This window comes from Arenimonas fontis, assembly GCF_008386465.1.
GTDB lineage: Bacteria > Pseudomonadota > Gammaproteobacteria > Xanthomonadales > Xanthomonadaceae > Arenimonas > Arenimonas fontis.
On the sequence record NZ_VUOD01000006.1, the window covers coordinates 110,824 to 151,518 of the forward strand.

Consider the following 40,695-nt stretch of genomic DNA (forward strand, 5'->3'; position numbering starts at 1 on the left):
CAACACCAGCAGGTGGAACAGCAGGTCGGCGGCTTCGCCGCACAAGGCATTGTCGTCCTGGGCCACCGCCGCCAGGGCCGTTTCCACGCCCTCCTCGCCCACCTTCTGGGCGATGCGACGCGGGCTGCCGGCGAACAGCCGGCTGGTGTAGCTGCCGGCCGGACGCTCGCGCTCGCGTTGCGCCACCAGGGCATCGAGCTCGGCCAGGAAATCACCTGGTGCGCCAGGGAAGCAACTGCTTCGGCCAAGATGGCAAGTCGGTCCGCGCGGGCGCGCCCGCACCAGCAGGGTGTCGCCGTCGCAGTCCGGCTCGAGCCCGACCAGCTCCAGCACGTTCCCGCTGCTTTCGCCCTTCATCCACAGGCGCTGGCGGCTGCGGCTGAAGAAGGTGACCCGACCGGCGTCGAGCGTGGCCCGCAAGGCGGCGCGATCCATCCAGCCAAGCATGAGCACGCGCAGGCTGTCGGCATCCTGCACCACGACCGGCAACAGCCCGCCGGCCTTGTCCCAGGCCAGGGCATCGAAGGCGTCAGGCGACATCGCGCACCTCGATGCCCTGGGCGCGTAGCGCGCGCTTGAGCGCCGGAATGCACAAGGCGCCGCTGTGGAAGACGCTGGCGGCCAGGGCCGCGTCCACGTCGGCCTGACGGAAGGCGGCGGCGAAATGCCCGGCCTTGCCGGCACCGCCGGAAGCCACCAGCGGCACTCCGCACACCGCCCGCGCCGCCGCCAGCTGCTCGATGTCGTAGCCGCCGCGCACGCCGTCGGCGCCCATGCAGTTGAGCACGATCTCGCCAGCGCCCAGCCGCTGCGCTTCCCGCAACCAGTCCAGGGTGCGGCGCGGCAGCGCCCGGGTCCGGCCCGGATCGCCGGTGTAGGCGCGCACCCGCCATTCGCCGTCGGGCTCGCGCAGGCTGTCCACGCCGACCACCACGCACTGCCGGCCGAAGGCCTCGGCCAGCTCGGCGATCAGCTCCGGCCGCTCCAGCGCCGGCGTGTTCACCGACACCTTGTCGGCGCCGGCATGCAGCACCGCCCTGGCCTGTTCGACGCTGCGGATGCCACCAGCCACGCAGAACGGGATGTCCAGCAGGCGCGCCACGCGCTCCACCCAGGCCAGGTCCACGGCCCGGCCCTCCGGGCTTGCGCTGATGTCGTAGAACACGAGCTCGTCGGCGCCCTCGTCGCGGTAGCGCAGGGCCAGATCCTCGATCGCGCCCATCACCACGTGGTCGCGGAAACGCACGCCCTTGACCACCCGGCCCTCGCGCACGTCCAGGCAGGGGATGATGCGACGGCTCAGCACGACGCGGCCTCCGTCGCCAGGGCATCGGCCAGCTCCAGACAGCCGTCCAGCAAGGCCTTGCCTAGCACCGCGCCGGCGCAGCCGGCCGCGCGCACCGCTTCCAGGTCGGCGCCGTCCCGGATCCCGCCGGAGGCCTGCAGGCGCAGGCCCGGCAAAGCCGCCGCCAGTTCGCGGTAGAGCGCCAGGCTGGGCCCGGAGAGCATGCCGTCACGGGCGATGTCGGTGACCAGGACGTGGCGCAACCCCTCCCGGGCGAGCCGGGTCGCCAGGCTGGCGAGATCGGCGCCGGAGTCTTCGGTCCAACCCCGTATCGGCAGGCGCCAGCTGCCCTGCCCGTCCCGGCGGGCGTCCAGGGCGACGGTGACGCGTTCGGGACCGAAACGCGCCAGCCAGCCGGCGACCCGCTCCGGCTGCCGCACCGCCAGCGAGCCCAGCACCACCCGGTCGGCGCCCGCCCCGAGCAGGATGCCGATGTCGGCCTCGCGACGCAGGCCGCCGCCGGTCTGCACACTCAGACCGGTTCTGGCCTTGATGCGCGCCAACAGGGGGCCGAGGGTGTAACCGCCGACGCGCGCCGCGTCCAGGTCCACCAGGTGCAGCCAGCGGGCGCCGGCCTCGGCATAGCGGCAAGCCAGCGCCAGCGGGTCGTCACCGTAGCGCGTTTCCCGGGCGTAATCGCCCTGGCGCAGTCGCACCACGCGGCCGGCCCGGACGTCAATGGCGGGATAGACGGTGAAATTCATGCGCCAAGCTCCAGGAAGTTGGCCAGCAGGCGCCGGCCTGCGGCGGCCGAGCGCTCGGGATGAAACTGCGCGCCCATGACCGGGCCACGCTCGACCACGGCGGCGAAGGGACCGCCGTGGTCGCAGGCGGCGACGCAATCCGGGCCGATCGGCGCCGCGTAGCCGTGCACGAAATAGGCCCATTCGCCCTCGCCGATGCCGGCCAGCAGGACCGAATCGCGCAGCCGGCGCAGCCGGTTCCAGCCCATGTGCGGCACCCGCAGGCCAGGCGCCGGCCGCAGCGCCGACACCCGCCCAGGCAGCCTGCCCAGACAGGCGGTATCGCCCTCTTCCGAAGCCTCGAACAACAGCTGCATGCCCAGGCAAATGCCCAGCAGGGGCCGGTCGAAGGCGCGCAGCACCTCGACCAGCCCGAGCGAATGCAGCCGCGCCATCGCCGGTCCGGCCGCACCCACGCCGGGCAGGACCAGCCGCGGCGCGGCCCGGATCTCGACCGGGTCGGCGCTCACCCGCGCCTCCACGCCGAGGCGTTGCAGCGCATAGCACACCGAGCCCAGGTTGGCGCCGCCGGCGTCCACCACCACCAGGCTCACAGCGCCCCCTTGGTACTGGGCAAGCCGGTGCCTTCGCGCCGCAAGGCCTGGCGCAGGGCGCGCGCCACCGCCTTGAAACAGGCTTCGACCATGTGGTGGGTGTTCTCGCCGCGCACGCGCAGGTGCAGGTTCATGCCCGCGCCTTCGCAAAGCGAGCGGAAGAAATGCGGCACCAGCTCGGTGGCCAGGCCGCCCACTTCGGCGCGCGGGAACCGGCCCTCGAAGACGAAGCAGGGCCTGCCGGACAGATCCAGCGCCGCCCCGGCCAGGCTCTCGTCCATGGGCAGGGTGATTGCGCCGGCGAAACCGTCCTCACCGTAGCGGTCGAGGCCACGCTTGTCGCCCAGGGCTTGGCGCAGGGCCTGGCCCAGAGCCAAGGCGCTGTCCTCGACGGTATGGTGTTCGTCCACGTGCAGATCGCCGTCGCAGCGCAGGCGCAGGGTGAAGCCGCCGTGTTTGCCCACCTGTTCGAGCATGTGATCGAAGAAACCCAGACCGGTGGCGATCTCGGGCTCCGCGGCGCGATCCAGGTCCAGCGCCACCCACACCCGGGTCTCGCGAGTGACGCGCTCGACCTGCGCCTGCCGCGGACCGGCCAGCAGGGCGGCGGCCACGCTCGCCCAGGTTTCGCCGCCTTGCCCCAGACGGAAACCACGACAACCGAGGTTGGCCGCCAGTTGCAGGTCGGTTTCGCGGTCGCCGACCACGGCCGAGCCGGCCAGGTCAAGGCTGCGGTCGCGCAGATAGTGCAGCAGCATGCCGACCCCAGGCTTGCGGGTGCTCCTGCCCTCGCTTTCCAGGCTTTCGTCGATCAGGATCTCGCGGAACGCGATGCCCTGCGATTCCAGCAACTGCAGCAGTAGGGCCTGCGGGCCCTCGAAGGCCTCGCGCGGGAAACGGTCGCTGCCCAACCCGTCCTGGTTGCTGACCATCACGAACTGCCAGCCGGCATCGCGCAGGGCCAGCAGGGCCGGGATCATGCCCTCGACGAAGCGCAGCTTGGCGAAGCTATCCACCTGGCAGTCGGCCGGCTCCTCGATCAGGGTGCCGTCGCGATCCACGAACAGGATGCGTTGCCCGCTCATGCCGGCCTCCCCACCCGCAAGGCGGCGAGCACGAGATCGTTTTCCTCCGGGCGGCCGATGCTGATGCGCAGGGCGTCGCCCAAGCCTGGCGTGGCGCGCATGTCGCGCACCACCACGGCGGCAGCGCGCAGGCGGCGCAGCGCCTCGCCGGCATCGGCAAAACGCACGAGCAGGAAATTGCCCTGCGAGGGATACACCCTTCGCACCTCCGGCAGGGCCGCCAGTTCCCGGTACAGGCGCTCGCGTTCGGCGCGCACGCTGGCGACCCGTTCGCGGGTGCGCGACAAGGCCGCCTCCGACAGCGCCGACAGCGCCAACTGCACGCTGGGCGATGGCAACGGATAAGGCGCTTGGCAGTTGCGCAGCAAGGCCACCAGCGCCGGGTCGGCCAACAGGCAGCCGATGCGTGCCGCCGCCAGGCCATGCGCTTTGGACAGGGTCCGCAGGATGGCCAGATTGGACTGCCCGACAAGCGCGTCGGCCAGGGAAGGCGAGTCCGCGTACTCGACGTAAGCCTCGTCCAGCACCACCAGACTGTAGCCGGCCAGCCGGCGCGCCAGGGCCAGCACCTCGTCGCGCGCCAGCGATTGCCCGGTCGGGTTGCCGGGCGAACACAGGAATACCAGCCGGGCCTTCCGGCTGACGGCGGCCTCGGCCACCGCGTCGCTTTCGAGAGCGAAGCCGGCGCCGCGGTCCCGCAAAGGCACCTCGACCAAGGCTGCGCCCTGCAGGCGCGCACTGACCGCGTACATGCCGAAGACCGGTGGCGTCACCAGCACTGCATCCCGTCCGGGCCGGCACAGCAACCTCACCAGCAGGTCGATGGCCTCGTCGCTGCCGCGACCGATCAGCACCCGTTCCGGCGCCACCCCGTACAGCGCCGCCAGCCTTTCGCGCAGCGCGTCCGGCTGCGGATCCGGGTAGCGGTGCAGGTCGAGGCCGGGGTCGGCGGCGTTCGGCCAGGGGCTCTCGTTGGCATTCAGCCACACACGGCCCTCGCCACCCTCGCGCCGCGCCGAGGCATAACCGGCGAATTCGCGCAGATCCTCGCGCACCAGCGACAGCACGCCGCTCATGCCGCATCCTCCAGCCGGCGCAACACCGACCGCGCGTGCGCTTCCAGGCCCTCAGCCCGGGCAAGGGTGACGGCGCAAGGCCCGATCGCCGCCAGGCCGACAGGAGTGACCTCCTGATAGCTGATCGCGGTCTGGAAGCTGGCCACGCTCACCCCGCTCCAGGCGCGGGCGGCGCCGCCGGTGGGCAACACATGGTTGGTGCCGGAACAGTAGTCGCCCAGTCCCTCGGGCGCGTAATCGCCGAGGAAGACCGAGCCGGCGCAGCGCACCCTTTCCAGCCAGGCCCGCGGCTCCCGCAGGGCCAGGATCAGATGCTCGGGCGCGTAGTCGTTGCTCAGGGCGAAGGCATCCTCCAGACGCGCGACCCTGATCAAGCGGGCATGCGCCAGGGCCCGGCGGGCAACATCGGCCCGCGGCAAGGTCCGCAACTGCCGCTCCAGTTCGGCTGCCACCGTCTCGAGCAAGTCCGCCCGATCGGTCACCAGCAGCACCTGCGAATCCGGCCCGTGCTCCGCCTGCGACAACAGGTCGGCGGCGAGATAGGCCGGATCGGCGCCGGCGTCGGCGATCACCAGTACTTCCGAGGGTCCGGCCGGCATGTCCATGGCCGGCCCGCCCGGCAGGGCCGCCGCATGCCGCTTGGCGGCGGTCACGTAGCGGTTGCCGGGGCCGAACAGCTTGTCGCAACGGGGCACGCTTTCGGTGCCCAGGGCCATGGCGGCGATCGCCTGCGCCCCGCCCAGGACGAACACCCGGCGGATACCGCACATCGCCGCGGCCACCAGCACGGCCGGGTCGGCGCGGCCGTCAGCGCGCGGCGGCGTGCAAAGCACCACCTCCTCGCAACCCGCCAGCTCGGCCGGCACGCCCAGCATCAACGCGGTCGAGGGAAGGGGCGCGCTGCCGGCCGGCACATACAGGCCAACCCGGCGGATCGGCCGCATCATCCGGCCACAGGACACGCCGGGCGCGGTTTCCAGCTCGAAGCCGCGCGGCGCGCCGGCGGCATGCCAGGCGCGCAGGCGCTCGCGGGCCTCGCCCAGCGCTTGGCGCAGCGTCGGAGCGACCTGAAGCCCGGCCATCTCGAAATCCACCGGGCCCAGCGCCAGCCGATCCGGCAGCACGCCATCCAGCCTGGCGGTCAGCGCCAGCAGGGCCGCGTCTCCTTCGGCAGCCACCTGTCCGAAGATGCCGCGCACCACCGCCTCCACCCCGTCCTGCTGCCCGGCCAGGGGCCGGGCCAGGCAGGCCGCGCGCTCCGCCTCGTCCATCCGCTCCCAGTCGTAGCGCTTCATGCCGGCACCCGTTCGCGCGACGTGGCCGCCAGACGCCGCAGCAACATCGCCGCCAGGCCGTCGCGGGCATCGCCGAACGGCCGCGCCGGTGCCGCCAGCACCGCCTGACTGGACAGCACCCGCTCGACTTCACGCAGACGGTTGGCGGCCAGCGTCGCGCCGGTGGACACCAGATCGCAGATGGCGTCCGCCGTGCCCAGGCGCGGGGCGATCTCCACCGAACCGGAAAGTTTCACCGCTCGGGCAACGATGCCGCGCTCCCGAAGCCATCGCTCGAGCAGGCGCGGATAACTGGTGGCGATGCGCAGACCCTGCAGGCGCGAAGGCCCGGGCCAGTCCCAGTCCGCCGGTACCGCCAGCGACAGCCGGCAGCGGCCGAAGCCGAGCTCGCGCAGGCTGCGGAACGGCCCCGGTCCGATACCGTCCATGCGTTCCAGGGCCTGCTCCTCCAGCACGTTGCGGCCGACCACGCCGAGGTCGGCCACGCCTTCGGCGATCAGGCCCGGGATGTCGTCGTCTCGAACCAGCAGCAGGTCCACCGGCAGATCCCGGCCGGGCTGGAAAAGCTGGTCGCCATCGTCGCCGAACCGCAGGCCGGCGCCTGCGAGCAGCTGGCGGCTGGGACCGGACAGGCGTCCGGATTTCTGGATGGCAATGCGCAGGCGGTCGCGCGTCCTCATGACGCCCTCCGTGACGGGAATGTGGGGAATGGTCAGTGGTGCGAGCGGGGATGGGCGCGATGGCCCAGGCGCTCGGCAACCAGGCGATAGCCGCCCGCGCCCATCTCCAGGCAACGGGCGACGCGGCCGATGGTGGTGACGCTGACCCCGGTGCGCTCATGGATTTCGCGATAGGGCAGGTCGGCCGCCAACAAGGGCACCACCCGCCAGCGATCGGCCAGGGCCTCGAGCTCGGCGGGCGTGCACAGGTCGTCGAGGAACGCACGCGCCTCCTCCGGCGTGCGCAGGCTGAGCAGCGCCTCGATCAGGGCATCGAGGGCCGAGAGGCCGGCATCGGGGACGGGGTCACGACGTTTCACGGCGGCTAATGTACTAGCGCATTAATACATTTGCAAGCCTGCCGGCTTTTCCCCGCGGACCGGGCCTAATACAGTGCGCAGGAGGGGCTGAAAACAGTGCGAAACGGGGGAAACGGCGTGTTCTGGAAGGGCGGACTCCTGAGCCTGCTGCTGCTAGCCCTGGCCCTGGCGGCGCTCCCCGCCCGCGCCGACGGCACCCTGGTGCTGGATGGCAGCCGCCAGAGGGTTCCTCTTGCGCCGCACCTGGGCTACCGGGTGGACCCGGACGGACGGGCCGATGCCGCCGTCATGTTCGAGCAGGCCCGCTACGGCGGTTTCGCGCCCCTGCCCCACGGTGACGCCACCTTCGGCTTCACCGAAGGCGCCCATTGGTTCCACGCCGAACTGTTCAACCAGAACGCCCGCGAACAGCGCTGGCTGCTGGTGCTGCACTACCCGCTGCTGGACAACGTGGACTTCTACCTGCGCTACCCGGACGGCCACGTCGAGCACATGGCCTCGGGTGATGCCCTGCCGTTCTCGGCCCGGGCCATCCGCTACCGGCACCCGAACTTCTGGGTGGACCTGCCGCAGCGCAGCCGGGTGGAACTGCTGGTGCGGGTCAGCACGCGCAGCTCCATGCAGGTACCGCTGAGCCTGTATACGCCTACGGCCTTCGCCGAAATGGAGCGCGACTCGCAGTTCGGCATCGGCCTGTTCTACGGCATCCTGCTGGCGCTGTTCTTCTACAACCTGGTGCTATGGCTGTCACTGCGCGACCGCACCCACCTCTGGTACACCCTGCACGTGGCCGGCTTCGGACTGGTGATCTTCTGCCTCAACGGTCTGGCCTTCGAATACCTGTGGCCGAATTCGCCATGGCTGGCCAACCAGGCCATTCCGTTGTCCATGGCGCTGTCGCAGATCACCATGCACCAGTTCTGCCGCGAGTTTCTCGAGCTCAGGCAACGGCAGCCGCTCGGCGACCGGCTGACGCTGGCCTTCATCGGCTTCTTCGTCCTGGCCGGCATCGCGTCGTTTTTCCTGCCCTACCGCGAGGTGGTGCGGCCCCTGACCCTGGCGGTGTTCCCCGGCGCGGCGCTGATCGTGCTGCTCGCCGTCAACGCCATCCGGCGCGGCTACGCCCCAGCCCGGATCTTCCTGATGGCCTGGGCCTTCCTGTTGCTGGGCATCGCGCTTTACGCCAGCGTGTCCTTCGGCCTGCTGCCCAAGACCTTCGTCACCGAGTACGCGATCCAGATCGGATCGGCGCTGGAGATGATCCTGCTGTCGTTCGCCCTCGCCTACCGCTATGCGCGCCTGCGTGGCGAGAACGAGCGGCTGGTGCGCGAACACAACGAACAGCTCGAGCGACATGTGGCCCGCCGCACCTCCGAGCTGAGCACGGCCCTGGAGCAGTTGGCGGAAGCCAACCAGCGCCTGCGCGAGTCCAACCGCCATGACGCCTTGACCGGCCTGCTCAACCGCCGGCGTTTCCGCGAAGTGTTCGAGCACCAGTTGCAGCAGGCCGAGGAGGCGCGCCGGCCTCTGGGCGTATTGCTGATGGACATGGACCATTTCAAGGACATCAACGACCGCCACGGCCACCTGGCCGGCGACGAATGCCTGCGCTGGCTAGGACGTTGCCTGCAGGACAGTCTGGCCGGGCACGGCGCGATCATGGCCCGGTTCGGCGGCGAGGAGTTCGTGGTGGTGCTGCCCGACGTCGAAGGCCAGCGCCTACTGCAACTGGCCGAACAGCTGCGCGCGCGCATCAATGACCAGCCGGTGCATCATGACGGCGAGGAGATCCGCCTGAGCGCGAGCATCGGCGCGTTCGTGCTGCGCCCAGGCAGCGGCCTCGGCGTGGATGGCGCCCTGCAACGCGCCGACGATGCCCTGTACGCCGCCAAGGACCGCGGCCGCAACTGCGTGCATCTGGCCGAAGACCTGCACCCCCTGCCCTGAGCGGATCGGCGCCGGTCAGATCCGGGTGGAGCGGGCGGCCTGCAGCACCCTGCCTTCGCGCACCATCCGCACCACGGCGACGACGTCGGCGTCCATGGCGCGGTCACGCGGCATGAACGCGATCTCCTCGCGAATGGCCTGCCAGGCCGCCCGCACCGCTTCACCCGGCTGGAACTCCGGCGATCGCGCCAGCTCCTGCCGCAGCGCCTCGACCTCGGCCAGGAAGGCCTCGCGCCCGGGCATTCCGGGAGCCGGTCCGCCCGAAATCTTGGCGGCCAGCGTCTCGGCATCGCCGGCGCGGGCCAGGCGACGGGCGGCATTGATCATGTCGCGCCGGTAATCGAGCGCCTGGGCGGCGGTGTACAGCTCCAATGCCAACACCCGCGCCAGATCCTCCACCATCTCCAGCACATGCCGCCCCTCGTTGGCGCCCATGGATACATGGTCCTCGGCATTGGCGCTGGTCGGCACCGAATACACGCTGGCCGGATGGGCGCGGCTGGCCAGATCGTTCACCAAAGCGGCGGCAGTGTACTGCACGATCATGAAGCCGCTCTCGGTACCGTCCTCGTTGCCAATCAGGAAAGGCGGCAGGCCGTCGTTGGTGGCCGGGTCCAGAAGCTTGTTGAGCCGGCGCTCGGAGATCGAGGCCAGCACCGGGATCGCCGCCTTCAGGTAGCTGAGCGCCAGCGCCAGCGGCATGCCGTGGAAGTGGCCGGCCGAAACCACCTGCTGCTCGAGCTCGCCGACGCCTTCCAGATCCGGGAACAGCAAGGGGTTGTCGGTGACCGCGTTGAGTTCGATATCCACCACCCGCTTGGCCTGCTCGACCGCATCGCGCACGGCGCCATGCACCTGCGGCGCACAGCGCAGCGAATAGCTGTCCTGCGGCTGGTGCTTCTTGCCGCCGCGGAAGGGCCTGAACCGCTGGTAGAAGCGTTCGCGACCGTGGCGCTGGTTCAGCGGCACCCAATCCCAGCCGATGTCGAAACCCAGGGCCTGCTGCTCGGGGTCGCTCCAGCTGTCCGGCTGCCAGGGCCGGAACGTCGGCACCAGGTGGTAGGCGATGCCGGCCAGGCTGGAGCCGCGCAGCAGCGCCAGGATGTGCGCGGCCGAACGGGTCTGGCCGGGATGCGGCCGCAGCGCATGCACCTGTGGTTGGAAGGCGCCCAGGCGGCCGGCAAAGGCGTCCAGGCTCATGGCCAGGGCAAGGTCGGCGGTGTCCAGCAGTTCGTCCAGGACCTCGATGGCCAGCACCGCAGTCGCGAGCATCTGCGCCGTGCCGTTGTTCAGGGCCAGGCCTTCCTTGTGCGACAGCCGCACCGGCTCGAGGCCGGCGCGGGCCAGGGCCTCGGCGCCGGGCAGGCGCTCCCCCTGGTAGAAAGCCTCGCCGCCGCCCAGCAGGACGATGGCCAGATGCGACAGCGGCGCCAGGTCGCCGCTGGCGCCGACCGAGCCCTTGCTCGGCACCACCGGCACCACACCGGCGTTGAGCATGGCCACCAGCGCCTCCAGCACCTCGACCCGGATGCCCGAGTGGCCCCTCATCAGCGTGTTGATGCGAATGCCGAGCATGGCCCGCACCACCGTGGCCGGAAAGGGTTCGCCCACGCAGACGGCATGGGTGACGATCAGGTTGTGCTGCAGCTCTTCCAGCAGGCCATTGGCCGAAGACCGGGCGCCTGGCAGGCCCTCGCGGGCGCGTCGCGCGCCCAGCAGCTTGTCGGCATTGCTGCCAAAGCCGGTGGAAACGCCATAGATCGGCTCCTGGCGCTTGACCTGGTCGGCGAGGAAGTCCGCCGCACGCCGCACCGCCGGCAACTGGGCCGGGTCCAGGGCCACCGGCGCACCGTGGGCGATCTCCACCACCTGGGCGCGGGTCAGGCTGCGGCCGTCGAGCAGGATGGGACGCATGCTCAGCCCTCCCCCGCCAGGCGCGCGCGCAGATGGGCGGCCAGGCCGGCGCGCGGGACTTCCGCCTGCTGCTGGCTGCGGAGGTCCTTGACCGCGACCACAGCGCGCGCGGCCTCGTCCTCGCCGCTGAGCACCATGAAGCGGATGCCGGCCTTGTCGGCGTACTGGAACTGCCTGGCCAGCTTCTTCGCCTCCATCTGCACCTCGGTGTTGATGCCGGCGCCGCGCAGCTCGCCGGCGATGGCCAGGGAGTCGGCCAGGCGCGACTCGTCCATCAGCCCGACCAGAACCTGCACGCTGCTTTCGGCGGCGCCGATCAGGCCGGCCTCGCGCAGCTGCCAGAACAATCGGGTGGCGCCGATGGAAATGCCCACGCCCGGCAGTTTCGACTTGCTGTAGTGGCTGGCCAGGTTGTCGTAGCGGCCGCCGGAGCAGACCGAGCCGATCTGCGGGTGCTCGTCCAGCACGGTCTCGTAGACGGTGCCGGTGTAGTAGTCCAGGCCGCGGGCGATGCTGAAGTTCACCGCGTAGTCACCGTCCGGCAGGCCCTGGGCGCGCAGCAAGGCCACCACCTCGGCCAGCTCGGCGGCGCCGGTGACCAGCGACTCGTTGCCGGCCGCCTCGCCCTCGGCACGCAGCGCCGACAGGCGGGCGATGGCCTCGTCGTGGCCGCTGGAACGGAAGCCGACGAAATCCATGACCCGGTCCACGACCTCGCCGGACAGGCCGAAGTCGGGGCCGGCCAGGGTGGCGCGCACCGCCTCGGCGCCGCGCTTGTCCAGCTTGTCGATCTCGCGCAGCACCAGGGCCTGGCGCTCGCCTTCGGCAATGCCCTGGGCCTCGAAGAAGCCGCGCAGCAGCTTTCGGTTGTTCAGCTGGATGGTGAAACCGCCGACGCCCAGCTCGGTGAACACCGCGTGGATCACCGCCGGCATCTCGGCGTCGTGACGCAGGTGCAGGCTGTCCTTGCCGATCACGTCGATGTCGCACTGGTAGAACTCGCGGAAACGGCCGCGCTGGGCCCGCTCGCCACGATAGACGCGCTGGATCTGGTAACGCCGGAACGGGAAGGCCAGCGCGTGTTCGTGCTCGGCCACGTAGCGGGCCAGGGGCACGGTCAGGTCGAAACGCAGGGCCAGCTCCGGCATGCCCTCGCCGGCCTTCTCCAGGGCGCCGGTGGACTGGACGAAATACACCTGTCGCTCGGTTTCGCCGCCGGACTTGGTCAACAGCACCTCGGACAGCTCGAACACCGGCGTTTCCACCGGCAGGAAGCCGAAGCGCTCGTAGTTGCGGCGGATCACGTCCAGCATGCGCTGGAAGGCGATCTGGTCACGGGGCAGCAGCTCCATGACCCCGGGCGGGGTGCGGGGCTTGATCAAGGCGCGTAACTCCGTTGCGGAACCGGCGCATTCTAGCGGCAGGCACGGCTCGGGACGTCGGCACGCTCGGTGAAGGCTGTCGCGGACTTGCCGAGGCCCTGCCCGGGCGCCTAGAATGCGCGGCTCGATCCCTCGGGGTGTAGCTCAGCCTGGTAGAGCGCTACGTTCGGGACGTAGAAGTCGCAGGTTCAAATCCTGTCTCCCCGACCAGTTCAGATGGAAGGCCCGGGAAACGGCCGTTTCCCGGGCCTTTCTGCTTTCCGCCCCGGTCATCGCCCGGACCGGACCTTGGCCGGCCCACCCCGTCCCCGCATACACTCTGCCCGGACAAGCCAAGGGGAGTGGCATGGCCTGGATTCTGGGGATACTCGGAGCATTCTTCGGCTGGCTGGCGATGGCCGCCGACGAGGAAGTATTCGGCCTTTTCGGCGGCGCCCTGGCCGGCGCCCTGCTGGGCCTGGCAATCCGGCAGTACAGCCGCCTGCGCACGGTGGAAGCGCGGCTTGCGCGGCTCGAGGGACGCGCCGCCGCGACCGCAGCGCAGGCCACCCACGCAGGCGTGTCGCCGCGCCCAGCCGAGGCCGCGCCGGCCGGCACCAGCCCCATGCCGGCCGGGACGCCCGCGGCTACGGTGCCCGTCACGCCAGCTGCCGCCACCCCGGTTGCCCCCACCACGCCCGCCACCGGGGCAAGGCCACCGACGATGCCGGCCTCGCCAGCCCCCGGTGCCAGCCCGGCGCCGCCGCCCTACCCGACAGGTGCCCCGGCCGCCGCCAGCCACCCGGCCACGCCGCGGCCCCCGACCGGGCCGAGCGCGCTGGACCGCCTCACCGCCCTGGTCCGCAACTGGCTGTTCGAAGGCAACGTGCCGGTGAAGATCGGCGTGCTGGTGCTGATGTTCGGCGTCGCCAGCGGGCTCAAGTACGCCGCCGACGCCGGCTGGCTGGTCGTGCCGATCGAACTGCGCCTGGCCGGCATCGCCGCCGCCGCCATCGCCGGCCTGGTCTGGGGCCTGCGCAGTGCGCCGCAGCGGCCGGCCTTCGGCCTCAGCCTGCAGGGCGGCGCCATCGGCGTGCTGCTGCTGGTGGTGTTCGCCGCCTTCCGCTACTACGGCGTGATCGGCGCCGGTCCGGCTTTCGCCATCGTGCTCGTGCTGGTGGCCGGCGCCAGCGTGCTGGCGGTGCGGCAGAACGCGGTGGCCCTGGCGGTGCTGGGTTTCATCGGTGGCTACCTGGCGCCGGTGCTGATCTCCACCGGCGGCGGCAACCACATCGCCCTGTTTTCCTACTATGCGCTGCTGAACGCGGCGGTATTCGGCATCGCCTGGTTCCGGCCGTGGCGGGCGCTGAACCTGGTCGGTTTCGTCTTCACCTTCGTGATCGGCACGCTCTGGGGCGCGACGTACTACCGGCCGGAGCTGTTCGCCACGGTCGAGCCCTTCCTGGTGCTGTTCTTCCTGTTCTACGTCGCCATCCCGGTGCTGTACGCCCTGGCCGGGCGCGAGGCCAACGGCAAGGTGGACGGCACCCTGCTGTTCGGCACGCCGCTGGTGGCCTTTCCGCTGCAGGTGGCGCTGCTGGACGGTGAACGCATGCCGCTGGCGGTCAGCGCGGTGGCTGTGGCCGTGGTCTACGCCCTGCTCGGCACCTGGGCGGTGCGCAATCCACGCCTGCGCACGCTGGCGCAGAGCGCCGCCGCCCTGGGCGTGGTCTTCGCCACCCTGGCCATTCCGCTGGCGCTGGAGGCGCGCTGGACCTCGGCGGCCTGGGCGCTGCAGGGCCTGGGCATGGTCTGGCTGGGCCTGCGCCAGCAGCGCCCCCTGACCCGCTGGGCCGGCCTGGCGCTACAGGGTTTGGCGGCCTGCGCCTGGCTGGTCAGCCTGTTGGACCGCCACCCCGACATCGGCGACCGCCTGCTCGTCAACGGCCATGCCCTGAACCTGCTGCTGCTTTCGCTGGCCGCCTTCGGTTCCGGCTGGCTGCACGACCGGGCCGGCCGGTTCCGCGTGCTGCCCATCCTGCTCTTCATCGGCGGCCTGTTCTGGTGGAGCCTGCTGGGCCTGCGCGAGATCCTCGTGAACCTGGATCCCGACAGCATCGCCACCGCCTTCGGCGGTTTCGCCGCGATCACCGCCGTGCTGGCTGCGTTGCTGCGCCGGCCGATGGCCTGGCCGCGCCTGGGCTGGGCGCTGGCGCTGGCCTGCCTGCTGCTGCCGTTGCTGGCGCTCGCCGCGCTGGAGAGCGGCTCATGGCGTTGGCTGGGCGTGCCGGCGCACTGGTTCGGCGGCGAGGAGCGGCTGTGGTGGCTGTGGATCGCCGCCGGCCTGGCCTCGACCCGCGCCCTGCTGCAGCCGCGCTCGCGCCTGCTGCCGGCGGCGCACATCGCCGTGCTGCTGGCGCTGATGTTCGGCGCCGGCCTCAGCCTGGCGCGCTGGGCCGAATACCGCTTCGGCCTGGGCACCGGCTGGTGGCTGCCGCTGGCATTGGCGCCGGGCGCGGCGCTGGCCGCGCTGGCGGCGCTGCGGCCGAACATCGGCGGCTGGCCGGTGGCGGCGGAATTCCCGGCCTGGCGCACGGTGTGGCTGGGCATCCTCGCCGGCCTGCTGGGCCTGGGCTGGCTGGTCGGCCTGCTCGATCGCGGCGACAGCGATCCGCTGCCCTGGCTGCCGCTGTTCAACCCTCTGGAGCTGATGCTGCTGGCCGGGCTGATGGCGGCGCTGGTGGCGCTGCGCCGACTGTCGCTGCCACGCGGCATCCCCGGCCTGCTGTGGGGTCCGCTGGCGACGCTGCTGCTGAGCGTGCTGGCCCTGCGCGCCTGCCACCAACTGGCCGACCTGCCCTGGCTGCCGCGGCTGCTGGGCGAGCGCCTGGCGCAGGCGGCGCTGACCATCGGCTGGTGCCTGGCCGGCGTCAGTGCCTGGGTGATCGGCTCGCGTCGCCAGCTGCGGCCGGTCTGGTGGCTGGGCGCCGGCCTGCTGGTGCTGGTGCTGATCAAGCTGCTGGCGGTGGATCGCCTGTTCCTGGGCAACCTGACCGGCATCGCCTCCTTCCTGGCCGTCGGCCTGCTGCTGGTGATCGTCGGCAGGCTGGCTCCCACTCCGCCCCGTTCCTCCGAGGAAACGACCTGATGCGCCCTCTCCTTGCCTGCCTCGCCCTCGCCCTGGCTGCGCCCACCGCGGCGCAGACGACCGACGACTTTGCCTGGCAATGGCCCATCCAGGCCGACGACCAGGCGCCAGCGCACCTGCTGGTGCTGGATGCCGAAGTGCTGCAGTACGTGCAGCGCGCCGACCTCGGCGACCTGGCGGTGTTCAACGCCGACGGCAAGCCGGTGCCCTTTGCCCACCTGCCGCCGCAGGGCCAGGACTTCGAGTTGCGCGATCCGGTTCCCTGGCTGCGTGTGCCGCTGCCCGAGCCCGGCCAGGGGGAGGACCTGAGCCTGCGCCTGGAGCGCGACGCCGAAGGCCGCCTGCGCGGCCTGGAGCTGCAGGCCAGCGGGCAGCAGACCGCGCCAGCCGGCCGCCACGACCTGCTGCTGGACCGCGGCGAGGACCCGGAGGCCGCCTCCACGCTGCACGTGCAACTGGGTCATGAGGCCCGGCTGCCGGTGAACCTGCGCGTGTCCGTCAGCGGCTCCGACGACCTGATCGGCTGGCGCCGCCTGGGCAGCGGCCTGCCGCTGATCGCCCTGGACGACAACGGCCTGCGCGTCGAACGCCTGCGCCTGGACTTCGAGCGCAGCGACGCGCGCTACCTGCGCCTGAGCATCGAAAACGAGGGCGACTGGCCACGGATCGACGGCCTGGAGATCGAGCGCCGCGTGCGCAGCGGCGACGAGCGCCCCTGGCTGAGCCTGGAACTGCAGGGCGAGCCCGTGCCCGGCGAGCCCGGCACCTTCCGTTACGCCGTCCCGGCGCCGGTGCTGGTCGAACGGGTGGACCTGCGCCTGGCCGACGCCAACTCGGTCTCGGCGGTGCAGGTCGGTGCCCGCGAGCCCGGCCAGGCATGGTGGTCCGGCGTCGCCGCCTTCACCGCCTTCCGCCTCGGCCAGGGCGCGAACGAGGTGCGGCACCTGGCACCGGACATCCATGCCCGCCGCGAGCGCGAATGGCAGGTGAGCACGCAACCGGCCCTGGCCAGCGCGCCGACCCTGGTGCTGCAGTACCGGCCCGAGCATTTCGTGCTGCTGGCCCAGGGCCCGGCGCCCTACACCCTGGTCGCCGGCAGCACCCGCGTCGCCCGGCCCGACTACCCGGTGCAGGCCGCCCTGGCCGCCTCCGGCGCCCAGCCGGCGCCGGCCACGCTAGGCACCCGCGGCGAAGCCGGCGGCGAGGCCGCGCTGGCGCCGCGCCGCAGCGAGGACTGGCAGCGCTGGCTGCTGTGGGCGGTGCTGGCCATCGGCGCCGGCCTGGTGCTGTGGATGTCGGCGCGGGTGCTGAAGAACGCCGATAACGGGCATTGACATTGATCCTCGATCCTCGCGTGCCAAAAGGCTGAATGAAGCTCTACACCTACATCGTCACTCACGACACCGGATTCGCGCCCAACCCCTTCGGCGAGTACTGCACCCTGGCCAACTGCACGCCCAACCACATGGGAATCCGCGCGGATGCCGACGACTGGATTTGTGGGTTCTCCGGAAAGGCCGACGGACACAGGCTCGTGTACGCGCTACAGGTGGACGAACGGATTCGTCAGGACGAGTACTTCCGGGATTCGCGCTTCGAGGACAAGAAGCCTGCTGACGATCCCCCTGAGAGACGGTGTGGCGACAACTTCTACGAGCTCCGTGAAGGCAAAGGCTGGAAGCAACACCGGAACCACTACCACAAGGGAGACGAGCACCTGAAGCAGGACACCAGAAGCCCGTACGTCTTCGTCGGGAAACGGTTCTGGTACTTCGGAGCCGAGCGCATCCATCTCCCCGCTGACATCAGGTTGAACGTGGGTGGTCGCGGTGTCCGCCTGTCCCACCGGGAACGATCAGTGGAGAGGTTCGTGCGATGGCTTGAGGGCAACCATAGGCCCGGGCGCCATGGCATGCCCTTGCATTTCGACGCCGGCTGCGGCCAATCCCCCAAGGGGAAGAAACCGAAGCCCCGCTCCAAGCACCCAACCTGCTGAGCCGGGATCTCAGGCTGAACGTCCTGATACCCCGGCACCATCCTGGATGATCTTGTCGGCGAAGTCCGCACTGTCATGAACGTCCTTCAGAACAGCAACCAGCAGCACGCCAAAGGCGTGGGAGGCTTGCTCGATGGAGACTCCGGACTGGCAGGCACAGCCTCACGATCTGGATTGACTAGCCACAGGCAGACCAGTCACAGCAGGGATCCAGACTCATGGGGACAGCGCCGCCATGCGTTCCCGCAGCACCTCCAGCCCCAGCGCCGCGTGCCCGCCGGGCGAAACCCGCGCGTCGAGGCTGGCCTGCGGGTCGGCACCGGCCCTGGGCAGCGGTTCCACCGCCGCCAGGCGATAGGCCTCGCGGAAAGGCAGGCCCTCGCGGGCGAGCTCGATGGCGCGATCGGTGGCGTACATGCCCTCGTCGAAGGCTTGCGCCAGCCGCTCCGGCTTCCACTGCAGGCCCTGCAGCAGGCCCGGCAGCAGGGCCAGCGCGCCCAGGCCGCGGCCGAAGGCATGGAGCAGCGCGCCCTTGCTGTACTGCAGGTCGCGGTGGTAGCCGCTGGGCAGGGACAGCAGCTGCTCCAGCTCGACGCGGGCGGCGGCGATGCTGGCATAGGTGGCGCGCATCAGCTCGACCAGGTCGGGATTGCGCTTGTTCGGCATGATCGAACTGCCGGTGGTGTACTGCGCCGGCAGGCTGACGAAGCCGAACTCGGCGGTGGTGAACAGGCTCAGGTCCCAGGCCAGGCGGCGCAGGTCCAGGGCGGCGGCGCCGAGCGCGTCCACGGCGGCGATCTCGAACTTGCCGCGGCTGAGCTGCGCGTAGATGGGGCTGAGCTGCATGCGGGCGAAGCCCAGCTCCCTGGTGCTGCCCTCGCGGTCCAGCGGCAGGTTGACGCCGTAGCCGGCGGCGGTGCCCAGCGGGTTGGCATCCAGCCAGTCATGGGCCTGGCCGGCGCGCACGGCGTCATCGATGAAGGCCTCGGCATAACCCGCCCACCACATCGCCGTGGAGGACACCACGGCGCGCTGCAGGTGGGTGTAGCCCGGCATCGGCAGAGCCTCCGCCTGCGCCCTGCGCAGACAAAGCGCAGCCAGCTCGCGACAGAGCTCGCGCAGCTCGCCCAGCCTGCGCTTCAACCACAGGCGGGTGGCCACCAGGACCTGGTCGTTGCGGCTGCGGCCGGTGTGGATCTTGCGGCCGACGTCGCCCAGGCGCTCGACCAGGCGCGACTCGATGGCCGAGTGGCCATCCTCGTAGCGGGCATCGAGCACGAAGGCGCCGCCTTCGATATCGGCGGCCAGGGCCTGCAGCTCGCGGCACAGGGCATCGCATTCGTCCCGGGTGAGCAGGCCGATGCGCGCCAGCCCGCGGGCATGCGCCGCCGAGGCGGTGATGTCGTCCAGGATGAACTCCCGGTCCAGCAGCACGTCATCGCCGGCCAGGAAGGCCTGGATGCGCGGATCCACTTCCACGCCGGGCTTCTGCCAGAGCAGCTCGCTCATGTCGCTATCCCCATCGTTTCGGGCAGGCCGAAGGCCAGGTTGAGGTTCTGCAGGGCCTGCGTGGCCGCGCCCTTGAGCAGGTTGTCGAGCGTGGCCACCAGCACCAGGCGGCGCCCGTCCTCCGAAAGCGTGAAACCGCCTAACTCGGCGCCGTTGCGGCCGGCGATGCGGCTGACCCAGGGCGCCTCGTCCAGCACGGCCAGCAGCGGCTCGCCGGCATAGGCATCGCGATAGATGCGCTTCACCTCGCCCAGCGTGAGTGGCTCGGCCAGATGCAGGTTGGCGGTCAGGGTGATGCCGCGGAAGTGCGCCGCCACGTGCGGCATGAACTCCACCGGATGGCCGAGCTGGTGGCCGACCTCGCGTTCGTGCACATGGCCGGCCAGGGCGTAGGGCATCAGGTTGTCGCGCAGCTTCTCCGGATCGTTGCGCTCCGAGGGCGCGGTGCCGGCGCCACTGTAGCCGGACACGCCGAAACACTGCACCGGTCCGGCCAGGCGGCCGAGCATCGGCGCCACGGCCAGTTGCATGGCGGTGGCGTAACAGCCGGGATTGCTGATGCGGCGGGCACCGGCGGCGCGGGCACGGGTCAGCTCCGGCAGGCCGTAATGCCAGGCCGGGTCGAAACGGTAGTCGGCCGAGAGATCCAGAAGCACCGTGTCCGGCGCATGCGCGTCGAAGGCCTGCACGTAGGGCGCGGCCAGGCCATTGGGCAGTCCCAGCACCACCGCGTCGGCGCCTGGCACGGTGGCGGCCGCGGGCTCGGGATTGCCATAGCGCAGCTCGCCGGCATAAGACGGCTCGTGGTCGGCGAGCCGCTGCCCGGCCCGTTCCCGCGAGCCGACGAAGGCCAGCTCGAAACGCGGGTGCCCTGCCAGCAACCGAATCAGCTCGCTGCCGACATGGCCGCGTGCGCCGACCAGGCCCAACCTGATCCTCGCGCTCACGGGGTCATTCCTCCGGCCAGCTTGAAGTCGAGATGCTTGCGCACCGTCGGCCATTCGCTGTCCAGGATCGAATAGACGGCAGTGTCGCGCAGGTCGCCATCGGGCATGCGCATGTTCCGGCGCAGGATACCGTCGAAATGCGCGCCCAGGCGTTCGATCGCCCGCCGCGAACTGTGGTTGAACACGTGCGTGCGCAGTTCCACCACGGCGCAACCCAGCACCTCGAAGGCATGGCCCAGCAGCAGGCGCTTGGCCTCGGTGTTCAGGGCAGTGCGCTGGGCGCGGCGGGCGTACCAGGTGTAGCCCAGCTCGAGCCGCGGCACGTCGCGGTCGATCATGAAGAAGCGGGTGCTGCCGACCACCGCGCCCGCCGCGTCCTTCACCACGAATGGCATGGCGGTGCCGGCAGCCTGGTCGGCCAGGGCTTTGCCGATGTAATCATGCACCGTGTCCGGCGACGGCACCGAGGTGTACCAGAGGCGCCACAGCTCGCCGTCACCCGCCGCCGCCGCCAGGGCATCGGCGTGTTTGGCCTGCAACGGCTCCAGCCGAACGTGCCGACCCACCAGCGTGGGAACCGCCTGCCAGCAATCCCTGTCCATGTTTCAGCCCTTGAGCGTGGCCGGGCGCGCCCGGCAGTGGTCCACGGCGAACATCACCTGGTCCCAGCCGTCCAGGCCGTACCAGAATACGTTCCAGTGTTCGCCCTTGAGGCAGCCGTCGGCCTCGTCGAAATAGAAGTCGTTGACCGGGTTGTCCCGGCGGGCGCGCCAGAACAGGCGGGGGTTCTCCGCCCGCATCACCTGCCAGGCGGCCCGGCCCAGTCCTTCGCCCTGGGCATCCTCGGCCACCGCGAACTTGTCCAGGTGCGGCAGACCGCCTTCCAGGGTCAGGATCAGCGCCGCCCGGTAATGTTCGGAAACGTAGACACGATAGGGCTTGGTCTTCTCGAAGTAATCCGCTGCCAGGCGGCGGCCGAACCCCGATTCCACCAGCGCCTTGAGCCTCTTGAGGTCGAGCCTGCGCCAGGACGTGACCCGGCGCACCCGCTCGCCGCGCCGCACCAGGGTGCCGGACCCACGGTGGGTGAACAGCTCCTTGGCCAGCTGATCCGGTCGGGTGATGGACACCGAACTGGCCGGCGGCAACTGCATCAGCAGGTCGTGGATCTGCTGGATCTTCAGCTTCATGCCCGAGTGCAACCAGGGCTGGGCCATCAGGCCTTCGTAGTCGGTGCTGAGGTTGATCGAATCGATCACCCTGCCCTCGCCGTCCAGCAGGCCGCCGGTGCCGGTGAGGAAGACGATCTTGTAGGGACGCAGGGTCTTGACCAGCTCGTTGGCGGCCCAGTCGGCATTGACGTTGAGGATCTGGCCGCCGCTGGTCTCGCCCAGCGAGGCGATCACCGGGATGGAACCGACCTTGATGGCGGCCTGGATGGGCGCCGTGTGCACGCGTTCGACCTTGCCGACCAGGCCATACTTGCGCCGGCCCAGCAGGCCACACTCGAACACGCCGCCGGTAACCGAGGTGGCGCGCACGCCCTGGGCCTGCAGGGCCTCGACCAGGCGCAGGTTCTCGCCCTGCATCACCTTGCGCACCACGGCCAGGCCGGCCGGGTCGGTGTAGCGCAGACCGCCCACGGTCTTCTTGCCGATACCTGCCCTGGCCATTTCCTCATCCAGCTGCGGGCCGGCTCCATGGATGACGATCGGGGTCAGGCCGACCTGCTGCAGGAAGGCCAGCGAGCTGACCAGGGCCTCCAGTTCGTCGCGCAGAATGGCGCCGCCCACCTTGACCACGGCGAAGCGCGCCGCGTCCAGCTGCGAGAAGCGCTTGAGGTACTGCTGGATCTCCTTGGCGCTGGCCATGTTGGAGAGCAGGCGGACAATGGTGCTGCGGGTATCGGACATGGTCAGGCGCTGAGCAGGCGATGGACGGTGGCGGCGTAGCCGGCGAGCTGGTCGAGCGCGACCCACTCGTCGGCGGCATGGGCCTGGGCGATGTCGCCGGGACCGTAGACCAGAGCGGTCAGTCCGGCGGCGGAAAAAAGCGAGGCCTCGGTCCAGAAATCAACCGCGTTGCCGATGGGCAGGCCGAGCTCGTCGGCCAGGTCGCGGGCGGCCAGGCGCCGACCTTCGGCGCCGGCGATGTCGCCGGCCGGCAGCGGCGGACCGCGGAAGGTTTCCTCGTAGACGTCCAGCGCACCGGCCTCGGCCAGGTCGCGGAAACTTGCGTGCAAGCCGTCCATGTCCATCGAGGGTAGCGGCCGGAAGCCGAAACGCAGTTCGCACTCCGGCGCGATCATGTTGCCCTTGATGCCACCATGGACGCGGCCGATGTTGAAGCGTAGGCCGGTCAGGCCGCCGAAGCGGGCGTGGCCCTGGGCCGCGGCGAAGTCCAGGGCCTTCGTGCCCCAGCGCATGGCCTGGTGCACGGCGCTCTGCTCCAGCGCGTCGGCGGCGGAGGCGTGCCCGGCCCGGCCGCGGAAACGCATGCGCACCGAGCTGATGCCACGATGGGCCAGCACCGCCTGGCCGCCGGTCGGCTCGGCCACCACCGCTTCCGTGAAGCCATGGTCGCTGGCCAGGAAGGCGGCGATGCAACGGGCGTCGTTGCCTTCCTCGTCGGTGCTGAACAGGAAGGCGGCGTCGCCGGTACTGGCGTTCGCGGCAGCCAACAGGCCGGCAGCGGCGCCCTTGATGTCGCAGGCGCCCAGGCCGATGGCGCGGTCGCCGGTGACACGCAGGCGGTACGGGTCGGCCGTCCACGCCGGCGAGTCCGGCACCGTGTCCAGATGCACGTTGAACAGCCGCGCTGGCGCACCCCGCACCGCCAGCAGCGAAACCGCGCCGGCGCCGTGGTCGGTCAAGGTGATATGGAAGCCCGGAAGCTGCGCGCGCAGATAGTCGAAAATGCCATCGGTGCCGATGGCACGGGGCGGGTTGCGGGTATCGAAGCCCACCAGGGCTTCCAGGTGTCCGAGTACGTCCTGCAGCATCATGGCATCCGCTTCATGGAAGCTTTGTCGGGACCGCCGGTATTGGCTCCGCGGTCATGTCCGCTCCGGTTCATCGGCGATTGACCTCTGCCCAGAGCGTGCTGCTCATGCCGAACAGGCGGATGAAGCCCTCGGCCTCCTCCACGCCCCAATCGGCCGACTGGGCGTAGGTGGCACCCCTGGCATTGAGGATATGCGGCGAGCGCACCGCCACCGCATCCACGCGGCCACCAGCGGTCTCCAGCACCACCTCGCCGTTGACGCAGGCCTGGCTGCTCTTCAGGAAGGCCTCCAGGTCAAACTTGAGCGGGTCGTTGTAGAAGCCCTCGTAGACCAGCTCCACCCACTTGCGCGCCACTTCCGGCTTGAAACGGTTCTGAGCCTTGCTCAGCACCGCCTCTTCCAGGGCGCGGTGCGCGGTCAGCAGGGCGGTCAGGCCCGGCGCCTCGAAGATGATGCGGCCCTTGAGGCCGATGGTGGTGTCGCCGGTGTAGAGGCCGCGCCCGACCCCATACTCGGCGAACAGCGTGTTGAGCTTCGCCAGCAGCTGCGCGCCCGGCAGCGTCTCGCCGTCCAGCGACACCGCCTCGCCATTGCGGAAACCCAGGGTGACACGAAGCGGCTGCGCCGGCCATTCCGCCCGCGGCTTGCACCAGGCGCGGGCGCCCTCGCCCGGTGCTTCCCAGCGATCGATCTCGGCGCCGGACAGGGTGACGCCCAGCAGGTTCTCGTTGATGGTGTACTGTTTCTGCCTGGCGCGAACGGAGAAGCCGCGCTCTTCCAGGTAGGCCTGCTCGTAGGCGCGGGTTTGGCTGTGCTGCTTCTGGATCTCGCGTATCGGCGCCACGATCCGGTAGTCACCGGCCGCCTTGACCGCCAGATCGAAGCGCACCTGGTCATTGCCCATGCCGGTGCAGCCGTGGGCGATGGCGCGGGTGCCCAGTTCGGCGGCGCGCTTCAGGGCAGCGTCCACGATCAGGTAGCGGTCCGACACCAGCAGCGGGTACTGGCCCTGGTAGCTCTCGCCGGCCATGACGAAGGGCTTGACGAAACCCTCCCACAGCACCGGTCCGCCGTCGACGGTGACGTGGCTGGCGGCGCCCAGTTCGGCCGCCCGTGCCTCGATGTAGGCGCGCTCCTCCGCGTCCACGCCCCCGGTATCGGCGAACACCGTGTGCACGTCCCAGCCGCGCTCACGAAGCCAGGGAATGCAGAAGCTGGTGTCGAGGCCGCCGGAGAAAGCGAGGACGATGGACTTGTCGGACATGTTCGTTTCCTTGTGGGACTTTCCCCTCACTGCGGGAGAGGAGTCGGGAAGAGGGTTGGGAGTCCGGGAAATGGCCGGAGGGTTTGCGCAGGGGAATTCGCTTATGCCTGCTGCCCCACCAGCGCCGCCATCACCGCCTTCTGCACGTGCAGACGGTTCTCGGCCTCGTCGATGGCGATGCAACGCGGGGAGTCCATGACCGCATCGGTGGCTTTCACGTTCCGGCGCAGCGGCAGACAGTGGCTGAAGACGGCATCGTTTGTCAGGGCCATCTTGGCTTCGTCGACGATGAAGTGCCGGTGGGCATCGCGGACGGGCTTTTCCTCCTCCCAGCGGCCGAAGTACGGAATGGCGCCCCAGCTCTTGGCATAGACCACGTCGGCGCCACGATAGGCTTCGGCGATATCGTGACTGACGCGGAAGCTGCCGCCGCTTTCGACGACGTTGTCGCGGGCCCAGCCCAGGTAGCGCTCGTCCAGGATGTACTCCGGCGTCGGGCACAGCAGGGTCACGTCCATGCCCAGGCGGGTGGCGATGGTCAGGGCGGAGTTGGCCACGGCCGTGTTCAGCGGCCTGGGGTGGTAGGTCCAGGTCAGGACGTACTTCTTCCCGCGCAGGTCGGTCGTGCCGAAGTGCTCCTGCAGGGCCAGCGCGTGCGCCAGCTCCTGGCAGGGATGGGTGATGGTCTCCAGGTTGATCACCGGCACCGTCGAATGCCTGGCGAAGGCGCGCAGCACCGTGTCCTCGCGGTCCTCCGTCCAGTCCCGGAACCTCGGGAAGGCGCGGACGGCGATCAGGTCCACGTAACGGGCCAGCACCCGCGCCACTTCGGCAATGTGCTCTTCTGCCTCGCCGTCCATCACCGCACCCGGGGCGAACTCGATCGGCCAGGCGTCCTTGCCCGGCGCCAGCACCACCGCATGCCCGCCCAGCTGGAAGGCGCCCAGTTCGAAACTGGTGCGGGTACGCAACGACGGGTTGAAGAACACCAGGGCGATGGACTTGCCCCTGAGCTGTGCGCCGACAGGCTGGCGTTTGAATTCGGCGGCGCTGGCCAGCAGCGTGTCCAGTTCGGCGCGGCTCCAGTCCTGGGTGTTGAGGAAATGCTTCATCTGCGGATTCCTGGCATCGGAAAACGAAAAAGCCCAGCGCAGGGCTGGGCTTTCAGGCGGACGAATGACGACGACCGGCTTACCCAGCGGCTATGTGGGCTTCCGGTCGGCGCGCGCGCGAGGTCATACCCGCCGCCATGCGGGCGGAGCTGAGAACGGCGGCGGAGCGTTCGAGGGACATGGGCGGCGAGTATGCCGGGCGCCCGGGGCGCGCGCAAGCGCCGGTGCGGTCAGTACCCGGCGACGGCATCGGGGGTCACCGAGACCCGCACCCGCAGCCGGTTGCCCGGATCGTAGGGCAGCCTGGACATGTACTTCTCGCCCTTGTACATGTATTCGACGTCGTAGCCGATCAGCTGCCGCTCCTGGCGCTCGACCTCGACCATGCGGCATGCTCCGGCGCGGGCGTCGGCGATTTCCTGCTGCTTGCCGACGTTGTGGCCGATGGCGCCGCCGGCGGCCGCGCCGGCTACCGTGGCGACCTTGCGGCCGTCGCCCTTGCCGATCTGGTTGCCGACCGCGGCGCCGACGATGGCGCCCACCACCGCACCGGCGGTGGCCTTGCCGGACTGACGGTACTCGACCTCGTCACAGCGCTCTTCCGGCGTCCGGGTGATCACCGTCTCATAGACCTCGTCGGCGCGCAGCACCTGGGCGTAGCCATAGGTGACGTTTTCCGGCACGACGCTGGCCGGATCGTAGGCCGGCTGGCCGTAGCCTTCCTGGTACTGGGCCAGGGCCGGGGCCGCGACGAAGGCCAGCAGCGGGGGCAGCAGGCGGATGGATCGCATGAACGGTCTCCATGAGGGCTGGCGGCACGATGCTGGCGAGATTCAAGCACCGGGCGGCTGAACCCGAGCCTAAGATTTTCGTTAAACCGGGCCGGGCGCTTGTTAGACTTCGAGCATCCCCACCGCGCCCCGCGCCGGCCCATGGAACTGCGACTCTTCAACAGCCTGACCCGAGAGATCGAGGTCTTCGCGCCCCAGGATCCGAACCGGGTCACGATGTACGTCTGCGGGCCGACCGTCTACAACTACGTGCACATCGGCAACGCCCGGCCGCCGGTGGTGTTCGGGGTGCTGGCCAACCTGCTGCGCCGGCACTACCCGAAGCTGGTCTACGCCCGCAACATCACCGATGTGGACGACAAGATCAACGCCGCCGCCAGGGAGCTCGGCGTGCCGATCTCGGAGATCGCCGGCAAGTATGCCCGTGCCTATTTCGACGACATGGCCCGGCTGGGCGTGCCGCCGGTGGACGCGACCCCGCATGCCACGGAGCACATTCCGCATATCGTCGCCATGATCGAGCGGCTGATCGAGTCCGGTCATGCCTATGCCGCCGAGGGTCACGTGCTGTTCTCGGTGGCCAGCTTTCCGGAGTACGGGCGGCTGTCCCGGCGCGACCCCGAAGAACTGTTGGCCGGAGCCCGGGTCGAAGTGGCGCCGTACAAGCGCGACCCCGGCGATTTCGTGCTTTGGAAACCCTCGGGCGAGGACCTGCCCGGCTGGGATTCGCCCTGGGGCCGCGGCCGGCCCGGCTGGCATATCGAGTGCTCGGCCATGGCCGAGGCGCACCTGGGCGACACCATCGACATCCACGGCGGCGGCGTGGACCTGCAGTTTCCGCACCACGAAAACGAGATCGCGCAAAGCACCTGCGCCCACGGCGGCCGCCTGTTCGCCCGCTACTGGCTGCATAACGGCATGCTGACCTTCGACGGCGCCAAGATGGCCAAGTCGGTGGGCAACGTCCGGCTGGTGCGCGAACTGCTCGACCGGCATCCGCCCGAAGCCCTGCGCTATGCCCTGCTCTCGGCTCAATACCGGCAGCCCCTGGATTGGTCGGAGGGCCTGATCGAACAGTCGGTACGCACCCTCGACCGCCTGTACGGCACCCTGCGCGACCTGGCCGACGTGCCGGTCATCGAGCCGATGGTGCCGCTGGCCATCGAAGCCGCCCTCTGTGACGATCTGAACACTCCGGCGGCCCTGGCCGAGCTGTCGCGCATCGCCGCCGAGGCACGCAAGGCCGAGGGGCCCATCGCCAGGGCCAATCTCAAGGCCGAACTGCTCGGCGGCGGCGCCCTGCTGGGGCTGTTGCAGCAGGATCCGGCGGAGTGGTTCCGTCGCGGCGGCGACGACGAGGCGCGCATCCAGGCGCTGGTGGACGAACGCAATGCCGCCAGGGCTGCCCGCGATTTCGCCCGCGCCGATGCCATCCGCAGGCAGTTGGCCGAAGAAGGCGTCCTGCTCGAGGACACTCCGCAGGGCGTACGCTGGAGGCGCGCCTGATGCGTCCAAGCGAAGCCAGCGCTGCCGAGGCCCAGGCCGCCATCGCCGAGGAGTTCGCCCTGTTCGGCGACTGGTCGGAGCGTTACCAGTACCTGATCGACCTGGGCCGCAAGCTGCCGCCTTTCCCCGAGGCGTGGAAGACAGAGGCCAATCGCCTGCACGGTTGCCAGTCCCTGGTCTGGATCGTGGCCGAAGGCGATGCCGACGACCTCGAGTTCCACGCCGTCAGCGATTCCAGCATCGTTTCCGGCCTGATCTACCTGGCCCTGCGCGTCTATTCGGGCCGGTCGGCGGCCGAGATCCTGGCCACCCGACCCGACTACATCGCCGAGATCGGCCTGGCAAAGCACCTCTCGCCGACCCGTAGCAACGGCCTGGCCGCGCTGCTGACCTTCATCCGGGACACCGCCCGCCGGCACGCGCCGGCCCAGGAGGACACCACATGAGCCTGATCCGACACCTGTCCGCCGCCGGCATCACCCTGGCCCTGGTGGCCACCCCCCTGAGCCTGCCGGCCGGCGAGCTGGTGCCGGCGCTGACGGAAATGCCGGCCACCGACCAGCGCCTGGCGCCGGTGGTGGCACGCTTCCGGGCCGACCTGGACAGCGTCCTGCACGTGCAGGACGTGACCGCCGGTCCGCGCCGCGAGGCCGCCCTGCGCGCCCTGTACCTCGGCTGGCAGCGGCGCCTGCAGGAATTCGACGCTGCCGGACTGAACCAGGAAGACCGCCTGGACCTGGCATTGTTGCGGCGCGACCTGGCCTACCGGCTGCAGCAGCTGGACTTCGAGCGCGAGCGCTGGCAGCAGGCCGAACCGCTGCTGCCCGGGGTGTCCCGGCTGATCGCCCTGGCCGAGGCCCGGCGCCATCTGGAATACCCGGACGCACGCGCCGCTGCCGACACCCTGGACCAGGTCCGACAGGCGCTGGAAACCCTGGGCAAGCGCCTGGACAAGGACCCGAAGGCCGCGCCGGGCACGCCGGTGGTGGCGTATCGGGCGGCCAGGCTGCTGGCCGGCGTGCGCGAGGACCTGAAGCAGTGGTACGCCTTCCATGCCGGCTACGACCCGCAGTTCACCTGGTGGGCGAAGCAGCCCTACGAAGCCCTGGACAAGGTGCTGGAAGCGCACGGCAAGCGCCTTTCCGAGACATTGGCCGGCGCCGCCGATCCGGAGACCATCATCGGCGACCCGATCGGCCGCGAGGCCCTGCTGGCCGGCCTGCGCCACGAGTTGATCCCCTACACGCCGGAACAGCTGATGCGGCTGGCCGAGCGTGAACTGGCCTGGTGCCAGCGCGAGATGGCCAAGGCCGCGGCGGAGATGGGCCACGATGACTGGCGCCAGGCCCTGGAAGCCGTCAAGAACCGCCATCCCGCCCCCGGCGAGCAGCCGAAGCTGGTGGTCGCGCTGGCCGACGAGGCCATCGCCTTCCTCGAGCAGCGCGATCTCGTGAGCATTCCCGAGCTGGCAAAGCGCGACTGGCGCATGACCATGCTCAGCCCCGAGTACCAGTTGCAGGCGCCGTTTTTCCTCGGCGGCGAGGACGTCTGGGTGGCCTACCCGACCGACAGCATGCCGCACGACAAGAAACTGATGGCCTTGCGCGGCAACAACCGCCATTTCAGCCGGGCGGTGGTCCACCACGAGCTGATTCCGGGCCACCATCTGCAGCATTTCTACAACCGGCGCTACCAGACCCATCGGGAGCTGTTCCATAGCCCGTTCTGGACCGAGGGCTGGGCCCTGTACTGGGAGTTCCGGCTCTGGGACCTGGGCTTCGCGCAGACACCGGAAGACCGGATCGGCATGCTGTTCTGGCGCAGCCATCGCGCCGCCCGGATCCTGTTTTCGCTGGGCTTCCACCTGGGCCAGATGTCACCCGACCAGGCGGTGGATCTGCTGGTGCGGCGGGTCGGGCACGAGCGGGAAAACGCCCGTGCCGAGGTCCGTCGCAGCTTTGCCGGCGACTACGGCCCTCTCTACCAGGTCGCTTACATGATCGGCGGCCTGCAGTTCCAGGCCTTGCACCGGGAGATGGTCGGCAGCGGCCGCATGGGCGAACGCGAGTTCCATGACGCCATCCTCACTGGCGGACCGATGCCGGTCGCCGCCGTGCGCGCCCGCCTGCGCGGCGAAGTCCCCGCCGGCGACCTCGGGGCCGACTGGCAGTTCTACGACTTCGGGAAGTGAGGGGTTTTCGAAGCGGATCTGCGCGGATGGAGCATTTCGAGTTCTGCTTCTGCCCCATCCGCGACTATCCGCGTTCATCCGCAGCCAAAAAACAAGGCCCCGGTATCCCGCCAGCCGTTACGTTAACGTGTTGACGGTATAGGTCCCCGGCTCTATAACCCCCAGGTCATTTCCGACTGGGGGTTCTTTTTTGGGCGCTATTCCACCTACGAGCGAGCGTTGCCCCGAAGTGGTTCAAGGGGTGCAGGTGAATACTTGTCGCAACCCCCGCTGTGCAAACTTCGGGGTTGTCCCGCTGGCTCGCGTCGATAGGGGCCCGAGTCCGAAGGTGGTCGACAACTACATTGCCGTGGGGTCGGGCAAGAACACGGCCGGCCTGCGGTGCAAGCTCTGCAACGAACTCGCCCTGGACGGACGGCGTTTCGACGCGCTGACGCCGGCCGAACTGGCACTGTTCCAGCGCTTCCGGAAGGGACGCCCCAAGGACGGGCGACCGTGGATCTCCGTGGGGCTGGGCACTGGGCTGCTGGACCCGAGCACGCTACTGAGCGCCCCGACTCAGGCGCAGGCCGATGAGATCCTCAAACAGGCCGGCGCAATCGTGTGCGTGCGGGTGTACGACTAGCCTGGCGGGGGCTGCCAATGTGCCACCAACAGGACCGCCACGCCCGAGAGGATCAGGGCCGTGCCCAGAAGGTCGTAGCGGTCGGGTCGGATGCCATCAACGGCCCACAGCCAGCCCAGCGCCAGCGTGACGTAGACACCGCCATAGGCCGCGTAGATCCGGCCAGACGCTGTCGGGTGCAAGGTCAGAAGCCAAGCGAAGGCCGCGAGCGCCAGTGCTGCGGGCACCAGCCACCAGGCCGACGCCTGGTGGCGGGCCCAGAGCCAGACCAGCCAGCAACCAACTATCTCCGCCAACGCGGTCAGCGCGAACAAACCGATGGCGGCGGGCAGGCTCATGGTGCTTCCTCAGGCAGCGGCGTTCGCACCGGCATCATCACGATGCAATAGGCGGTAGAGCGCGGGCAACACCAGCAGGGTCAGCAGCGTCGAAGACACGATGCCGCCGATCACCACCGTGGCCAGAGGGCGCTGCACTTCGGCACCTGCGCCGACGTTGAAGGCCATCGGCACGAACCCGAGCGAGGCCACCAGCGCGGTCATCAGCACCGGTCGCAGCCGGCCAAGCGCACCGTCGCGGATCGCATCGTCCAGCCGGTCACCTTCCGCCCGCAGTTTGCGGATGAAGGAGATCATGACGATGCCGTTCAGGACCGCCACACCCGACAGCGCGATGAAGCCCACGCCGGCCGAGATCGACAGCGGGATGTCGCGAAGCCACAAGGCGAGCACCCCGCCCGTGAGCGCCAGCGGCACACCGCTGAAGATCACCGCGGCGTCCCGTCCCGAGCCGAAGGCCATGAACAACAGTCCGAAGATCAGTATCAGCGTCACGGGCACCACCACCGACAGCCGCTGGCTGGCGGCGATCAGTTGCTCGAAGGTGCCGCCGTAGTCCACCCAATAGCCCGGCGGAACGGTCACCTCGGCATCGATGCGCTGGCGAAGCTCCGCCACAAAACTGCCGAGGTCCCGCCCGCGGACGTTGGCGGTCACCACGATCCTGCGCTTCCCGTTCTCGCGATTGATCTGGTTGGGACCCTCTACGATCTCCAGGGTAGCCAGTTCGCGCAGCGGCACCGTGGTCGGATTTCCGCTGGTCCAATTCGCGCCGCGGCTGGTTTCATCGTCGTCGCCCTCATGGGCGGGCAATGGCACCGGGAGGTCGGCCAGACGCGCGGGGTCGGTCCGTAGGGCTTCCGGCAGTCGGACCACGAGGTCGAAACGCCGGTCGCCCTCGAACAGCTGGCCGGCCACCGTGCCGCCCACCGCGGTTCCCACGGCATCCTGCACCGCCACCTGGTTCAGACCGTAGCGCACCAGGCCCTCCGGATTGGGCGTGATGGTCAGCAGGGGCAAGCCGGTAGCTTGCTCGAGCTTGACGTCGGCCGCGCCCGGGATCGCCTTGGCCACGGCCTCGAGCTGCTCGCCGACCTCCACCAGGGTGTCCAAGTCATCGCCGTAGAGCTTGATCGCCACGTCCGCGCGGACACCCGAGATCAGCTCGTTCATCCGCATCTGGATTGGCTGGGTGAACTCGTAGTTGTTGCCGGGCAGCTGCTTCACGGCCGCCTCGATCTCAGCCACCAGCGCGGCTTTGGTCTTGCGCGGGTCGGGCCACTGATCACGCGGCTTGAGCATGATGAAGGTGTCCGCCACGGACGGCGGCATCGGGTCAGTGGCCACTTCGGCGGTGCCCAGCTTTCCAAATACACGCTCGACCTCCGGGAACTGCTTGATCCGGGCCTCCAGGGTGGATTGCATGATCACGGCCTGGCCCAGGCTGGTGCCCGGGATCCGGAGCGCATGCAGCGCGATATCGCCTTCGTCCAGGCTGGGAATGAACTCCGAGCCCAGGCGCGAGGCGAGCAGGCCGAACATCACCACCAGCACCGCAGCGGCGGCCACGACGGGGAGGCGGAATCGCAGTGCCCAGTCCAGCGCCGGCGCGTAAACCTTGCGAATGGCCTGCAGCACCCGGCTTTCCTTCTCCTGCACCTTGCCGCCCAGGAATACCGCGACCGCCGCCGGCACGAAGGTCAGCGACAGCAGCATGGCCGCCGTCAGCGCCAGCACGACGGTGAAGGCCATCGGGTGGAACATCTTGCCCTCGATGCCGGTGAGGGCGAACACCGGGAGGTACACGGCCGCGATGATCGCCACGCCGAACAGGCTGGGCTTAATGACCTCGGCGGTGGCCGAAGCGGTCAGGTCGAAGCGCTCCTCCCGCGTCAGCAGCCGGCCCAGCGCGTGCTGGCGGTCACCGAAGCGGCGGATGCAGTTCTCGATGATGATCACCGCGCCATCGACGATCAGACCGAAGTCGAGCGCGCCCAGGCTCATCAGGTTTCCCGAGACCCCACCGCGCACCATCCCGGTGATCGTCATCAGCATCGTAATCGGGATCACGGCTGCCGTGATCAGCGCGGCCCGGAAGTTCCCGAGAAGCAACAGCAGCACCACGATCACTAGCAGCGCACCCTCAACCAGATTCTTGGTCACGGTGGCGATGGTGCGGTCGACCAGGGACGTGCGGTCGTACACTGGCGTCGCTTCGACGCCCGGAGGAAGCGACTTCGACACTTCCGCCAGGCGCTCGGCCGTGGCGCGTGCAACGGCTCGGCTGTTTTCGCCCACCAGCATGAACACCGTGCCCAGCACGACCTCTTCACCGTTCTGGGTCGCAGCGCCCGTGCGCAGCTCGGGACCCTCGCCGACCTCGGCGACGTCGCCAACCCTGATCGGCACCCCGTCCCGGCGGTCGAGCACGATGCGGCGCAGTGCCTCGAGGTCCGCCACCTGGCCGGGCACGCGTACCAGGTATTGCTGGCCATTGCGCTCGATGTAGCCCGCGCCGATGTTCTGGTTGTTGCGGGCCACGGCGTCGACGACGTCCTGCAGGGTAAACCCATAGGCCACCAGGCGGGCGGGGTCCGGCGTGACATGGATCTGCCGGGCGAACCCGCCGATGGTGTTGACCTCGGTCACGCCAGGGGTATTGCGCAGCTGCGGGCGCACCACCCAGTCCTGCAGGGTGCGCAGGTCTGTGGACGTCCACGGCGTGCCGTCGGGCTTGGTCGCCCCCGGCTCGGCTTCCACCGTGTACATGTAGATCTCGCCCAGACCCGTGGCGACGGGTCCGAGTTCGGGCTCCAGGCCGGGCGGCAGTTGCGACTTGGCCTGCTGCAGCCGCTCGGCCACCTGCTGGCGGGCGAAGTAGATGTCGGTGCCGTCCTCGAACACCACCGTCACCTGCGACAGCCCGTAGCGCGAGAGCGAGCGGGTGTATTCAAGCTTTGCCAGACCGGCGATGGCCGTCTCGATAGGAAACGTCACCCGCTGCTCGGACTCCAGCGGCGAATAGCCAGGCGCTTCGGTATTGATCTGGACCTGGACGTTGGTGATGTCGGGCGTGGCATCGATTGGCAGCTTGGTGAAGCTCCAGACGCCCAACGCACACAGCGCTGCCGTCAGCAGCAGCATCAACCACCGGTGCGCGATCGCAAACCGGATGAAGCGTTCGAGAAAACCGGGCTGCTCAGTGGTCATGTGAGGCCCCCGACTTCTCGATGTCGGCTTTTACGATGTAGCTCTGACCGATCACGACCGGATCTCCGGCTTTCAGGCCGGACAGCACCTCGACATTGACACCGTCGCGGCGCCCGAGCTCCAGCGGCCGGATCTCGTAGTCGTCGCCAAAGCGCACGAACACCACGTCCCAGTCGCGGAAGCGCTGCAGCGCCGCCAAGGGCACCATCAGGTCCACCGGCTGCTCGGCCACGGTGACGCGGGCGCGCACCGCGGCCCCCGGCCGCCAGCGGCCGTCGGCGTTGTCCACGGTGGCGCGGGCGACCGTGCTCTGGCTGGCGGTAGCTGTCCCGGGCAGCACGCGGTCGAGCGTGGTGCGGGCACTGACGCCGTCGCTGAGACGCGTGACTTCGACCGGCAGGCCGGGCGTGATGTGCTGGGCATCGGCGCCGAACAGGTGCAGGTCCACCCACAAGGCGGACAAGTCGGCGATCTCGAACAGCGGCTGCTCGCCCGCCAGGTCGCCCACGGCGACATTGCGTGCCAGCACGGTGCCGGCCAACGGCGCGGTCACGGCGTAGTCCGACAGGCTGACGTTGCTCTCGACCGTGGCCAGCGCCTGGCCGGCGCGAACGGTGTCACCCAGGCCCACGCGCACGCCCTTCACTGGCCCCGGGAAGCGGGCCACGACGCGGGCGTGCCGACCCTCGATGGGCGTCAGCAGGCCCTGCACGTCGTGTTCGTCCCGGATCACGCCGGGCCCGGCCGGGGCGACCACGATGCCGGCGTCCTTGGCCACGGCGGCCGGAATGGTGGTGCGACCTTCGTAGCTGGGGAAGGACCAGGTCAGCGCTTGGCCGTCGATCCGGGCGGTGACGGCCACGTCGAACGAATGCGGTTCGTACACCTCCAGGCTGCCCAGCAAATAGTCATCCCTAGGCGTGAAAGTGTGCGTGTCGGTGATGTCGCCCAGGCGCGTGAGCACGACGGTCAACTCGCCGGCGGTCGGCGGCAGCGGCTCGCCATCCTTGTACAGCCAGGCGCGGTACTCGGGCGGTACGCCGTCTTCGAAAATCGCGAGCTCGATAGTATAAGGGCCTTCGGTCAGCAGGCGACCGTTGTGGGCGCCCTTGGCGGGCTCGGCCTCCGCCTCGGCGTGGTCGTTGTGGTCACCGCCCTCGCCCTGGGCGTGGGCATCGGGCTCGGATCCGCCGCAGGCGACGAGGCCCAGGATGAGCACAAGGGGTAGCAGGAAAGGACGCAGGGTCATGGCGTGGTCTCACTCGGGGCGCGGTCCGCGAGCACGAACGGCTCGGCGGTCAGGCGCTGGATTTCAATCAGGGCGCGATGGAAGTCGCGGGCGGCGGCGATACGGTCGCGACGGGCGGACAACAGCTCAGCCTGCAGCTGCGCCCACTCCAGGTAGCTCAGCGCGCCGGCCCGATAGGCCCGGCCGGCGGCGGATTCGGCGCGTTCGAGCGCCGGCAGCACTTTGTCCGTGGTCTGGCGCACGGCCAAGGCATCAACCTGCAGGCGGCCGTGCGCTTCGGCCAGGGTGGCGCGCAGGTCGAGCTCACCGGCCTCGCGTTCGAGGGCCAGGGCGTCGAGCTCGGCGCGGGCGGCCCGTATCCCCGGCTCCGCCCGACGGCGATTGCCCAGCGGCACCGACAGCCCGCCCATCAGCGCCCAGTCGTCGCTCCCCTGCAGACGGCGCACGCCGACCTGCCATTCCAGGTCCGGGCGTGACTGTGACTGGGCCAACTGCAGGCGGGCTTCGCGCACGCGGGCTTCGCTGGCGAATCGCTGCAGCTCCGGGGTGCGATCAAGCAGCAACGCGAGCGACGCGAAATCAGGCGTGGCTGGCAAGGTCAGCAGTTCCCCGGCCACCGGGCCGGTCGGCTCGCCGCCCCACATCAGGGCCAGGCGCCGGCGCGCCGCGTCGACGGCCGCTTGCGTGCGGGCGAGTTCGAGTTCGGCGCGAGCGAGCGCCGCTTCAGCACCCAGCTGCACGGACGACGGCGAAGCACCGGCGGCAACGCGACGACGGGCGGCATCAGCCGCTTTGCCGCGCTGGGCCAAGGTCGCTTCCAGCGCGATGGCCTCTTCCTGCAGCGCCAGGACGTCGAGATAGCGGCGGGCGACTTCGGCCAACAGATCGAGGCGACGCGCCTCTGCCTCGACGTCCAGGCCGGACATCCGCGACTGGGCGACCCCGATCCTGGCCTCGCGCCGGGCCGGGGACTCCAGCACGGAGCCCAGGCTCAGGGTCAGCTCGGCCCCGTCCGCGCCGCGGTAGTCGCCGCTGCCCAGCACGTTCTCCAGGCTGGCGCCGGCCACCCACGCGGGCTTTTGTGCGGCCACGTCGACATCTGCGTAAACGATGGCCTGCTCCAGCGGCAGGCGGCGAAGGTCGGGATGACGATCAAGGGTGAGTGAAAAAGCCTGGCGCAGGTCCAGTGGGCGGGACGGTGCGGCGGCCCACGCCGGAAGGGCGAGGACAACGCAGCACCACAGGGCGGCCATCGCCGCCTTGGTGTTCAACATGGTGTTTCTCCGGAATCGGGCAAGCGGGGCGAGGCCCCGGGGACGTTGGGACGTCAGGCCGCGATCGGAGGGCGCAGGAATCGGGAGGAAGCAGCGGGGGTGTGCACGGGCAGGCTTACCCGCGGCGCGAGCGACTGTAGCGGGTGAGGTGTCCAGGTCAGCACCGGCGCCGGGACGGCCGTGGCGTGCAGGCAGCAGTCGAACGCATGCAGCAGGCCATCGAGCGTACCGGGGGCCGGCGACTCCTCAGCCATCGCGTCGCCCGTGATGCCGGCGGCGGCATCGGCGAACGCATGCTCGGCTTCGTGCAGTTCATGGGCAGCCGACAGCACGGGCTGCGCCAGCAGGCACAACACCGTCAGGCCCCAGAACAGGCCTCGCAGCGAGTGCATCAGTGAGCGCAGAGGCGAGGTCATTGCGAGGCAGGGTAGCGGGTTTGGTGGCGGATACACAATTTCAGGCGCCTTGTTCATCGATCACGGCCTGCAGATCAGGTGGCACGGGCATCGGCTGGGTCGCGGGCACATTCGCGCCACCGGTGTTGCCCACCGGCACCCAGAGACGCGAAAACAGCGCGGCCGCCACGATGCGCGCCGCCTGCCCCCGGATCTCGCGCCCGTCCCGCCGTTGCCAGCCAATCTGCAGCATCGCGAGATGGCTCTTCACGTGCAGCCACGTGCGCCGCTGCCCCAGGATGTGGGCGCGTTCGAGATGGTGGAAGGCGCGCTCCAGGTCACCGCCGCGTCTGGCAGCCTGGGCGAGGTCCCATTCCTGCGCGAAGGCCTGGTCCAGTCGCGTCATGGTGCCGTCTCCTTGGTGCAGGGTTCTGCCGGGTGCCGCCAGCCTGGCCAGGCCTCGCGCAGCACCTGCCAGGAGGTATGGAGGAACAGCACCGCGATGAGCAAGCCCACCGCAGTGTCCGGCCACGCACTTCCCGTCAGCGCCACGATACCGGCCGCCGCGATCACCCCGGCGTTGCTCGCCAGGTCATTGCGCGAACATAGCCAAACCGAGCGCATGTTCAAGTCCTCGCCGCGAAAGCGCATCAGCAACCCGAAGCACGCCAGGTTGGCCAGCAAGGCGATTGCTGCCGCACCCGCCATCAGCGGCGCCAGCGGTTCGGCTCCGGTCAACAGGCGGCGCACGACTTCAGCCAGCACCAGAAGGCCAAACAGACCCTGCAGCAGGCCCTTCACCACGGCCGCGCCATTGCGCTGACGAAGGCTGCCGCCCACGACCGCCAGGCTCAGGGCGTACACGCCGGCATCGCCCAGGCTGTCGAGCGAGTCGGCCTGCAGGGCGCTCGAGTCGGCCCACCAGCCCGCGGTGAACTCGCCGACGAACAGGGCGGCGTTGATCCCCAACACGGCCCACAGGACCCGGCGCCGGCTGGCGTCCTGGGCCTGGCTCAGGGTGGAAGCGGTGTCATCACAGTGGCAGCCGGACATGGCATTTCCTCGGTCAGTGGCGCTACCCTAAAGCCCGTAGCGACTACAGGGTCAACCCCCTGGGAGGTCTGGGATGAAGATCGGGGAAGTCGCGGCCGCCAGCGGCTGCCATCTGGAAACCATCCGCTACTACGAGCGCATCGGCCTGCTGCCGCGGCCCGCCCGCACCCACAGCGGGTATCGGGCCTACACGGACCAAGACGTGGACCGGATGCGGTTCATCACCCGGGGCCGGGATCTGGGGTTCAGTCTCGATGAGATCCGCAGCTTGCTGCGGCTGGCCGATGATCCAGCGCTGTCCTGCGAACAAGTCGACGCCTTGGCGCGCCATCATCTGGCCGAAATCCAGGCGCGACAAAAGGAGCTGCGGCGCATGGCCCGGGAGCTGGAACGCACCATCGCCGGTTGCGCCGGCGGGCGCCGGGAGGCCTGCGCCATTCTGGGTGCGCTGCATGAAGCGCCGTCGTCCCGGCCGGCCCAACGGCGGCGGGAGAACGTGCACCGAGCGACCTGATGGCCCGCAGGGCGCATCACCGGGTGTCTCGGACGGACGGTCGCGTCATGAACTTTCCCTTGCCGCCACGGTCACAGCGTTGTTCTAGACTGGCGAAACGATGACACGACCCGGAATTCTCGGATGGGCCTGGCGACTCCTGCTGGCGATGGCGCTGGTGGGCTCGCCGGTCATGGCCATGCCGCCGGTTGGCGCCGGCGCCGATCCATCCGCGGATGTCGCCGCGATGCCTTGCCACGATGCCGGTCCGGCCGCGTCAGCTGAACCTGCCTGCGAGGAGGGTTGCTGCCCGCAGCCCGAGTGCCCGCCCGCAAACTGCCGCGTGGCGGCCCCCATGGTGGGCGTCTCGGTCTGGGTGCTTCCGATGGCCCTGCGCGTCCCGCATTCGTCCCCCTCGGAGGTGGCGGTGCCCGCCGCGGCTCCGGTTCAAGAGCAACTGCGCCCGCCGATCAGCTGACTCTGCCGATCCCTGCCCGCACCCGTGCGGGACCCGCCGCCTCGCGGCGATCGACGGAGCATTCCAATGAAATACCTTTCCCCTGGGCTGGGCGCGCTGGCGCTGGCCCTGTTCGTGGCCCCCGTGGCCGCCAAACCCATCGCGTTTGCCCGCGGCAGCACCGTGATGGCCGAGTACGGTGCCGGCACCATGAACGAGTTCCAGGCCTTCTACGCACCGCGCTACTGGTGGTCGGGCGGTGCCGGCTGGACCGAACTGATGAGCGAAGACGGCTCACTCGAGCGCGACATCGTGTACCTGCGCGGCAACCTGCTGGCCAAGCGCTGGAACCTTCCCGGTGCCCAGGCGAACGTGTTCGTCTGGGGCGGGTTGGGTAGCGCCACCGGCAGTGACTTCGCCGGCAGCACCCTGGCTCGCAACGTCGGCTTTCAGGTCGACTACGAAACCCGCCGCGTGTACAGCGCGTTCCGCACCGACCTGCAGGAGAGCGACCGCTTCTCCCATCGGATCGACACCCTGCAGCTAGGCATCGCGCCCTACGAGCACGACTACGACACCTTGGCCACCTGGATCGTCCTGCAAGGACGCCGCTACTCGAACGGCTTGTACGACGGCACCGAGACGGCGCTGCTGCTTCGCCTGTTCAAGGGAGGCACGTGGGTCGAGGTAGGCGCCACGACCGACGGCAAGCTGCAAGCCATGGCCATGTTCAACTTCTGACCCGGAGACTCTTCATGAAGACCTTTACCCGCACTGTGTTCCTCCTCCTGATGGCCGCTGCATCCGCGGTCTCGGCCAAGACCATCGAAATGGACGTCAACGGCCTGGTCTGCGCGTTCTGCGCCCAAGGCATCGAGAAAACGCTCAAGAGTTTCGACGCCACTGCAGAGGTCTATGTCAGCCTGGAAAACAGAATCGTCGCCGTGGCCCTCAAGGACGGCGCGGAACTGACGGACGAAGAGCTGACCAAGGCCATTACCGATTCGGGCTACGCCGTCGTGGCGATCCGCCGCAGCGATGCGACGCTCCAGGCTATCCGCGACCGCGTGAGCCGGGAGGCGGACGATGAATGAGCTGCAGGCGCCCCTGAAGCGGAACGTGGGGCTCAGCCTGCTGGCGCTGGGCGCCGCCAGCGGCACGCTGATCTGTTGCGTGCTGCCGGCGGTGATGGTGGCCCTGGGTGCGGGCGCGGCGCTCGCAGGCCTGGTCACCGCCGTGCCGCAACTGGTCTGGTTGTCTGCGCACAAGGCGTTGGTGTTCGGGGTGGCGGGCGCGGCGCTCGCATTCTCTGGATGGATGCTCTGGCAAGCAAGGACGCTCCCCTGTCCGGCGGATCCAGCGTTGGCTAGGACCTGCAGGCGCTTGCGGGGGTTCAGCCTCTGGACCTGGGCGGCGGCAGTGGCGGCGACTACGGTTGGGGCCCTGTTTGCTTTCGTGCTGCCTGCCTTCTGAGCCCTTTTGGACGGCCAACTACGGGCAAGCGGTCGCAAATAGCTGAGAGCATCGCAGCTGCGGCAGCAGCTACACGCCGGCGAACGGGAGGCTCTTGGCACGATCCAAGAATGCTCGCCCGTCCCCCACGGAGTGGATCGGGCGAATCGGCAGCGCAGTCACGCCAAAAAAAGAGGTTCTTCACCCAAGTCCGGGGAAGGCCGCCCGGATCTTCAGGAAGAAGTAGGCGTCGTCCCGGTAGCCGTAGGCCACCCGCTTGATGACCTTGATCTTGTTGTTGATGCCTTCGACCAGATTGGTT

General features: G+C 69.7%; 38 protein-coding genes, 1 tRNA gene and 1 pseudogene (1 of these 40 only partly in view). 13 read left to right on the forward strand and 27 right to left on the reverse strand.

Annotated elements, in window-relative coordinates; genetic code table 11:
• The 9 genes and pseudogenes from hisIE to F0415_RS09375 form a co-directional block, all read right to left on the reverse strand.
• A protein-coding gene (hisIE, locus tag F0415_RS09335) for a bifunctional phosphoribosyl-AMP cyclohydrolase/phosphoribosyl-ATP diphosphatase HisIE (protein ID WP_149860948.1) crosses the window boundary here: on the reverse strand, positions 1-540 show its 5' portion. Its footprint begins 69 nt before the window's first position; only the first 540 of its 609 coding nucleotides appear in the window; the start codon lies at positions 538-540; the stop codon falls past the left edge of the window.
• Complete coding sequence (gene hisF / locus F0415_RS09340) at positions 530-1,306, reverse strand: imidazole glycerol phosphate synthase subunit HisF (protein ID WP_149860949.1); 777 nt, start codon at positions 1,304-1,306, stop codon at positions 530-532. Before hisF ends, hisIE begins: the two co-directional genes overlap by 11 nt.
• The gene (locus F0415_RS09345) at positions 1,300-2,049 is read right to left on the reverse strand and encodes a 1-(5-phosphoribosyl)-5-[(5-phosphoribosylamino)methylideneamino]imidazole-4-carboxamide isomerase (protein WP_149860950.1); all 750 of its coding nucleotides are present in this window, start codon (positions 2,047-2,049) and stop codon (positions 1,300-1,302) included. The genes hisF and F0415_RS09345 overlap by 7 nt, the downstream gene beginning before the upstream one ends.
• Positions 2,046-2,642, reverse strand: coding sequence for an imidazole glycerol phosphate synthase subunit HisH (hisH, locus tag F0415_RS09350; RefSeq protein ID WP_149860951.1), 597 nt, complete (start codon positions 2,640-2,642; stop codon positions 2,046-2,048). The genes F0415_RS09345 and hisH overlap by 4 nt, the downstream gene beginning before the upstream one ends.
• Positions 2,639-3,727 (reverse strand): bifunctional histidinol-phosphatase/imidazoleglycerol-phosphate dehydratase HisB, encoded by a 1,089-nt coding sequence (gene hisB / locus F0415_RS09355; RefSeq protein ID WP_149860952.1) that lies wholly within the window; start codon positions 3,725-3,727, stop codon positions 2,639-2,641. Before hisB ends, hisH begins: the two co-directional genes overlap by 4 nt.
• The gene (gene hisC, locus F0415_RS09360) at positions 3,724-4,803 is read right to left on the reverse strand and encodes a histidinol-phosphate transaminase (RefSeq protein WP_149860953.1); all 1,080 of its coding nucleotides are present in this window, start codon (positions 4,801-4,803) and stop codon (positions 3,724-3,726) included. Before hisC ends, hisB begins: the two co-directional genes overlap by 4 nt.
• Complete coding sequence (gene hisD / locus F0415_RS09365; RefSeq protein WP_149860954.1) at positions 4,800-6,098, reverse strand: histidinol dehydrogenase; 1,299 nt, start codon at positions 6,096-6,098, stop codon at positions 4,800-4,802. The genes hisC and hisD overlap by 4 nt, the downstream gene beginning before the upstream one ends.
• A gap of 29 nt (positions 6,099-6,127) precedes the next feature.
• Positions 6,128-6,778: pseudogene (gene hisG / locus F0415_RS09370) on the reverse strand (ATP phosphoribosyltransferase); the annotation flags it as partial.
• Between the two features lie 32 nt (positions 6,779-6,810).
• Complete coding sequence (locus tag F0415_RS09375; RefSeq protein WP_149860956.1) at positions 6,811-7,137, reverse strand: YerC/YecD family TrpR-related protein; 327 nt, start codon at positions 7,135-7,137, stop codon at positions 6,811-6,813.
• Between the two features lie 117 nt (positions 7,138-7,254).
• Between F0415_RS09375 and F0415_RS09380 the strand changes: the two genes are divergently transcribed.
• Positions 7,255-9,084, forward strand: a complete 1,830-nt coding sequence (locus F0415_RS09380; protein ID WP_149860957.1) for a sensor domain-containing diguanylate cyclase — start codon at positions 7,255-7,257, stop codon at positions 9,082-9,084.
• 15 nt (positions 9,085-9,099) lie between these two features.
• On the opposite strand, the gene F0415_RS09385 is transcribed toward F0415_RS09380, so the two are convergent.
• Positions 9,100-10,998: an HAL/PAL/TAL family ammonia-lyase gene (locus F0415_RS09385; RefSeq protein WP_149860958.1), complete on the reverse strand. Its 1,899-nt coding sequence runs from the start codon at positions 10,996-10,998 to the stop codon at positions 9,100-9,102.
• A gap of 2 nt (positions 10,999-11,000) precedes the next feature.
• Positions 11,001-12,380 carry a histidine--tRNA ligase gene (gene hisS / locus F0415_RS09390; protein WP_149860959.1) on the reverse strand — a complete coding sequence of 460 codons (1,380 nt, stop codon included), beginning with the start codon at positions 12,378-12,380 and terminating at the stop codon, positions 11,001-11,003.
• Positions 12,381-12,513: 133 nt separating this feature from the next.
• Between hisS and F0415_RS09395 the strand changes: the two genes are divergently transcribed.
• The 4 genes from F0415_RS09395 to F0415_RS09410 all read left to right on the forward strand — a co-directional run bounded on the left by F0415_RS09395 (position 12,514) and on the right by F0415_RS09410 (position 17,503).
• Positions 12,514-12,590: transfer RNA gene (locus F0415_RS09395), tRNA-Pro, on the forward strand.
• A 136-nt stretch (positions 12,591-12,726) separates the two neighbouring features.
• Positions 12,727-15,507, forward strand: coding sequence for a DUF2339 domain-containing protein (locus tag F0415_RS09400; RefSeq protein ID WP_149860960.1), 2,781 nt, complete (start codon positions 12,727-12,729; stop codon positions 15,505-15,507).
• Positions 15,507-16,841, forward strand: coding sequence for a DUF3999 family protein (locus F0415_RS09405; RefSeq protein WP_149860961.1), 1,335 nt, complete (start codon positions 15,507-15,509; stop codon positions 16,839-16,841). The genes F0415_RS09400 and F0415_RS09405 overlap by 1 nt, the downstream gene beginning before the upstream one ends.
• 35 nt (positions 16,842-16,876) lie before the next feature.
• On the forward strand, positions 16,877-17,503 hold the full coding sequence (locus F0415_RS09410; protein WP_149860962.1) for an Nmad2 family putative nucleotide modification protein: 627 nt from the start codon (positions 16,877-16,879) through the stop codon (positions 17,501-17,503).
• 216 nt (positions 17,504-17,719) lie between these two features.
• Here F0415_RS09410 and argH read toward each other — a convergent pair whose 3' ends face one another.
• The 8 genes from argH to F0415_RS09450 all read right to left on the reverse strand — a co-directional run bounded on the left by argH (position 17,720) and on the right by F0415_RS09450 (position 26,130).
• A complete protein-coding gene (gene argH / locus F0415_RS09415; RefSeq protein ID WP_149860963.1) occupies positions 17,720-19,012 on the reverse strand; it encodes an argininosuccinate lyase in 1,293 nt (430 codons plus the stop codon).
• Positions 19,009-19,959, reverse strand: a complete 951-nt coding sequence (gene argC, locus F0415_RS09420; RefSeq protein WP_149860964.1) for an N-acetyl-gamma-glutamyl-phosphate reductase — start codon at positions 19,957-19,959, stop codon at positions 19,009-19,011. The genes argH and argC overlap by 4 nt, the downstream gene beginning before the upstream one ends.
• Positions 19,956-20,561, reverse strand: a complete 606-nt coding sequence (locus F0415_RS09425) for a GNAT family N-acetyltransferase (protein ID WP_149860965.1) — start codon at positions 20,559-20,561, stop codon at positions 19,956-19,958. Before F0415_RS09425 ends, argC begins: the two co-directional genes overlap by 4 nt.
• 3 nt (positions 20,562-20,564) lie before the next feature.
• Positions 20,565-21,872 carry an acetylglutamate kinase gene (locus F0415_RS09430; RefSeq protein ID WP_149860966.1) on the reverse strand — a complete coding sequence of 436 codons (1,308 nt, stop codon included), beginning with the start codon at positions 21,870-21,872 and terminating at the stop codon, positions 20,565-20,567.
• 2 nt (positions 21,873-21,874) lie between these two features.
• Positions 21,875-22,960, reverse strand: a complete 1,086-nt coding sequence (locus tag F0415_RS09435; RefSeq protein WP_149860967.1) for an acetylornithine deacetylase — start codon at positions 22,958-22,960, stop codon at positions 21,875-21,877.
• Positions 22,961-23,030: 70 nt separating this feature from the next.
• Entirely contained in the window at positions 23,031-24,227 is a 1,197-nt protein-coding gene (locus tag F0415_RS09440; RefSeq protein ID WP_149860968.1) for an argininosuccinate synthase, read from the reverse strand.
• Between the two features lie 101 nt (positions 24,228-24,328).
• Entirely contained in the window at positions 24,329-25,339 is a 1,011-nt protein-coding gene (locus F0415_RS09445) for an N-acetylornithine carbamoyltransferase (RefSeq protein WP_149860969.1), read from the reverse strand.
• A gap of 230 nt (positions 25,340-25,569) precedes the next feature.
• Positions 25,570-26,130 carry a glycine zipper 2TM domain-containing protein gene (locus F0415_RS09450; protein WP_149860970.1) on the reverse strand — a complete coding sequence of 187 codons (561 nt, stop codon included), beginning with the start codon at positions 26,128-26,130 and terminating at the stop codon, positions 25,570-25,572.
• Between the two features lie 141 nt (positions 26,131-26,271).
• On the opposite strand from F0415_RS09450, the gene cysS reads away from it, so the two are divergent.
• The 4 genes from cysS to F0415_RS09470 all read left to right on the forward strand — a co-directional run bounded on the left by cysS (position 26,272) and on the right by F0415_RS09470 (position 30,452).
• The gene (gene cysS / locus F0415_RS09455) at positions 26,272-27,636 is read left to right on the forward strand and encodes a cysteine--tRNA ligase (RefSeq protein ID WP_149860971.1); all 1,365 of its coding nucleotides are present in this window, start codon (positions 26,272-26,274) and stop codon (positions 27,634-27,636) included.
• Positions 27,636-28,082, forward strand: coding sequence for a SufE family protein (locus F0415_RS09460; RefSeq protein ID WP_149860972.1), 447 nt, complete (start codon positions 27,636-27,638; stop codon positions 28,080-28,082). Before cysS ends, F0415_RS09460 begins: the two co-directional genes overlap by 1 nt.
• Positions 28,079-29,827: a DUF885 family protein gene (locus tag F0415_RS09465; RefSeq protein ID WP_149860973.1), complete on the forward strand. Its 1,749-nt coding sequence runs from the start codon at positions 28,079-28,081 to the stop codon at positions 29,825-29,827. The genes F0415_RS09460 and F0415_RS09465 overlap by 4 nt, the downstream gene beginning before the upstream one ends.
• Positions 29,828-30,155: 328 nt before the next feature.
• On the forward strand, positions 30,156-30,452 hold the full coding sequence (locus F0415_RS09470) for a hypothetical protein (protein ID WP_149860974.1): 297 nt from the start codon (positions 30,156-30,158) through the stop codon (positions 30,450-30,452).
• On the opposite strand, the gene F0415_RS09475 is transcribed toward F0415_RS09470, so the two are convergent.
• The 7 genes from F0415_RS09475 to F0415_RS09505 all read right to left on the reverse strand — a co-directional run bounded on the left by F0415_RS09475 (position 30,449) and on the right by F0415_RS09505 (position 37,971).
• A complete protein-coding gene (locus F0415_RS09475) occupies positions 30,449-30,790 on the reverse strand; it encodes a YnfA family protein (RefSeq protein WP_149860975.1) in 342 nt (113 codons plus the stop codon). The two genes, F0415_RS09470 and F0415_RS09475, sit on opposite strands and share 4 nt — an antisense overlap.
• Positions 30,791-30,799: 9 nt before the next feature.
• Positions 30,800-34,000, reverse strand: a complete 3,201-nt coding sequence (locus F0415_RS09480) for an efflux RND transporter permease subunit (RefSeq protein WP_149860976.1) — start codon at positions 33,998-34,000, stop codon at positions 30,800-30,802.
• The gene (locus F0415_RS09485; protein WP_149860977.1) at positions 33,990-35,249 is read right to left on the reverse strand and encodes an efflux RND transporter periplasmic adaptor subunit; all 1,260 of its coding nucleotides are present in this window, start codon (positions 35,247-35,249) and stop codon (positions 33,990-33,992) included. Before F0415_RS09485 ends, F0415_RS09480 begins: the two co-directional genes overlap by 11 nt.
• Positions 35,246-36,523 carry a TolC family protein gene (locus tag F0415_RS09490; RefSeq protein ID WP_246149929.1) on the reverse strand — a complete coding sequence of 426 codons (1,278 nt, stop codon included), beginning with the start codon at positions 36,521-36,523 and terminating at the stop codon, positions 35,246-35,248. The genes F0415_RS09485 and F0415_RS09490 overlap by 4 nt, the downstream gene beginning before the upstream one ends.
• A 53-nt stretch (positions 36,524-36,576) precedes the next feature.
• The gene (locus tag F0415_RS09495; protein WP_149860978.1) at positions 36,577-36,915 is read right to left on the reverse strand and encodes a hypothetical protein; all 339 of its coding nucleotides are present in this window, start codon (positions 36,913-36,915) and stop codon (positions 36,577-36,579) included.
• A 64-nt stretch (positions 36,916-36,979) separates the two neighbouring features.
• The gene (locus F0415_RS09500) at positions 36,980-37,324 is read right to left on the reverse strand and encodes a DUF3703 domain-containing protein (protein WP_149860979.1); all 345 of its coding nucleotides are present in this window, start codon (positions 37,322-37,324) and stop codon (positions 36,980-36,982) included.
• Positions 37,321-37,971 (reverse strand): cation efflux transmembrane domain-containing protein, encoded by a 651-nt coding sequence (locus F0415_RS09505; RefSeq protein WP_149860980.1) that lies wholly within the window; start codon positions 37,969-37,971, stop codon positions 37,321-37,323. Before F0415_RS09505 ends, F0415_RS09500 begins: the two co-directional genes overlap by 4 nt.
• A 73-nt stretch (positions 37,972-38,044) precedes the next feature.
• On the opposite strand from F0415_RS09505, the gene F0415_RS09510 reads away from it, so the two are divergent.
• The 4 genes from F0415_RS09510 to F0415_RS09525 all read left to right on the forward strand — a co-directional run bounded on the left by F0415_RS09510 (position 38,045) and on the right by F0415_RS09525 (position 40,394).
• Positions 38,045-38,485, forward strand: coding sequence for a MerR family transcriptional regulator (locus F0415_RS09510; RefSeq protein ID WP_149860981.1), 441 nt, complete (start codon positions 38,045-38,047; stop codon positions 38,483-38,485).
• A gap of 523 nt (positions 38,486-39,008) precedes the next feature.
• Positions 39,009-39,662 carry a hypothetical protein gene (locus tag F0415_RS09515; protein ID WP_149860982.1) on the forward strand — a complete coding sequence of 218 codons (654 nt, stop codon included), beginning with the start codon at positions 39,009-39,011 and terminating at the stop codon, positions 39,660-39,662.
• Between the two features lie 14 nt (positions 39,663-39,676).
• Positions 39,677-40,015 carry a heavy-metal-associated domain-containing protein gene (locus tag F0415_RS09520; RefSeq protein ID WP_149860983.1) on the forward strand — a complete coding sequence of 113 codons (339 nt, stop codon included), beginning with the start codon at positions 39,677-39,679 and terminating at the stop codon, positions 40,013-40,015.
• Positions 40,008-40,394 carry a hypothetical protein gene (locus F0415_RS09525; RefSeq protein WP_149860984.1) on the forward strand — a complete coding sequence of 129 codons (387 nt, stop codon included), beginning with the start codon at positions 40,008-40,010 and terminating at the stop codon, positions 40,392-40,394. The genes F0415_RS09520 and F0415_RS09525 overlap by 8 nt, the downstream gene beginning before the upstream one ends.
• Positions 40,395-40,574: 180 nt before the next feature.
• On the opposite strand, the gene F0415_RS09530 is transcribed toward F0415_RS09525, so the two are convergent.
• Positions 40,575-40,695 (reverse strand): transposase (locus F0415_RS09530; protein ID WP_149860985.1); only part of this gene is annotated, 121 nt, incomplete at its 5' end.

Bases quoted from the DNA above. Each gene is read 5' to 3' on its own strand.
- F0415_RS09405 (WP_149860961.1), top strand. From the start codon at position 15,507: ATGCGCCCTCTCCTTGCCTGCCTCGCCCTCGCCCTGGCTGCGCCCACC.
- F0415_RS09490 (WP_246149929.1), bottom strand. From the start codon at position 36,523: ATGTTGAACACCAAGGCGGCGATGGCCGCCCTGTGGTGCTGCGTTGTC.
- F0415_RS09425 (WP_149860965.1), bottom strand. From the start codon at position 20,561: ATGGACAGGGATTGCTGGCAGGCGGTTCCCACGCTGGTGGGTCGGCAC.
- F0415_RS09505 (WP_149860980.1), bottom strand. From the start codon at position 37,971: ATGTCCGGCTGCCACTGTGATGACACCGCTTCCACCCTGAGCCAGGCC.
- F0415_RS09400 (WP_149860960.1), top strand. From the start codon at position 12,727: ATGGCCTGGATTCTGGGGATACTCGGAGCATTCTTCGGCTGGCTGGCG.
- F0415_RS09385 (WP_149860958.1), bottom strand. From the start codon at position 10,998: ATGCGTCCCATCCTGCTCGACGGCCGCAGCCTGACCCGCGCCCAGGTG.
- hisC (WP_149860953.1), bottom strand. From the start codon at position 4,803: ATGAGCGGCGTGCTGTCGCTGGTGCGCGAGGATCTGCGCGAATTCGCC.
- F0415_RS09445 (WP_149860969.1), bottom strand. From the start codon at position 25,339: ATGAAGCATTTCCTCAACACCCAGGACTGGAGCCGCGCCGAACTGGAC.
- F0415_RS09440 (WP_149860968.1), bottom strand. From the start codon at position 24,227: ATGTCCGACAAGTCCATCGTCCTCGCTTTCTCCGGCGGCCTCGACACC.
- F0415_RS09435 (WP_149860967.1), bottom strand. From the start codon at position 22,960: ATGCTGCAGGACGTACTCGGACACCTGGAAGCCCTGGTGGGCTTCGAT.
- F0415_RS09345 (WP_149860950.1), bottom strand. From the start codon at position 2,049: ATGAATTTCACCGTCTATCCCGCCATTGACGTCCGGGCCGGCCGCGTG.
- F0415_RS09520 (WP_149860983.1), top strand. From the start codon at position 39,677: ATGAAGACCTTTACCCGCACTGTGTTCCTCCTCCTGATGGCCGCTGCA.
- F0415_RS09515 (WP_149860982.1), top strand. From the start codon at position 39,009: ATGAAATACCTTTCCCCTGGGCTGGGCGCGCTGGCGCTGGCCCTGTTC.
- F0415_RS09485 (WP_149860977.1), bottom strand. From the start codon at position 35,249: ATGACCCTGCGTCCTTTCCTGCTACCCCTTGTGCTCATCCTGGGCCTC.
- F0415_RS09495 (WP_149860978.1), bottom strand. From the start codon at position 36,915: ATGCACTCGCTGCGAGGCCTGTTCTGGGGCCTGACGGTGTTGTGCCTG.
- F0415_RS09480 (WP_149860976.1), bottom strand. From the start codon at position 34,000: ATGACCACTGAGCAGCCCGGTTTTCTCGAACGCTTCATCCGGTTTGCG.
- hisB (WP_149860952.1), bottom strand. From the start codon at position 3,727: ATGAGCGGGCAACGCATCCTGTTCGTGGATCGCGACGGCACCCTGATC.
- F0415_RS09460 (WP_149860972.1), top strand. From the start codon at position 27,636: ATGCGTCCAAGCGAAGCCAGCGCTGCCGAGGCCCAGGCCGCCATCGCC.
- cysS (WP_149860971.1), top strand. From the start codon at position 26,272: ATGGAACTGCGACTCTTCAACAGCCTGACCCGAGAGATCGAGGTCTTC.
- F0415_RS09525 (WP_149860984.1), top strand. From the start codon at position 40,008: ATGAATGAGCTGCAGGCGCCCCTGAAGCGGAACGTGGGGCTCAGCCTG.
- F0415_RS09510 (WP_149860981.1), top strand. From the start codon at position 38,045: ATGAAGATCGGGGAAGTCGCGGCCGCCAGCGGCTGCCATCTGGAAACC.
- F0415_RS09500 (WP_149860979.1), bottom strand. From the start codon at position 37,324: ATGACGCGACTGGACCAGGCCTTCGCGCAGGAATGGGACCTCGCCCAG.
- F0415_RS09430 (WP_149860966.1), bottom strand. From the start codon at position 21,872: ATGTCCGATACCCGCAGCACCATTGTCCGCCTGCTCTCCAACATGGCC.
- F0415_RS09410 (WP_149860962.1), top strand. From the start codon at position 16,877: ATGAAGCTCTACACCTACATCGTCACTCACGACACCGGATTCGCGCCC.
- hisD (WP_149860954.1), bottom strand. From the start codon at position 6,098: ATGAAGCGCTACGACTGGGAGCGGATGGACGAGGCGGAGCGCGCGGCC.
- argH (WP_149860963.1), bottom strand. From the start codon at position 19,012: ATGAGCGAGCTGCTCTGGCAGAAGCCCGGCGTGGAAGTGGATCCGCGC.
- F0415_RS09450 (WP_149860970.1), bottom strand. From the start codon at position 26,130: ATGCGATCCATCCGCCTGCTGCCCCCGCTGCTGGCCTTCGTCGCGGCC.
- F0415_RS09465 (WP_149860973.1), top strand. From the start codon at position 28,079: ATGAGCCTGATCCGACACCTGTCCGCCGCCGGCATCACCCTGGCCCTG.
- F0415_RS09475 (WP_149860975.1), bottom strand. From the start codon at position 30,790: ATGAGCCTGCCCGCCGCCATCGGTTTGTTCGCGCTGACCGCGTTGGCG.